This window comes from Streptomyces sp. NPDC042201 (assembly GCF_055582185.1).
In genome coordinates this window covers 426,709-483,703 of record NZ_JBVJDS010000004.1, presented here as the reverse complement: position 1 = coordinate 483,703, position 56,995 = coordinate 426,709, and the positions used below count along the sequence as shown (strand labels likewise).

The window sequence follows — 56,995 nt, the reverse complement described above, 5'->3', positions numbered from 1 at the left end:
GGCGGACTCTCGATGGTCGCGCTGTCGCCGGTGTCCGCCAGGATCTCCGCCACGTACGGACCCAAGACCGCCCTGGCGCTCGCCTCGGCCATCCTGGCCGTCGGCTATGTGGTGCGCTTCTTCACCAGCCACCAGCTCTGGACCATCATCCTCGGCGCCACGATCGTCGCCGCGGGCACCGCCATCGCCTACTCCGCGCTGCCGGCACTGGTGATGCGCGGGGTGCCGGTCAGTGAGACCGGCGCGGCCAACGGTCTCAACACCCTGATGCGGTCGGTCGGACAGGCATTCTGCAGCGCGGCCGTCGCCGCCGTCCTCACCCAGGTCACCTTCCAGGCCGGCGGACGTACGGCGCCCACCCTCCACGCCTATCTGCTGGTCTTCCTCATCGCGGCGGGCGCGGCGCTCCTCGCGCTGGCCGTCACGCTGTGTCTGCCGGCTCAGCGGTCCCGGAAGACCGGTACCGTCGGGCGGGATCTGACGACGTCGCTCGCCCAGGAGGGCGCATGAACGGGCAGGCAACTGACGGGATCGCCGGCCCGGGGGCCGGCGCCGACACGGGTACGGGGCGCGACGCGATCCTGCGCGCCGCGCGGCGCGCGTTCGCCTTCCGCCCCTATGCCGAGGTGACCATGCGGGGCATCGCCGCCGACGCGGGCGTGAGCGCCTCGCTCATCGTCAAGCACTTCGGTACCAAGGAAGAGCTGTTCAACACCGTCGCCGACTTCGGCCCCGCGTCCGATCAGCTCTTCGCCGCGCCCCTCGACACCCTCGGCCGGCATCTGGTGCTCACCGTGGTGCGCAGCCGCCGCGAGCAGCAGGGGGATCCGCTGCTGCGCGTCGTCTTCTCCCTGGGCAACGACGACGAACGCACCCTGCTGCGCGAACGTTTCCATGAGCAGGTCACCCAACGACTGGCCGCGCAGCTGCCCGGCCGGGAGCGCACCTTGCGGGCAGAGCTGATCGCCGGCCAGCTCCTCGGGCTCGGCGCCACCCTCAGCCTGCACCGCGCGGGCGCCGGCGCGGCGGCCACGCCGGAGCATCTGGCCGACCTGTACGCTCCCGCGCTCCAGCGCCTGGTCACCGGCTGACGGCCGGCCGGGGTCAGCGGGTCAGCAGCAACTCGGTGTTGCGGTCCGCCGACTTGCCCGCCGGGGCGGTGGTGGAGCCCGGCGCGTTGTGCGACAACTCCCGGTAGAGCGCGGCGAGACCGGTCTGCGAGAGATCCCGGAAATCGGTGCGGTGCGGTGCGGCGGACTCGAGCAGCGTGGTGAACAGGGACAGGGTGCCGTCCCCGTTGTCGGTGATCTCGATGACCCGGGCGAGCTGCGGGAAGTCGATGTGCGAAGCGGTGGAGATTTCCCAGAAACCGCCGTGCGGGAGGATCGAGTTGCGGTGGCTGTGCCCGTTCACCCAGGCCAGCACATTGCGGTGCTGCTCGAGCAGCGCGACGACCTCGTCACCGTTGTGCCGGGCCTCGCCGGGGTGGGCCGGGTCGGGGTGGGTGTTGGTCATCGTCCAGCTGTTGTGGTGGCTGAAGACGACGACGTATCCGTCCCGGAGTTCCTTGAGCGTCCGCTTCAGCCAGTTCAGCTGGGCCGTGCCGAGCGAGCCGGTGAAGTGCCCGGCGCGGTCGGTGGTGTCGAGGCTGATGCCGGTGATGTTCTCCCCCATGGGGAAGGTGTAGTAGAGCGTGTCGCTGTCGAGATTGGCGGACGTGTAGCCATGGCCGGCCGGACCGGCTCCGGCACGGGCCGGGTCGAGGTGCGCGGTCAGATACTCGCGCGGGCCGAACGGCGCCCGGCCGGGGTCGGGGGTGATCGAGCGCATCGAGCGCTTCGAGTGGCGCAGCAGCTCGACCAGCTCGGTGCCGGCGGGACTGCTGCCCTTCGACAGGATCTTCAGCAGCTTCTTGGCCTCGGCGTCGGGGACGCCGTACAACTTCCGCGCCCCGACGGCGAATTCCGCGAGGAATCCGGACCGGTCCGCGAGGGCGCCACTGGCCAGGCTGTCGTGGTTGCCGACCGTCGAGTACCACGGGATCCGCAGCCCCGGGCTGTTCACGGAGCTGATCGCGGCGGCCAGGAATCCGTCGATCCGGGGGTAGCCGAGCTGCTTGTCGGTGTCGCGGCGGGCGTCCTCCGGGTGCCAGAACAGCCGCTCGCCGGAGTTCTGCACGCCCTCGTACTGCCGGTGGTCGCCGGTGTTGGGGGTGATGCGGCCACCGCTCATCACGGTGAGGAACCAGTCCAGTTCCGCGCGGGAGTTGTTGTCGGTGTTGTCGCCGGTCGTCACGGCGAAGGAGAGCGGAGCCCCGGTCGCGGGCCCCGCCGTCAGGGCGTTGATCTGCTCGATCAGCGCCACCGCGCCCGGCACGGTGAGGGCCTCCTGCGGACGCCACCCCGAGAGCTGCTGCGAGCGCAGATACTCGGTGCGCACCGGGTGCTGGACATCCACCAGATGCAGATCCGTGAGCTGGACGAAGGAGCTGAGTACGGTACGCCGGTCGGCGCGCCCGACCCGGGGGGCCGCGAGCCGTTCCCGTACGACCCTGCGCCAGCCGGGGCCGTCACCGAGCCGCCGGAAGGCCGCCGAGGTGTCGCGCGGCGCGGCGACCGACTCCAGCGTCGTACGGGCGGGCACGGCGCGGGTGGGCGTGGGGGAGGCCGAGGTACGGGGGCCCGGCGCCGCGGGCGCGGCGGTCCTCCCGGGAGCGGCGGCGGCCTGTCCGGAACCGCCGCCCGCGCCGAGCACCAGCCCGATTCCGGCCGAAACGCCGACCGCTCCGGTCGCGGTGAGGAAGGAACGGCGATCGACAGCGGTGACTGCGGAGCGTATGCGTGTCATGGTCCGGTCTCCCGAGTGCGAGCGCATCAGCGAGCGCGCCTGGGGACGGCCCCCTGGCTGCACTTCGATGGTCGGCACCGGGCGTGGCCTGCGCGTGAACGACGTTCCAACGGCCAACACCGATCACCACACAGGGATCACTCGCGACGGCCAACCGTCGCCGGACCCTCGTCCGCGCGACCGGAGGTGGTCACTCACCGTTCACCCTCGCGGGAAGACGCCCCACCCGTCCCACGCGTCCGTCCACCGGCGCGCTTGCCCGTCCCGATACATGGCCGATGACCTTGCGCCACATGGTCCGGGGTTTTGTTAGATGTGTTGACGAATTGCGGACGGTGCGCCAGCATCGCAGCGACTTTCCGCAGAGCTGACCGCCTCTGCCAAGGCCAGTACAGGGAGAGCGACGCATGTCGACCCGTACCGCACCGCTGTCCGTCCACAACCCCGGAACAGGCGAACGTCTCGGTGAGGTCGAGGACTTCACCTCCGACCGCATAGCCGGCGCCCTCGCCGCCGCCGCACACGGGCAGCGCGCCATGGCCGCGCTGCCCGCCCATGAACGCGCCCACCTGCTGTTACGCGTGGCCGACGTGATCGAGGCCGAGAGCGATGGCCTGGCCCGGCTGCTCGCGGCCGAGAACGGCAAGCCCCTCTTCCAGACGGTCGAGGAGGTCAAGGCCGCCGTACGGATCTTCCGCGGGTTCGCCGGCGAGGCGACCCGGCTGTTCGGCCGGCAGATCCCGCTCGGCGCCGTGCCGGGCCTGGAGCGCCACCTCGCCGTCACCGTCCGGGAGCCGCTGGGCCCGGTCGCCGCGCTGGTGCCCTTCAACTACCCGGTCGAGCTGTACGCCCACAAGGCCGCCGCCGCGCTCGCCGCGGGCAACGCCGTCCTGGTCCACCCGCCCGCGCGCTGCCCGCTCGCCCTGGTGCGGATCGGTGAACTCGTCGCGCGGGCCGGACTCCCGGACGGCGCCCACCAGTTGCTCACCGGCGGCGTGCACATCTCCCAGGAGCTCGCCACCCGCCCCGGCGCCGCCGCCGTCAGTCTCACCGGCAGCACCCTCGCCGGACGCGAGATCGCCCGCCGCGCCGCCGACACCCTGAAGAAGGTCCACCTCGAACTCGGCGGCAACGACGCGCTGATCGTCTGCGACGACGCCGATGTGGAGGAGGCCGCCAACGCCGTCGTCCTCGGCCGGCTCGCGCGCGGCAACGGCCAGATCTGCTGCGCGGTGAAGCGGGTGTACGTCCAGGACGGCGTGCACGACGCCTTTGTGGACGCCCTGCTGGCGGGCGCCGCCAAGCTCACCGTCGGCGACCAGCTGGCCGACGGCACCGACGTGGGTCCGCTGATCAGCGAGGAGGCGGCCGAGCGCGTGGAGGCGGCGGTCGCCGCCCTGGTCGCCGACGGCGCGCGCAAGGCGGCCGGGGGAGCGCGGCGCGGCGCCTTCAGCGACCCCGCCGTCCTCGTCGACGTACCGGCGGACAGCCCTGCGCTCGCCGAGGAGATCTTCGGCCCGGTCGCGCCCGTCGCCCGGTTCAGCGATCCGCTGGACGCCGTACGGATGGCCAACGCGTCCCCGTACGGGCTACAGGCGGCCGTCTTCACCCGCGACATCCAGCGCGCCTTCACCCTCGCGGGTCGCCTCGATGTCGGCGGTGTGATCATCAACGGCTCCACCGCCCTGCGCGCCGAGAACCTGCCTTTCGGCGGGCCGAAGGACACCGGCGGTTCCGCCGAGGGCCTGCACGACACGGCCCTGGAGTTCACCCGGCAGAAGACCATCGTGGTGATGGAGGCGTTCGGGTGAGCAGCGCAACCCGGACCGACCGCACGGCCCGCACGGCCCTGGAGATACGCGGGGTGCGTAAGGCGTACGGCTCCACCGAGGTACTGCACGGCGTGGATCTGACCGGCCGGGCCGGAGAGGTGCTCGCCGTGGTCGGCGCCAACGGGGCGGGCAAGTCCACGCTGATCAAGATCCTGGCCGGCGCCGAGCACATGAGCGCCGGGGAGCTGAGGATCGACGGTGAGCGCGTCGAGCTGCGCTCCCCGCACGACGCCCATGTCCATGGCATCCGTACCGTCCACCAGGAACTGACCCTCGTACCCGAGCTGTCGGTCACCGAGAACCTCCTCATGGGCCACTTCCCACGGCGGTTCGGCGGCCTCATCGACTGGCGGGCCGCCCATGCCCGCGCCCGCGACCTGCTGGAATCCATCGGGTACGGCGCCATCGACCCGCGGACGAAGGCGGGCCGGCTCACCGTGGCCCGGCAGCAGATGGCCGAGATCGCCAAGGCGCTGGTGACCGAGGGCGGCGAGCCGAGGGTCCTGGTCCTCGACGAGCCCTCTGCGGTGCTCGCCGGGAGCGATCTGGAGGCGCTGTTCGCGCTCATCCGCAGGCTCCAGGAGCGCGGGGTGCTCATCGTGTACGTCTCGCACCGCCTCGCCGAGGTCACGGAACTGGCCACCTCCATCGTGGTGATCAAGGACGGTCGGGTGGTCGCCGAGACCACGCCCGAGCGCACCGACGAGAACGAACTCATCCGGCTGATGGCGGGCAGGCGGCCGGGACAGCTCTACCCCGACCGCCGCCAGGACCCCGGTGAGCCGCTGCTCACCGTCGAGGGGCTGGACCGCCCCGGGGAGTTCAGGGACGTCTCCTTCACCCTGCGGGCCGGGGAGATCACCGGCCTGTTCGGACTGGTCGGCTCGGGCCGCAGCGAGCTGGCGCGCTGTGTCTTCGGCGCCGAGCCCGCGCGCTCGGGAAGCGTCAGAACGGCCGGCGGCGACGCCGAGCGCTTCCGCACCCCGCGCGAGGCCATCGCCGCCGGACTCGCTCTGGTCACCGAGGACCGCAAGCGCACCGGACTGGTGCTCGGGCTGACCACCGCGGAGAACATCGGCCTCACCACGCTCCGTACCACCACCCGTGGCCCCCTGCTGGACGCGGGCCGGCGCCGCCGTGATGTCACCGCGATGGCCGAGCAGTTGGACATCCGCCCCGCGCACGCGGCGAAGCTTCCCGTACGCGCCCTCAGCGGCGGCAACCAGCAGAAGGCCGTGCTCGCCAAGTGGCTGCTCACCGGACCGCGCGTGCTGCTCCTGGACGAGCCCACCCGGGGGGTGGACATGGCCACCCGCGCCGAGATCTACCGGATGCTCGACGAACTCGCCCGCGGCGGCCTGGCCGTGCTGCTCATCTCCTCCGACCTCACCGAGGTACTGGGCGCCACCGACCGGGTGCTGGTGATGCACGAGGGCCGGATCGCCGCCGACCTCCCCTCGGACCGTACGACCGAGGACACCGTCCTCGCCCACGCGATCGGACACGCCGCATGACCGACCCGCTCACCAAAGCCGGGACCACTGAGCCCGGGACCACTGAGCCCGGAACCACTGAGCCCGCAACGACTGAGCCCGGATCCGCCGCGACCGGTCCCGCCGAGACCGCTCCCGCCGCCCGGCGGCTGCCCCGGCTGACCGTGGCCGGCCGTGATCTCACCCTGGAGGCCGGGCTCGCCGCGCTGCTCATCGCCTTCATAGTGATCGCCGGATCGACCACGGATGCCTTCCTCACCGAAGGCAACATCACCAATCTGCTCAAACAGATGGTCACCACGGGTCTGCTGGCCTTCGGGATGCTCACCGTGATCCTCACCGGCGGCATCGACCTCTCCGTCGGCTCGGTGGTCGCCTTCTCCGGCATCGTGGCCGCCGGCCTGTCCGCGGGGCTGCCCGTGCCGCTCGCCATGCTGATCGGCCTGGCGTCCGGGGTGGGGTTCGGCCTGGTCAACGGGGCGCTGGTGGCCCGCTTCCAGCTGGCGCCGTTCGTGGTGACCCTGGCCGCGCTCACCACCATCCGGGGGCTGGCCTTCGTCTACTCCGAGACCCCCGTCGCGCCCGAGAAGGAAGGCTTCTTCGAACTCGGCTCCGCGGTGCTCGGCCCGCTGCCCGTCTCCACCCTGATCATGCTGGCGGTCTTCCTGGCCGGCGGGATCTTCCTCAGCCGCACCCCGGCGGGACGGTCGCTGGTGGCGATCGGCGGCAGCGCGGAGACCGTGCGGCTGGCCGGTATCGGGGTCCGCCGCCATATCGTGCTCGCCTATGCGATCAGCGGCGCCTGCGCGGGTCTCGCGGGCGTCATCCTCGCCAGCCGGGTCGGTATCGCCCAGCCCAGTGTCGGCACCGCCTTCGAACTCGACGCCATCGCGGCCTGTGTGATCGGCGGGGCCAGTCTGGCGGGCGGCAAGGGGTCGGTACGGGCCACCTTCGCCGGCGTTCTCGTACTCGCCCTGATCAACAACCTGCTGAACCTGTACGACGTACAGAGCTTCTGGCAGCAGGTGCTCAAGGGCCTGATCATCATCGCCGTCATCCTCGTCCAGCGCACCGGCCGGTTCCGTACGGCCATCGGCGCGTCGAACCCCGGAAAGGTCAAGTTGTCATGATCATGAAAAGAGCATCCGGTGTGCTGGTGACCGGAGCCCTCGCCGCGGCCCTGGCCGGCTGCTCCTCCGACGGCGGCAGCGGTGGCGGAGGTGCGGGAGACGGCTCGTACACCGTCGGCATCGCCAACTTCACTCTCAGCGGGCCCTACTTCAACGGCATGGACCGGGCCATCAAGGCACGGGCGAAGGAGAAGGGCGTCGAGACCGTCAGCACGGACGCGGGCGGCGACGCCGCCAAGCTCGCCTCCAATGTCGAGGACCTGCTCAGCAAGGACGTCGACGCCGTGATCATCTCCGGCGGCCCGCTGGAGTCCGCGCCCGCGGTCCTCAACTCCCTCAAGGCGGCCGGCAAGCCGGCGGTGCTGGTCGACCGCAAGTTCCGCACGGGCACGTACAGCAGCTGGATCGGCCCCGACAACGAGGCGATCGGCAAGCAGAACGGCGAGTACCTGGTGGAGCGGCTGCCCCAGGGCGGGACGGTCGCGCTGGTCAAGGGCGGCCCCGCCGACAACAGCATCGGCCAGGCCCGTACGAACGGGGTGAAGGCGGCCCTGGAGAACGCCCCCGGCATCACGCTCGTCGAGGCCCCCGACTTCGGCAACTGGAGCTCCGACGGCGGACTGAACGTGATGGAGAGCCTGCTCGCCTCCCACGCCGACATCGACGCCGTCTTCTGCGAGAACGACGCCATGTGCCTGGGCGCCCAGCGCGCGATCAAGGACGCGGGCCGCGACGACAAGATCGTGCTGGCGGGCGTCGACGGGCAGGCCGAAGCGCTCAAGGCCATCCTCGACGGAACCAATTACCTGGTCACCGGCCTGAACGACGCCGATGTGATCGGCAGCCTCGGGCTGGACAGGACCGTGGACATCCTCGACGGCAAGAAGACCGAGAAGGACACGGTCGTCCCCTCACCACGTGTCACCAAGGAGAACGCGGAGAAGTACTACGACCCGAAGGGCATCTTCTGATGAACCGCACCCCCACGGGCCGCACCCATGTGCGGCCGCGGAGAAATCACCACTACGCGCTGGCGGGCCTCGTCTGCGGCGCACTCGTCCTGCCGCTGACCCTCGGCACGGCGTCCGCCGCCCCGGACACGGAGGCCGCCGGGCAGAGCGCCGGGCAGCCGGCGAAGGACAAGAACCCGAAGGCGGACTGGCGGCTACTGCACTCCGAGGACTTCTCCAGGACGCTCGACCCGGGCCACGCCGCCTGGACTCGGGAGACGTATAACCAGCCGTTCGACACGATCATGGACGACAACGGGAAGTGGTACCGCAACGACTACGGGAGCGCCTGGGACACGGCGTTCGACTCCTTCGCCACCTACCGCAAAGAGTTCAAGGTCGGCGACGGCGGCTGGCTCACCGCCTCGCTGTCCGCGCGCGACTGGAACAAGGACGGCCAGATCGAGAAGCCGCCGTCCATCACCAATGGCACGGCGGGCGGCAAGACCGTCGCCCAGCTGAAGGTTCCCGACCACACCGGCGGCGCCATCTTCCGCCCCACCGGGCAGCTCCCCGACCAGTACCGCATCGAATACCGCCTCAAGACCATCGACTTCGGCGGCAAGCGCAACGGCACGATCGACTACGACAACCGGACCAACGGCTACAGCAAGGACGGCTGCAAGACGCAGCACCCGTGGGGCGAGGGCTCCAACAGCCCGGGATGGGAGGGTGACGCGGCGGCGCCGTACTGCGAATGGCAGGACGTACGCGAGGGCAACTACGGCTACAACGGCTTCCACTACCTGTCGATCGTCGACTTCGCGAACCCCGCCCCGCGCAACAACCACTTCTGGCACTACCGCCGCAAGGTGCTGATGGACTCCTTCGCCCAGCACCCCGACCGGGTCGGCACCGGTACGGGCGGCCGGGTCTGCAACTCCAACGGCAACACGTACTACGACTACAAGGACAGCAGCTTCAACACCGTCAACATGTGGATCAGCGGACTGCCGAACTGGACGCCGGGCAAGGGCGGCCTGGCGGGCAACTCCCAGTGGTTCATGACCAGTTGCTCCGGCGGGGTCGCCGAGCAGCAGCTGTCCTCGGCGGCGGAGCTGCAACCGGAGCTGATGCCGAACCAGGACTACGTCTTCGCCATCGAGCGCGATGCCACCGGCTACACGCTGGAGGCCAGCGGCAACTTCGCCCGCGCCGGCCAGAAGACGCTGCGCTTCCACCGGAACTTCGTCGTCAACAACCAGCCGATCTGGCACTACAACGTCAAGCCGGGCGAGTACGACGGCCGCTTCAACAACACCCTCGTACAGAACGACAACAACGGCAGCTCGACCTGGCCCGACCAGTGGCCGGCGGGCTCCGCGTACCCGGACTCCTTCGTGATCGGAGACCTGTACACCAATGTGTACGAGGGGAGCGCGAGCCTGACGGACATCAAGCTGTTCGTGCCCGCGACCAAGAAGTAGCGCGACAGGTCGCATAGGTCGCGGGGACGGGGGAAGGCGCACCTTCGACCCGAGCTCGCGGCCTTCCCCTCAGCCGCCCGAGCTCCCCGGCCCCACCGGCACACCCCCCTCCGCCGGTGGGGCCGCCTTCGTTCAGCCGGCGGTGATCGCGGCCAGGATCACGCACGGCCAGGATCACGCACGGCCAGGATCACGTACGAACAGGATCACGTACGAACAGGATCACGTACGAACAGGATCAGGCACGACCGGGATCACGCCCTACCAGGATTACGACAGGGTGATCACGACCGGGCCTCCGCCGGGGTCAGCCCGGTCTATCCAGTCGGCTGCGGCGTACAGCGGTCGGTTCGGTACGGCTCCGCGGCGTAGTGGCTGCCGGTGCAGTAGCCGTCCGTCCTGGCTGACGACCAGGACCGATGACCGGCCGGCCGGGCGTGCCGTACGCAGCGTGAACCGGCCCAGGGGTGGGCGCGGGCCGCGCGGGTCGATGCGGTTCGGCGCGACCCATCGCAGGGGCGCGTCGACCTCTACCGGTACCTGGCCGCCCGGCCACCCCCCGTCCGCCAGATAGCGCAGCACCGGCCCCGCGACGAGCCGGCCCTCCCTGGCGGCGGTGCCCGCGGGCTCGACGGCGTGCAGCAGGTTGCCGACCGCGAAGACCCCGGTCGCGGCCGTACGGAACGCGGTGTCGACCGCCGGGCCCCGGGTGCCCCGGTCGAGGGCGATTCCGCCCAGCCTGACCAGTTCGTGGTCGGGGATCCAGTCACCGGTGAACACGACCGTGTCGCAGGGGAGGGTCGTCGTCCTGCCGTCGCCGCGGCGGAGCGCGACACCGGAGAGCCGGCCACGGCCGAGCAGTCCGGTCACGGTCGTCCCGGTGAGCAGCGGGATCCGATGCCGCAGCCGGGCGCCGGCCCCCGATGCCCAGGACGACTGGTGGCGCGGCTGGTCGGTGACCATCGCGACGACCTCGACGCCCGCGCCGCGCAGGGTGCGTGCCGCGGAGTAGCTGACGGGTTCCGCGCCGACCACGACGGCCCGCAGGCCGACCCGCTGATGGTGCAGATGGACGGCCTGCTGCAGCTCGCCGGTGGTGAACACCCCGGCCGGCCGGGTTCCCGGCACCAGCCGTGCGGCGCGCGGGCGTTCGCGGGCGCCGGTGGCGAGCACGACCGCCCCGGCCGTGAGGCGTTCCAGCCCGTCCGGGCTCGTGGTGTCCACGGCGAGCGGGCCCGGGACACCCGGCCCCGGGTGTCCCGGTGCGAACGGGCCCCGCGCAGCGGCCCCCCACGCCCCGGGACGGCCGGGGCCACGGGTGGGCGGGTCCGCCCAGCCGGTGACGGAGACACCGGTGCGCACGGCCGCGCCCGCTCCGGTCGCCAGATCGCACCAGTGCCGGGCGTACGCCGGGCCGCTCATGGGGCGCCGCAGGTCACGCAGCCCGAAACCGGAGTGGTAGCAGTGGCGTGGAATGCCCCCGGCCTGCTCCTCGCGCTCGACGACCTCGACCGTCCCCGCGCCCGCGGCGGCCAGCCGGGCGGCCGCCGCCAGACCGGCCGGGCCCGCGCCGATCACCAGCACATCGACCGTACGCTCGCGCCGGTCGGGATCCGGGACGGACAGTCCGTCCCGGTTCGTCGTCGCGCTCATGGTCCGACCTCCGGCCGCAGGGGTGGGTCGCCGCCGTCGGGCGCGAACAGGGCGCGCACGGCGGGGCCGCAGTAGAAGCCCTGGCACCGGCCGCCCCGCGCGCGGGTACGCCGCCGCAGTCCTTCGAGTGAGGCGGGCGGCACGGTACTGGCGAGGGCATCGCGGATCTCCCCTCGGGAGACCCGTTCACAATGGCAGACGATCCTGCCGTACTCCGGGTCGGCGGCGATCAGATCGGCGCGTTCGTAGGGGCGCGGGAACGCCTCGCCGAGGTTCGGCATCCGTACGGGTTCGAGGTCACCCGGCGCCCCCAGCTCCTGGCCCGCGTCGGCCAGCAGCTCCACGACATGGGCGGCGATGGCCATCGACGCGGTCAGCCCCGTCGAGCGGATGCCGCCCACCGTGACGTACCGCTGGCCGGTATGAGCGCGAATCCGGTAGTCGTCGTCCTCGGTGGCGGCGCGCAGCCCGGCGTAGACGGCGGTGACCTCCTCGTCGAGCAGCTCCGGCATGATCCGTCGGCCCTTTTCCCGAAGGAAGGCCAGCCCCCGCGCGGAGGAGCCGGTGGCCGTTCTGTCGTCCAGGTCCTCGGCGGTCGGGCCGAGCATCACATTGCCGTACACCGTCGGTGCCACCAGCACCCCCTTGCCGACCGCGGTGGGCACCGGCAGCAGAATGTGCCGGACCAGCTCGCGGGCGAGCTTGTCGAAGACCATGAGCTGACCGCGCCGGGGCGTCACGGTGAAGTCGGCGTGGCCGAGCCACCGGTCGATCTCGTCGGCGTACAGACCGGCGGCGTTGATGAGCGTGTGCGTGCGCAACGGTCCACGTACGGTGGTGAGGTGATGGGGAGAGCCGCTCACGGCCTTCTCCACCCGGCAGTTGAGATGCAGATCGGCGCCGCCCCTGACGGCCTGTGTGGCGTAGGCGAGCGTCGTCGTCCATGGGCAGATGACGCTCTCGCCGGGCACCTCGAGCGCGCCGAGCGCGCCGGGACCGAGGCGCGGCTCGCGGGAGTACAGCTCGTCCGCGCCGATGATCCGCGTCTCGTGGTAGCCATTGCGCTCGGCCTTCTCCACCAGCTTGGGCAGCGCGGCCAGTTGCTGGTCGTCCCAGGCCACGAGCAGCGCGCCGAGCGGCTCGACCGGGATACCGGTCTCCTCGGCGTAGTCGGCCAGCCGCCGCTGTCCCTCGCGCACGAGCCGGGACTCCAGCGACCCCGGCACGGCGTCGAAACCGGTGTGCAGAATCGCCGTGTTGGCCTTCGACGTACCGTCGCCGACATCGTCCGACGCCTCGGCCACCGCGATACGCAGCGGATACCGGGTCAGTTCGCGGGCGATGGCCGTACCGACCACCCCCGCGCCGATGACGACGACGTCGTACACCTCGTCCGGCAGATCTCCCGCGGTCGTGACAGTCATCGTGCTCCAGGCTCAGCGTGGATCGGCGGGCGGGGGAGTACGGTCGAGCAGCGCGGCCACCGCCGAGCGGAAGACGCCGAGACGGTCGGCCGCCTCGGCCGCGCCGATCCGCGGTTCATAGACCGCGGCGGGCTTCCACTCCGGGATCACCTGCCGCAGCGTCAGCTCGGGATCGAGTCCCAGCCGCGCGAGGGCGCCCACCCCCAGCGCCGTGACATCGGGCAACGCCGAGACTTCCACCGGGCGTTGCAGCAGATCGGCCTGGGTCTGCATCAGCAGCGCGGACCGGGTGAGACCCCCGTCGACCCGCAGGCTCGTCAGCGGCGTACCGAGATCGGCGGCCACCGCGTCGGCCAGCTCCACGACCTGGGCGGCGATGCCCTCGCACAGCGCGCGCACCAGATGCCCGGCGCCGGTGTCCAGCCCGAGACCGGTCACCGAGCCGCGCAGGTCGCCGCGCCACCACGGCGCGGCGAGTCCGGCGAGCGCCGGTACGAACGTGACCCCGCCGCTGTCGGGTACGGACGAGCCGACCGGATCGAGATCGGCGGCCCCGGAGATCACCCCGAGATCGGTGAGCCAGCGCACGGCGGAAGCGGCCGTGTAGACCTGTCCGTCGAGGCAGTAGCTGGTACGTCCGCCGAGCCGCCAGGCGACACAGCTGACCAGGCCCGTCGTCCCCCGGCGCGGCCGGTCGCCGGTCTGCGCCAGGAGGAACGCGCCAGTGCCGTAGGTGCACTTGGCGGTGCCCGGTTCGGTCACGTTCTGCGCGAGCAGTGCGGCCTGCTGGTCGACGAGCAGCCCGGTCAGCGGGATCTCGTCGCCGAAGGCGGTGGTGGTGCCGACCGGTCCTGCGGCGTCGACGATACGGGGCAGTGCCTCGTCGGACAGCCCGAAGAGGTCCAGGGCCGCGGGTGACCAGTCGACCCGGTCGAGGTCGAGCAGCTGGGTACGTCCCGCGGTCGCGGCGTCCGTGACGAACGCGCCGGTCAACTGGTGGATCAGCCAGGAGTCGCTGGTCGTGACGGCGCCCTCGCGGGTCAGCCGGCGCCGGATCCAGGCCATCTTGGGCGCGGCGAAGTACGGGTCGAGGGGCAGCCCGGTCATCTGCGTCAACTGCTCTTGGTACGGGGCGAGTTCGGCGCAGATCGACTCGGCGCGCCGGTCCTGCCAGACGATCGCGTCGGTGAGCGGTGCGCCGGTGTCCGGATCCCAGGCGAGCACGGTCTCGCCCTGGTTGGCCAGTCCGACGGCCGCGACCGGTTCCGCCGCGTCGGCGAGGGCCTGGCGTCCGGCGTCGAGCACGGAGGACAGCAGGACGGCCGGATCGACCTCCACGAGTCCGCCGGAGCCGTACCGGGGAGGCGCCGGGGCGGATCCCGTGCCGATCACCCCGCGTTCGGGGCAGATGACCAGTGCTTTGGTGGACGAGGTGCCCTGATCGATGGCGAGTACCGGCCGGGCGGCTGAGCCTCCGGAGGCGCTGTGCGCGTGCTGGGCTGGCGGCATGTCCCGTTCTTCGGTCGCAGGTACGTGCTTCGGTCGCAGGTACGTGAGGGGGTACGTGATCGCTGTGCGAAAGCGTGATGCAGGTCAGAGCGGGCGTCAAGGGTGCTCTGGGCCGTCCGTGACCGGAAGCGGCACGGCCCGTCCCGGCGGCCCGGACCCGGCCCGTTGAAGCGGGCCCGGGAGGTGCCCAACCCCCGTTGATCAACAGAGAGTTGCGAAAGATCAGCAAAGTGTTCGAGTGCCGACACTCCGAGCCCTACACTGATCGCCGAACAGCGCCAGGGCGTCCTCGACCGGTTCGCCCTTGCCTGCGGGCACGACAGGTCCGTGTCTTCGTACGACGACGCCGGACCGCTTCACCCCCCACCGTTCCAGAGGATCCATGACCACCACATTTCCACCCGGGCGCCTCTTCGGCCGTGCCCGGTCATGTACGGCCCGCGGGGCGCACACCCCGGACCGCGGGAGTGCGCGAGACGCCCGCGTCCCTGGGCCGCCAGGGACAGGGACGGGGGCCCTGTGCTAGGGCGTGTTGCGAAAGTAGCGCCGTCCGCCCGCAGGGCGGGGCTCGCGGCGTCCGGCGCGTGCGATCGCAAGGCGGAGGATCGTCCTCGTACTGGACGTACTTGGACGACTCCGACAACGCGGCGAGCGTGCGTGCCGGGCGTCGCGAGCCAGGCGGGACTTTCGCAACAGGCGCTAGTTTCCCCGCTCCTGTCGCCACCCGGGCGGACGGAGCCGAGCTGATGGCGAGCGGGAATTTCCGCCCCGTCTACCACCCGGCGGGCCACGACAACGACCTGCGCACCGCGGTCCAGGATCTGCGCACCGGCCGCTGGGTCTCGATGCGCAACCTCCTTGACGAGACGCCCGATTGGGCGCGCTGGACCCAGCGGACCCAGGTGCTGGCCACCGTGGCGGCCGGTTCCGACGCCGTACAGGCATGGCGGGCGGAAGAGCCCCGGAGCGTCGCCGCGACCGTGATGCACACCCGGGTCCTGGTGGAGCGCGCCCTACGAGCCCATCGTGAGGGGCATCCACGCACCCAGGAGCTGTGGCAGGGGGCCTGGGAGGCCTGCGGAGACGCAGCGCGCCACGCTCCGGCGGATCCCGTGCCCTGGGTGTGTCTGCTGGCTCTCTCCCAACTCGACGGCCGGCAGCGGCTGGAGGAACACCGGCTGGCTCCGCCGGGGCCGATGCTGTTCCCCGGCCCCTGGGCCCTGCTGGCCGAGGCCGACAAGCGCGATCCGTGCAACCGCGAGGCGTACCACCGCATGTTGCAGTTCGTCTACGCGCGGCGGACCGACGGATCGCTGTCCGAGGCGGTCAACTTCGTTCAGTGGGCGGCCTCTTCGGCGCCCGAGGGCTCCGCGCTGCACGCCCTGCCGCTGTTCGTCAGGGTGGAGCGCTACCGCCGTGAGAACGGCCACGAGAAGGCGCTCGACCTCCACTGGGTCACGGAGGACGCGACCCGGGACGCCCTGCGCGCCCTGCATCTGTGGTTCGACCGGGCGGCCCTGGACGAGGTCTCGCTGCTCGACCTCAACTATCTGGCGCACGCCCTGTGGGGCGGGCTCCAATTCGATGAAGCGGCCCGGGTGTTCGAAGCGCTGGGGCCGTTCTACGCCGCTCTGCCGTGGGCGTACCGCACCCGCAGCCCCGGTGACTCCGCTCAGGCCGAGGAGGTGTTCCTCCGCGCCCGAAGCCGCTGTCTCGGCGCGGCCCGTGATCCGCGGAACGGGCCGTCCGGCTGAGCCGCGTCCGCACCGCGTCCCACCGCACCATGTCCCACCGCACCACTGACGTCCCCCCTTGTTGATGTCCTTATCGGAGGTACTTCCATGTCCGTCTCCCCACCGGCCTGGTCGAAGGCCGACCCCACACCGCAGAGGGATGAAGAGCAACGGCTGCGCGAACTGGGCTATCAGCCGGTCCTCGCCCGCCGTATGGGTGGCTTCGGCAACTTCGCCATCAGCTTCTCCGTCATCTCCATCCTGTCCGGCTGTATGACCCTGTACGGCTTCGGAATGGGCGCGGGCGGCCCCTCGGTGATGCTCTGGGGCTGGGCGGGCGTCGGCCTGTTCGTGCTCTGCGTCGGCATGGCGCTGGCCGAGGTCACCAGCGCCTACCCCACCTCGGGCGCCCTCTACTACATGGCCGACCGGCTGGGCGGCCGTAAATGGGGCTGGTACACCGGCTGGCTCAACCTGCTCGGGCTGCTGGGCGCCATCGCCGGTATCGACTACGGCGCGGCGCTGTTCACCGGGGCCTTTCTGAACCTCCAGTTCGGGTTCACCCCCACGCCCGGCTGGACCATGGTCATATTCATGTGCATCCTGCTGCTGCACGCCGTGCTGAACCTGTTCGGCGTCCGGCTGGTCAGTGTGCTCAACTCGATCAGCGTGTGGTGGCATCTCGGGGGTGTCGCCGTCATTGTCGGCGCCCTCGCGATCATCCCCGACCACCACCAGTCGGCCTCGTTCGTCTTCACCGAGTTCGTCAATGACACCGGCTGGGACAACCCGATCTATGTGGCCGCCATCGGCCTGCTGCTGGCGCAGTACACCTTCTGCGGCTACGACGCCTCCGCTCACCTGTCGGAGGAGACCTCGAACGCCTCCGTCACGGCCGCGCGCGGCATCGTACGGGCCATCTGGGTCTCCTGGATCGCCGGTTTCGTCCTGCTGGCCGGCCTCACCTTCGCCATCCAGGACTACGCGGGCGCCCAGAACAGCGCCACCGGCGTGCCGCCCGCGCAGATCCTGATCGACGCCCTCGGCACGAGCGGTGCCACCGCGCTGCTGCTGCTCGTGATCGTGGCGCAGCTGTTCTGCGGCAACGCGGAAGTCGCCGCGGCCAGCCGGATGGTGTTCGCCTTCAGCCGCGACAACGCCCTGCCGGGCTCCGCGCTGTGGCGACGCGTCAGCAGCCGCACCCAGACCCCGGTCCCCGCGGTCTGGCTGTCGGTCATCGTCGCGTGCCTGCTCGCCGTGCCGTCCCTGTACTCCGCGACCGCGTACGGCGCGGTGACGGCCATCAATGTCATCGGCATCACCCCCGCGTACGCCATCCCGATCTATCTGAAGCTGCGCGCCGGAAACCGCTTCGAGGCAGGACCCTGGACGCTGGGCCGCTGGAGCAAGCCGATCGGCTGGATCGCCGTGGTGTGGGTGGCCCTGGTCACGGTGCTCTTCTGTCTGCCACAGTCGAACCCGGTCACGGCCGACTCGATGAACTACGCCGTGATCGCGCTGGCCGTCGTGCTGGTGCTGGCGACGGTGTGGTGGTACGTCGCCCGTGGCTCGTACAGCACGCCGAAGGCGTACGGAAGCGCCCGCGAGCAGTCGGAGATCTCCGAAAGCATTGTCTAGAAGGTATCTGTTCAGCAGCACCCAGCAGGACGTGGTGTGCGGCGGCCGGGGCCCGGCCCAGTACAGGGCCCCCGCCGCGCGCCACCCCTCGGTCTCCTGAGGAACGCGCCGCCCTTCTCTTCGGGCTCTTCGCGCTAGTTCTCCTCGACGAACCTCCTCGCCAGTTCCTTGCCCTGTTGGACGGTGGCGGCCCGGTCTTCGAGGGTGGAGATCTGGGAGTCCTTGAAGAGGATGTACGTCACCCCCTCGCCGGCGCCGCCGCGATCGGGGTCGGACGGGATACCCAGGGCGCGGGCCATGCCGTACGACGCCTCCCCGATGATCCCGGGCGGGCCGGTGTCGCCGACGACGGCGTACTCCACCTTCTCGCCGTGGATGACGGCCGCTACGGAGCCGCCCCGGATGCCCGACGAGCTGAAGTTCCAGATCGAGCTCGCGTTCGGCACGACGATGTACGGCAGCTCCTCCGAATTCAGCGGCTGCCCGTCGGACTGTGTGTAGGCGGTCGTGGTCTGGAACGTCCGGTCCGTGGCGCCGTTGCACCCCGACGTGGACTGCCCGTCGCAGTCGATGTCCATGTCGGCCTGCCAGAACACGGCGCCGTTCGCGTCGCAGACGGGGACCGTGCCCGGACTGCCTTCGTCCAGCCGGTACATGCCCTGCGAGATCTGGTTGCAGCGGCTGGCCTTGGCCAGCAGGTCCGCCGCGCTGACCTCGTAGTTCTGGGCGGGACCGCCGCGGCCGGCCGCCCTCTGCCCGGCGGGCGGGCCCGGCGCGCCCTGACGGGCGGACGGCGCGGGGCTGGGCGGTGCGGGGGCGGGCGCGGTGTAGGGCGGCGCGCCGGCCGGGGGTGCGGGGGACGGCGCGGCGTAGGGCGGTTCCAGGACGTGAGAGGGCTCGGCCAGGGCGGGGAGCACGATGGCGGGGAGTGCCGCGGCGGCCACCAGTGCCGTGCCAACGGCGATGACAACATGGGTGCGAGTCTGCACGGAGAAAGATCCTTTTCGTGGAAGGTGAGGCCGCTAGGGCCTGTCTGACACATCCGGCCCGGCCCGCGGCGCCCGGCACGCGCACACGCTGCGCCGTTCGGAGTCAGCCATGTCTGTCCTGCATGTCTGTCCCGGCCCCGGTGCGACGCAGGCACTCCGCCGTGCGACGGCAGGAGCCGACGGGACATCAGACGCTCCGCGGCGGGCGCGAGCCGCGCCCCTCGGGCGGACGGCGCTATGTGTCAGACAGGCCCTGGCTGCCGGACCGGCCCTGCGGGCCGGTCGGAGGGGGACGGCGGTCGGCCCGTATGCACTGGTCCAGCCGGTCGAGGAACACACGCTGTCCCGTCACCAGCGGTTCCACCGCGTCCGCCAGGACGAACCAGGCGACCCGGTCCAGCTCCGGGAACTCACGCAGGACGCCCGATCCCCGGGGCCACTCCATGGTGAACGTGCCGGGCACGGCCAGGGCGGGGTCGAGATCTCCCTCGACGGCCCAGACGGTGACCGACTTGCCGCTCCGCTGACGGGACTCGCCGAGCGGTGTCCACGGCCCCTCGGGCGGCGGCAGGCCCAGCTCCTCCTGGAATTCGCGGCGGGCGGCGGCCTCGGGCCGCTCCTCGGGGCCGTACTCGCCCTTGGGGATCGACCAGGCAGCGGAGTCGCGGCCCGACCAGAACGGCCCGCCCATGTGCCCGAGAAGCACTTCGGGACCGGTGTCCGTGACCCGGTACAGAAGGAGCCCCGCGCTTCGCTTGCCCGACATGTCGTCAAGTCTGTTCGCGGGCATATCACGTCGCCATTCGGACGCGGGGAGAAACGCCGTCCTCAGCGGCGGTGGGACGGGGCCCGGCGGGGGAACGTACGGGCCACAGGCCTGCGGTGAGGCCCCCGGATCTTTAGGGATGCCACCGAGCCGATTGTATGAAGATTGCGCCGTCCGGGGTCCGTGGCCGTCGTCCCAAAGGTCTGACGGCCCGTTCGGCTGACGGGGCATAGGACACACCCACACGCAGGACGGGGCCCGGCCCCTCGATCAGAGGCCGGGCCCCGCGTGTGCGGACCGCTTTACCAGCTCACGCGCTCCTTAAGAGCGCACGTGGTCCTTACGAGCTCATGTGCTCTAGGGGAACGAGGTCACCGTCGACGGGATGGTCGAGGTGCCCGAGGTGGGTGACCCCGTGCTGTTGATGACGTGGTTGTACTGGCCCATGCCGCCGAGGGAGACGACCAGCAGATCGTGGAACTTCACACCGGGTTTGACCGGTGCCTGGAATCCATGGTCCTGCTGGATCGTCGAGTCGGAGGTGTAGTTGCAGTAGCTGCCCATCCCCCAGCCCTCGTGGTTGTTGACGGAGTCGGCGACCTTGTAGGCGGCGTACCCCTTGATGTTGCCGTTCTGTATCGACGCCTGGTTCGGCGCGTCGTACGCCTTCTCGTTCTGGAAGAAGATCGTCCGGCCGTTCTCGCCGACCCACTCGACGTCGTACTTGTTGAAGTGTTCGACGAAGAGACCGGTCGCCAGCACATCGTCACCGTTGACCCGGAGGCCGTAGTCGGCCCGGTTGGTCTCCCAGCCGACGCCGGCGCCATGGTCGGCACGCCAGATCCAGGTGTGGTCGATGATCGTGTCATCGCTGTTGATCACCATGCTGGTGGTCGCCTTGCCGGGGCCCGCGCCGCCGATCCTGATGAAGACATCCTGGACCGTGGTCGGGTTCGCGGAGTGGTCCGTGGCCGAGCCCTGGGGGCCGACCTCCAGCAGGGTCGGGGAGTTCACGGGACCGGCGTCGATGAGGAAGCCGGCGAGCTTCACTCCGTCGACATCGGCGACCTTCATGGCCGTCACCCCGTTGTCCGGGATGATCGTCGCGAGTCCCAGACCCAGCACGACCGTGTTGGCGCGGTTCACGTTGATCGACTGGTCGACGTGGTAGATGCCCGGGGTGAAGATGAGGTTGAGCCCCTGGGCGAGCGCCTGGTTGATCGTCGCGGCGGTCGCTCCCGGCTTGACCACGTAGAACTGGTCGAGCGGCAGGGACTGGCCCTGCGGCGCGCCGTTGCCCCACGTGGTGCCGCGCGCGTTGGTGCGCTTGGCGGGGACGAACACCTTGTAGGCGTTGCCGTCCAGGTAGAGGAACGGCTTCTCACGGGAGACCGGAGTGTTGTTCAGCGTGGTGTACGGCGGGTTCGGGAAGCTCTGCGCCGGCGCACCCTCCACCCCGGAGAACGTCATGTTCCAGACACCATTGGTCCAGCCGCCGACGGAGCTGTCGCGGGTGTACCACTGCTGCTGGGAGTACGGTCCCACGGTGCCGTCGATCTTGCTGTCGGCGATGTAGCCGCCACTGGCCCAGCCGTACCCGTTGGGGGCCAGGTTGAGCCCGCCCTTGACGTGCATACGGCGGAACGGCGCGGCCTGCGCGACGGCCCAGCGGTTGGTGCCGCTGACCGGGTTGAGCGCCAGGTTCTCGGCGGAGCGCCAGAAGTTCTGGGTGGCGTTGCCGTTGAACCAGCCGGCGTCCACGGTCACATCACCGTTGAAGGTGGTGTCGTCGGGCGACAGGCCGAGGCCCGAGATCGACGTGTAGAAGCCGAGGTTGGCGTTGATGTTGTTGTACGTGCCGGGCTTGAACAGCAGCTGGTAGCGGCCGGTGCCGAACTGGGCCGACTCCTGCTGCTGGAAGATCTGGTCCAGCCTGCCCTGGATATTGGGGGTCGACGGGTCGAAGACCACCACGTTGGGACCGAGGTCGCCACCGCCCGGGAGCGGGTCACCGGTGCCGCCCGAGGTGCCGCCGTAGACCTGGAACTCCCAGAGGGAGTAGCCGTACTGGGTGGCGCGGGCCGTGCCGTACACCCGTACGTAGCGGGCGCTGCCCGAGACATTGAGCGTCTCGTTGCCGCCCGGGCCCGTGGTGGTGGAGTACGCGCTCGTCCAGCTCGTGCCGTTGGTGGAGAACTCGATGCGGTACGCCTTGGCGTAGGCGGCTTCCCAGCGCAGCACGATCTGGCTGACCGCGAGCGTGGAGCCGAGGTCCACCTGAATCCACTGCGGGTCGGCGGCGGCGCTCGACCAGCGGGTGCCGTTGTCGCCGTCGACGGCGCCGGTGGCGGGGGTGCCGCCGTTCTCCTGGCTGGAGGCGGTTACCGGCTTGCCCTGGGAGAGCAGGGTGGGCGCGGCCTGAGCGGTGGTGCTGGGGATGAGGAGTAACAGCGAGGCGATCAGAGTGGCCGCGACGGAAGCGGCCAGTCCCCGCCTGCGCGCGGGCGAGGATCTCCGGAACGCCGGTGAGGAGAGCGGAGGAGCGTGCATGGGCAGGTCTCCTGAGTCATCGGACGACGGGCAGTCATAGCGGGAAAGAAGCCGGAGAGCGCTCTCTCGGCAGGAGAGATGCTTCTCTCGTGTTTCGTACACGTCAAGAGTTGTGCGCGAAACCGGCGCGACCCGTTCCGGTGCGAACAACAAATAGCGCGCGTGTCGCGGTGATTGTCACTATTTGTTCAGTGTCCCGGGTAGGGGTCTTTTCAGGATCTGACGACGGACCCGAGGAAGTGGAGCGTTGCTACGAGCCTGGGGTAGCGACGCTAACGAATGAGTGTTAGCGTTGTTCCAACGGGATGCGGAGAGCGCACCCAGACCGGAACGGAGCATGGCCATGACGGAGAACACCACGCAGAACACGACCCCCGCCCGCCGCGTCGCCATCGTCACGGGCGGCTCCCGGGGCATCGGCCGGCAGAGCGCCGAGCGTCTGGCGGCGGACGGTTTCGCGGTCGTCGTTGTCTACGCGGGGAACAAGACGGAGGCCGACACCGCGGTCGAGGCGATCACCACCGCGGGCGGCCAGGCCATCGCGGCGAAGGCCGACGTAGCCGACGAGGCGGCCGTCGCCGCGGTCTTCGACACCGCCACGGAGACCTACGGCGGAGTCGACGTGGTCGTGCACGCCGCGGGCACCATGACCCTGGCGCCGCTGGTCGAGACCGATCTCGACGCCCTCGACCGGATGCACCGCACCAACATCCGCGGCACCTTCGTCGTCGACCAGCAGGCGGCGCGCCGGCTCCGCGACGGTGGAGCGATCATCAACTTCTCCACCTCCGTGCTGGCCCTGGCCCTCCCCGGCTATGCCGCGTACGCGGCCAGCAAGGGCGCCGTCGAGGCGATAACGCTGATCCTCGCCCGTGAGCTGCGCGGACGGGACATCACCGTCAACGCGGTGGCGCCGGGACCGACCGCGACCGCCCTGTTCCTGGACGGCAAGGACGAGGAGACCATCGCGCGGATGGCGGCCCAGCCGCCCCTGGAGCGCCTGGGCACCCCGGAGGACATCGCCGAGGTCGTCGCCTTCCTGGCAGGCCCCGCCCGCTGGATCAACGGACAGGTCCTGCGCGCCAACGGCGGCATCATCTGACCGCGGTCCGGCCCCTCCCGTCTTCTCCCTCGCCACCCGTTTTCCGCTTCCCCACCCTCTCGTTCCCACATTTTTTCTTGAAGGAGTTCCGCCATGGGCAAGACCATCGTCATCACAGGTGCCGGATCCGGCTTCGGAGCCCTCGCGGCCCGCGCCCTGGCCCGCTCGGGCCACACCGTCTACGCGGGCATGCGCAACACCACGGGCCGTAACGCCCCCAGGGTCGAAGAGGCCGCCGCGTACGCCGCTGAGCACGGCGTGGATCTGCGGACCGTCGAACTCGACGTGCTGTCCCAGGAGTCGGCCGACGCCGCGGTCGCGACCATACTCAGCGAGCGGCCGACCCTCGATGTCCTGATCCACAACGCCGGCCACATGGTGACGGGCCCGACCGAGGCCTTCACTACCGAAGAGCTCGCGGCCGTCTATGACACCAATGTCCTCGGCACTCAGCGGCTCAACCGGGCGGCCCTGCCGCAGCTGCGTGCCCAGCGGCACGGACTGGTGGTGTGGATCGGCTCCACCAGCACCAAGGGGGGCACCCCGCCCTATCTCGCCCCCTACTTCGCGGCCAAGTCCGCCATGGACGCCCTCGCGGTGAGTTACGCGGCGGAGCTCGCCCGCTTCGACATCGAGACGTCCATCGTCGTGCCCGGTTCCTTCACCTCGGGGACCAACCACTTCGCCACCGGCGGACACCCCGCCGACGAGAACATCGTCAAGGCATACGAGGAGCACTACGCGGGTCTGATGGACCAGGTGTCCCAGCGGCTGGCCGCCCTGGCCCCGGCCGACGCCGATGTCAGCCAGGTCGCCGACGCCATCGTCAAGGTCGTCGACGCACCGCACGGCGAGCGGCCCTTCCGCGTCCATGTCGACCCGGCGAACGACGGCTCCGAAGAGGTCAGCGATGTGGCCGACCGGGTGCGCGGCGAGTTTCTCACCCGCATCGGTCTCGCGGACCTGCTGGCCCCGCACGCCGCGTGACAGCGAGGGATCTGCCCGGCCAGGACCCGCGGGCCGCGTCCCCCACGTGGGGGACACGGCCCGCGGTGTGTACCGGAGGTGGGGGATCCGCCGGACAGGACCTAGGCGGAGGCCGCGGCCTGGGGGGCGTTCGACACCTTCTCCAGCCACTCGGTCAGCAGCGCGGCCTCGACGGTGGTCAGGGCCGCCGGCGGCGACTGCCGCACCAGCGCCCCCAGGCGGGCCGCGGCCGCCGGTGTCTCGGTGCCGGGCCCCGTGGGAACGGCGGCCGGGGCCGCATCGCCGGCCGGGGCCGTGCCGTACATCGCCTCGGGAGTGAAGACCGAGGCATGCACCGCGTCCCGCACCCGCCGCGACAGATCGGGGTCGGTGAAGGTGGCGGGACGGGCGACCAGCATCAGCGCCACACCGACATTGGCCGACATGACCATCTGAGCGGCGAGATCGGGGGAGATCCGCAGCTTGCCCTGGGCCGCCGCCCGTTCCAGGTCGCGGGTGAGGATCTGATGCGACTCCAGGGCCGAGGTGGGCGGCTTGTGCATCGAGGGGGAGTTCATCAGCCGGTACAGATTCGGATGCGTCACCGCGAACTCGACATGGGTGTCCCAGCCGTTGCGCAGATCCTCGATCGGGTCGGAGCTGAGCTCCCGCGCCCGCTTGGTCGCCAGATAGGTGTCGAAGCCATGGTCGACGACAGCGGAGAGGAGCCCTTCCTTGTCGCCGAACTGCCGGTAGAGCACCGGTGCCCCGACCTGAGCGGCCTCACAGACCGCCCGCGTGGAAATCTCGCCGTCGGGCGACTTCGCCAGCAGATCGGCGGCCACCTCCAGAATGCGTGTTCGCGTGCTCATACGAGGATGCTACCAATGAGGGCGTAGCGCTGCTATCGCATATATGTGTCAAACGTTACGCCCCCGGCGCCCCGCCGGCGTGGCTGCCGCTTCTCGGAGCAGTCGTGGGACGTCCGCGGTGGCCCGCTGGAGGCGCTGCTCCAGCGTGACCGCGACAGTGCCCGGGCGGTCATGACACGCGTGAGCAAGATGCTCGCCGCGATGCAGGCACAGCGGGGCCCGGCCTTCGGGAAGGTCGCGCACGTCGCCGGGGACGAGGTGCGCGAGGACCGGACCTGCGAACAGGTCGTTCTCGGCCGGGCGCTCCGTGACCTTGCCGAGGCCGCCCGCTGCGACAGCCGAGTGGCCGCCGCGCGGGGCCCGTTGGGGCGGGTCACCCGCGAACTGGCCGCCGCCGTGCGGCCGCGCCACGCGTACGGACTCATCCACGGCGAACTGGGCCCCGACCATGTGCTCGTCGACCCGGACGGCCACCCGGTGCTCATCGACATCAAGGGACTCATGTACTTCGACGTCGAGTGGGAGCATGTCTTTCTGCGCATCCGGTTCGGCGAGGACTATCCGGTGTTGCACCGGGCCGGACTCGATGAGAACCGGCTGCGGTTCTACCGGCTCGCCACGCATCTCTCGCTCGTCGCGGGACCGTTGCGGCTTCGCGAAGGGGACTTCCCGGACCGCGCGTTCATGCGGAGCGTCGTCGAAGCACATCTGCGACACGCGCTCGCCCATCTGACGGCATAAGGCGACCCCCTCGGGCGTGCGGCTTCCGCCCGCTGCCGCAGGAGTCCGGAAGTCCGCGTCGAATGCACACGATTGTCGATCACGCAAGCCGGGAATCAGCAAAAGACGGACCGGCTGCGGTGCAAGGGCCCCGGAGGGTCTCCCCGTTCGGGGCAGGCACCCGGTCCCTGACGAAGGGAGTGATCGCCATGCGTGGGCACGGACATGCCCGGCGGCGTGCCGCACGCGCCACGTACGTTCTGCCGCAGTCGGAGACATCCGCCCGCTGGGCACGGCATCTGACGGCCGCCTACCTCAGCCACGGCTGCGGCGAGACGGTCTCGGCGGACCGGGTGGACGACGCGACGCTCGTCGTCTCCGAACTGGTCACCAACGCCACCCGCCACGGACGCAGCAGCTGCCGGCTCCAACTGAGCGTGCGGGACGGGCGGGTCACCGTCGAGGTCCACGACAACAGCCCCGTACAGCCGCGGCTGCGCCCGATGGACGCGATGGCCGAGGGCGGCAGGGGAATCGCGATGGTCCGCGAGCTCTCACGGCGGTTCGCCGTGCTCGGCGGGCCCGGCAGGGGCAAGACGGTACAGGCGGTCCTGGCCTGTTAGCGCTGCTCCCGGCTCCCGGCTCCCGGCTCCCGGCAACGATTGCCCTGTCGCGGGACTTCGCACACACGCCCCGGGCGCTGCCCGGGGCGTCTTGATCCCGGGCCACCGGGGACAATGGCCGGGTGACCTACCGCTACCGCGTACTCGGCGCCACCCGGGCGTTTCGCCCTGACGGGACCGAGGTGCCGCTCAGCGGGGCGCGGTTGCGGGCGGTGCTGGCCGCGCTCGCCGCGGCCGGGGGCGGGGTGGTGGACACCGGGCGGCTGATCGCCCAGGTGTGGGGCGAGGACGAGGACACGCCCGCCGACGAGATCGCGGCGCTCCAGGCCCTGGTGGGACGGGTGCGGCGGGCCCTCGGCAGTGAAGCCGTGGCGTCGGCGCCCGGCGGCTACCGGCTGACGGCCCGGCGCGAGGACATCGACCTCTTCCGCTTCGAGCGGCTCGCCGCGGCGGGCGACGACGCGCTCCATGGCGGCGACGCCGACCGGGCCGCCGCACTGCTGGACGACGCCCTGGCGCTCTGGGACGGGCCCGCGCTGGCGGATCTCCCGGGACGGGACGCCGATCCGCTATCCGTACGCGCGGAACAGCGGCGTACCGAGGCCCGCCGGACCCGGCTGGCCGCCGACGTGGAGCGCGGCCGGCCGGAACAGGCCCTCGCCGGGCTCGCGGCCCTCGCCGCCGAACTGCCGCTGGACGAGCGCGTGGAGACGCTGCGGATCCGGGCCCTGCGAGCGGCCGGCAGGCCGGCCGAGGCGCTGCAGGCGTACGAGGACGTACGCGCCCGGCTCGCCGAACGCCTGGGCACCGGGCCCGGCCGTGAGCTGCGCGCGCTGCACGCCGCACTGCTCGCCGAGGACGGGACCGCCGCACCCGCTCCGGGCCGGACCGCCCCCGGCCGGACCCCCGCAGGACTGACCACCTCCGGCCGGACCCCCGCAGGACTGACCACCTCCGGCCGGACCACCTCCGGCCGGACCACCCTCGGCAACCTCCGGGACCGCCTCACCTCCTTCGTCGGCCGGGAACCGGAGCTGGCCGTCCTCGCCAGCGAGCTGCGGACCGCACGGCTGATCACGCTGGCCGGCCCCGGCGGTGCCGGCAAGACCAGGCTCTCCCTGGAAGCCGCCCGGGCTGTTGCCCCGGCATGGCCGGACGGCGTCTGGGTGGCCGAGCTGGCGCCTGTACGCGACGCGGCGACCGTGCCCGAAGCGGTCCTCACCGCGCTCGGCGCCCGCGAGACGGTGGTCCGTGGCCCGGACGCCGGGGAGGCGGCGGCCCGCGATCCCCTCGCCCAGCTGGCCGAGCACTGCGGGCAGCGGCGGATGCTGATCGTCCTGGACAACTGCGAGCATGTGATCGGCGCGGCCGCCGAACTGGCCGAGACCGTCCTCGCCGACTGCCCCGGGGTGAGCGTGCTGGCCACCAGCCGCGAACCGCTGGGCGTGCCGGGGGAGTCCGTACAGCAGGTCGGGCCGCTGCCGCAGGACGTGACGCTGCGGCTCCTCGCCGAACGCGGCGCCGCCGCACGCCCGGGATTCCGTACCGCCGACGATCCGCTCGCCTGCGCCGAGATCTGCCGCAGGCTCGACGGTCTGCCGCTCGCCGTCGAACTGGCGGCCGCGCGGCTGCGGGTCCTCGCGCCGCGCCAGATCGCGGACCGGCTCGACGACCGGTTCCGGCTGCTCGGCGCGGGCAGCGGCAGCAGGACCGTACTGGCCAGACAGCAGACCCTGCGGGCCGTCGTGGACTGGTCGTGGGACCTGCTCACGGAGGGCGAACGGGCCGTGCTGCGCCGGCTGTCCGTCTTCTCCGGCGGCTGCGCCCTCGCGGAGGCCGAACTCGTCTGCGCCGAGGACGACATCGAGGAGGACACCCTCGGGCTCCTCGCGTCCCTGGTCGACAAGTCGCTGGTGGTCGCGGCCCCCGAGCGGGCGGACGGGATGCGCTACCGGCTGCTGGAGACCGTCGGTGAGTACGCCGCCGAGCGGCTGGACGCGTCCGGGGAGCGGGTGGCGGCCGAGCTGCGGCATCTCGCCGCCTACCGGGAGCTGGTCCGCACCGGCGACCCGGAGCTGCGCGGACCGCACCAGGCCCGCCGGCTGGAACAGTTCGAGCGGGAGCACGACAACGTACGCACCGCGCTGCGCACGGCCGTCGGCCACCAGGAGGAGCAGGAGGCGCTCTGCCTCGCGCTCTCGATGAGCTGGTTCTGGCAACTGCGCAACCACCGCAGCGATGCCCTCGCCTGGTCCACCGCGGCCGCCGCGCTCGGCCCCGATCCCTTCCGGGCGCCCGTACGGCCCGCCGTGCCGCTGGCCGAGCCCTGTACGGCGCTCGCGCCGCCCTGGCCGGAGGAGCAGGTGTGGGAGGCGCGGCGCGGCGTACGGCTGCTGTCGCTGTGGAGCGCCGGGGAGGACAGCGCGGCGCCGGACCGGCCGGAGACGCGGGCACGGCTGCGCGCGATCGTGGCGGCCTACCGCCCCGGGCTGCCGCAGACCTGCCGGCAGCCGGGCACCATGTGGTTCTCTGCCCGGCTGATGACCGGTGAGTTCGCGGGGCTGGGGGAGATGCTGGACGCGATGGCGCGGGCCTCCCGTGAGCAGGCGGACGGCTGGAATCTCGGTGTGGCGCTGATGCTGCGGGCGAAACTGCTCAACGACCGTCCCGGCGGACCGGCTCGGTCGGAGCTGGACACGGACGAGGCACTGGCCCTGTTCGAGCGGGCGGGCGATCTCGTCGCCATCGCCGAGGCGCTGTCGGCGCGCGGAGAGACGTATCAGCGCCAGGGGCGGTACGAGGAGGCCGCCGCCGACTTCGAACGGGCCATGGAGAGCTGCGCGCGGATCGGCGCACCCGGGCAAGTGCCGCTCTTCAAGGCCAGGCTGGCGTCCGTACGGCTGGAGTCCGCCGGGGACGCGGCCGCCGAGGAGGACGCGGAGCGGCTGCTGCGCGAGGCGGTGGAGGAAGCGGGGGAGGGCATCGTCCAGAGCGTCGGCACGGCCCGGCTGCTGCTGGCCAGGCGCTACGGACGCACCGGACGTACGGAACTCGCGCGGGCGCAACTGCGCGCGCTGGAACAGTCGGCCGCCTTCTCCGGGCAGGTGCTCTTCGGCGGGATGGCCGCGGGCACGCACGGCTGGCTGGACTGTCTGGACGGGGAGTATTCACGGGCGCGGGACCGGGCGGTCCAGGCCGTACTGCGGCTCGACAGCCTGGCCTACCTGGTGGCCCCGCACCTGATCGTCCGTCAATTCCTCTGTGCGGCGTGGGCCAAGGCACATCTGGGGGCCGCCGAGGACGCGGCGCGGCTGCTGGGCGCGTACGAGCACCACACCGCGCTGCCGGAGGGCCTCGCGCTGGGGCCTTTCCCGTCCGCGTCCGACACGGAGACCCTGGCGCGGGCCGAGGCCGCGGTGCGCGCGGTGCTGGACGAGCGGACGTACGCCCGCGCCCACGCCGAGGGCGCCGGCCTCCCGGTGCGGGAAGCCGCCGCCCTGATCTGACGCGTACCGCGCCGGGGCCGCCGGGCCGGGCGTGCTACGTCCGCGCCCGGTCCGCCGCCCCTTCCGTCGCCGCCCCTTCCTCCGACGCTCCGGCCGCCCGCGCGTCCGCGAGACGTTCACGCGCCTCCGCCAGGTCCGCTTCCGTCGGGGCGTCGTCCTGGGTCAGGGCGAGCCGCCAGTAGCCGGCGAAGTGGACCGCGCGCTTGCCGAGCCCGCGCTCCTCGACGAGATGGCGCCGCAGCGTACGCACCGCGCCCGCCTCCCCCGCGAGCCACGCGAGGACCGAGCCCTCCGGAAACACCGCGGCGCGCACCGCCGCGGCCAGCGGACCGCCGCTCCCGGCCGGGGCCGCGCCGCGGTGCAGCCAGTGCACGGTCACATCCCCCGCCGTCTCGAACCGCTGTTCCTCCGAAGCGTCCAGCACCTCGACGAACACCACCGCACGGGCGCCCTCGGGCAGCGCCTCGACGAGCGTGCCGATCGCCGGCAGAGCCGTCTCGTCCCCGGCGAGCAGCATCCAGTCGGTCGTCCCGACCGGTACGGGCGTGGCGAAGTACGCCGACGGTCCGAACATGCCGAGCACGGCGCCGGGCGCGGCCGACCGCGCCCACCGGGTCGCCGGGCCCATTTCCGCACCGGCGGCCCCACTCTCGCCGCCCCCGTGCAGGACGAAGTCGATGTCGATCGTGCCGCGCGCCGGATCGTGCGCCCGGACGGTGTAGCTGCGCGTCCAGGGCCGTTCCGCCTCCTCGATCGCCTGGAACGCGCCGTACCAGCGCATCACATCGTCGTCCTCGCCGGGCCCGGGGAGCCGTGGAACGGTCTGCCCCGGCCTGGGGAAGTACAGCTTCACCTGCTGATCGGGTCCGGCGAGAGCGAAATCGGCGAGATCGGGTCCGCCGAGGGTGATTCGTGTCATGTGCGGGGAGATCTGTGCGACCCGGGTCACCTCGATGGTCCGTACCGGCAGGGCTCGGGGCGCGGCGCCGCCGCCGGACCGGTCTGTGTCGTGTGTCATACGGGCCACGCTGGCAGCCGGCGCCGACACGCCACCGACAGCTCGCCTACATCCCGCCCACGGCGTCCGCGACCGTGCCCAGGAACCGGGCGTGCGCGCGGTGGCTGCACGGCGCCTCCGGATTCCACGCCACGATCCGCGCCCGCTCCTCGATGGCCCGCCAGTGCGCGTTCTCCCGGAGCTGTGCGCGCGGCGCCGCGTTCGCGCGCCCATCGGTGAGCACGACGTCCGGTTCCAGCGCGGCGGCCTCGGACCAGTCGACCGTGCGCCAGTTGGCTCCGGCGCCCTCCTCGGGGTCGATCAGCCCCACCCCCAGCTCCGTGAGGTCCCGCAGGTCGGGCCAGGTCAGCGGGCGGGCCAGATACGCCGTCTCCGGTCCTGCGGCCGACAGCGCCAGCACCCGGGGCCCGCCGGCTCCCGCCGTCTGTGCGCGCAACCGGGCCTCCGCACGCTCCAGGTCCGCCACCGCGGGCTCGAACGGCGTGCGCAGCGAGCGGGCCAGCGCCGTGAACCGGTCCCTGATGCCGTCGAGCGAGCGGTCCTTGCCCACGTCGAGGACGACCACGGGCACCTGCTCCTCCAGATGCTTCGCCGCCTCCGGGTCGATGCCGTACACCTGTCCGCCGCCGTAGCTCACGGCGACCACGAGATCCGGCTCGGCCGCGTAGAGGGCGTCCAGGTCGAGGGCGCTGCCCGCGCCGAAGGAGCGCATGTCGGCGAGGGGCAGGTCGCCCGCCTTCGCCGGGTCCGGGGTGTCGCCGTCGTGGTGGGAACCGAAGATCCCCAGCGGATGCAGACCGTGGTCCCACAGCGTCGCACCCGCCTGTATGTACGCCACCACCCGCGCCGGGTGGCTCCGTGCCACGGTGAGATGGCCGCGGTCGTCAGTGAACTCCCAGCGGTTGCTCGGGTTCATGCCTCGCCTCGTTCCGCTCGTCGTCGTTCCGCTCGTGCCGATCCTGGTGCTGGTGCTGGTGCTGGTGCTGGTGCTGGTGCTGGCGCGCGGTGCCTGTGCTGGGTGCCTGTGCGCGGTGCGTGTACGTGCTGCGTGTGCGCGGTGTTCGTGCGGGTGCCACCCACTCTCTGCCCAGCCCGGGGCGCGCGGACTCCCACCGGAGCCCCGCAGTGCGCCTGCACTGCGGGTTCGTGCCCCCGATGATGCAGAATTCCTGTCTGGCGCCGGGTCGAACAGGGCCCGTCGCCGGACCCATGCCCGCCGACCACTCAGCACGCCCGTATGGAGCGTTTCCATGGAGCCCACCGCTCACGTCAGCAAAACCGCCCTGCCCGGGGTCGGTACCCGCTACGACCTCAACACCGACGCCGGAAAGCATCTGTCGGTCGTCGTGCACCAGGACGGGCGGCGCATCCTCGCCTTCCACGACCCCGAGGACGACGACAACTGCAAGGACGCCACGGCCCTCGCCCCGTACGAGGCGACCGCGCTCTCCAAACTCCTGATGCCCGACCCCGTCGGGCATCTGCACCAGCACCTCGAGATCGACCTGCTCACCGAGCACATCCCGGTCACCAAGCGCTCCCCGTACGTGGGCCGGACGCTCGGTGCCACTCAGGCGCGCACCCGCACCGGTGCCTCCATCGTCGCCGTCCTGCGCCGCACCGACGCCTTCCCCTCGCCCGCCCCGGACTTCCGCTTCGCCCTGGGGGACACCCTCGTCGTCGTCGGTACCCGGGAAGGCGTGGATGCCGTCGCCGAACTGATCACCGGAGGATAAGCGCCCGTGCACGAGACCACCGCCCTGCTCATCGAACTCGGGGCCATCATCCTGAGCCTCGGAATACTCGGCCGGATAGCCGGACGGATGGGCTTCTCCTCCATCCCCCTCTATCTGCTCGCCGGGCTCGCCTTCGGCCACGGCGGCCTGCTTCCACTCAACGCCAGTGAGGAATTCGTCGCCACCGGCGCGGAGATAGGCGTCATCCTGCTGCTGCTCCTGCTGGGGCTGGAGTACAGCGCCTCCGAACTCGTCAGCAATCTCAAGACGCAGTACCCCTCGGGCATCGTCGACTTCGTACTGAACGCCGTGCCGGGCGCCGCCGCCGCGCTGATCCTGGGCTGGGGCCCGGTCGCCGCCGTCGCACTGGCCGGCGTCACCTGGATCTCCTCGTCCGGAGTCATCGCCAAGGTCCTCGGCGACCTCGGCCGGCTGGGCAACCGCGAAACGCCTGTCATCCTCGGCGTGCTGGTCATCGAAGACCTCGCGATGGCCGTCTATCTGCCACTGCTCACGGCCCTGCTGGCCGGGCTCAGCCTGGCCGGCGGCAGTCTCACCCTGCTGATCTCGCTCGGCACCGTCGGCGCGGTCCTCTATCTGGCCCTGCGCCACGGCCGGCTGATCAGCCGCGCGGTCTCCTCCGACAACCCGGAGATGCTGCTCCTGGTCGTCCTCGGCCTCACCGTTCTGGTCGCCGGAGTCGCGCAGGAACTCCAGGTCTCCGCAGCCGTCGGCGCGTTCCTCGTCGGCATCGCCCTCTCGGGTGAGGTGGCCGAAGGCGCGCACAATCTGCTCGCCCCGCTGCGGGACCTGTTCGCCGCCGTCTTCTTCGTCTTCTTCGGTCTGAACACCGATCCGGCCGCCATCCCGCCGGTGCTGATCCCGGCCCTCATCCTGGCGCTGATCACCACCGCGACGAAGATCGGCACCGGCTGGTACGCGGCGAAACGGGCCGGAGTCAGGACGGCGGGCCGCTGGCGGACCGGCGGTACGCTCGTGGCGCGCGGCGAATTCTCCATCGTCATCGCCGGTCTCGCGGTCGGTGTGGAGCCGCGGATCGGGCCGCTGGCCACCGCGTACGTCCTCATCCTGGTGATCCTCGGGCCGCTGGCCGCCCGCTGGACGGAGCCCCTGGCCCGGCGGGTCATCGGCCGGATCGCGCCCACGGCGCCGGTCGCCGCCTCTGCCGCCGTCTCCGTGGCGCCCGCGCAGGACCGCCCGACGGCGGCCGCGCCGGAAGAGGCCGAGCCGGGAATCACCGCACCGGAAACGACCGATACGGCGCCCACCCACGGGTGACCCGGGAAAACGAACGGGGCACAGGACGCGCGCCCTGCGTCCTGTGCCCCTGCCGCGCCGGCGCCGGGTGTCAGACCCCGACGCCGAAGTCCGCCGCGATTCCGGCGAGCCCGGAGGCGTACCCCTGGCCGACCGCGCGGAACTTCCACTCCGCGCCGTTGCGGTACAGCTCACCGAAGACCATGGCGGTCTCGGTGGCCGCGTCCTCGCTCAGGTCGTAACGGGCCAGCTCGGCGCCGCCCGCCTGGTTGACCACCCGGATGAAGGCGTTGCGGACCTGGCCGAAGCTCTGTCCGCGGTTCTCGGCGTCATGGATCGACACCGGGAAGACGATCTTGGTGATCTCGGCGGGCACGGCCGCCAGATTCACCTTGATGGCCTCGTCATCGCCCTCGCCCTCGCCGGTCAGGTTGTCGCCGGTGTGCTCGACCGAACCGTCCGGGCTGGTGAGGTTGTTGTAGAAGACGAACCCCAGATCGGACCCGACCTTGCCGGAGTCGTCACACAGCAGGGCGCTGGCGTCCAGGTCGTAATCGGTGCCGGTCGTCGTCCGGACGTCCCAGCCGAGGCCGACAAGGACCGCTGTCAGCCCCGGTGCCTCCTTGCTGAGCGAGACATTGCCGCCTTTGGACAGGGAAACTCCCACGCTGCTCCTCCTGGGTCGATGGGGTGACCGTAGTGAAAATCTACAACACTGTAGAAGAACGCGGCAGGGGCACCACCGCGAGCGCGGCGGGTGCGGCCTCAGTACCATGAGCGGCTGCCCCGTGGTGCGGCCGCGCGGCTGGAGGGAGACATCGTGAGGGTGCACGGCGGTCCGGACGAGCGTCCCCGACGGCGCGGCCAGGGCGAGCTGGAGGCCCAGGTCCTCGCCGCGCTGCGGCAGGCGCCGGGGCCCGTCACGGCCTCCTGGGTGCAGGACCGCCTCGGCGGAGACCTCGCGTACACGACGGTGATGACGATCCTGACCCGGCTGCAGGCCAAGCGGGCGGTCACCCGCGAGCGGGCCGGCCGCTCCTTCGAATGGCGCGCGGCCTCGGACGAGGCGGGGCTCGCCGCGCTGCGGATGCGCAAGGTACTGGACGGGGAGGCGGACCGCGAAGCCGTACTGGCCCGGTTCGTCACCACGCTCTCGCCCGACGACGAGCGGCTGCTGCGCGATCTCCTCGGCCTCCCCGAGGACGGTTCCGACGGTTCCGACGGGTCGGAGGGCTGACGGGGTGGGGGTGTTCGTCTTTCTGCCGCTCGTACTGCCGCTGACCGCGCTGCCCATCGCCCGTCTGGCCGAACAGCATCTCCATCCCCGGATCGCCACCCGGCTGCTGTCGGCGCTGGCCGGTGTCCTGGCCCTGTGCAGCACCCTCTGCCTGGGGCTGCTGGTGGTGGTCGGTACGGCGCAGCTGCCCGGCAATCCGCTGCCCGACGCCTGGTCGGACCCCGAGGTCCGGGAGGCGGTCCCGTACGACGAGATCGCGGGCAAGCTGGCCATCGTCGCTCTCGCCTCGGTCGCGGTCGGCTGCGCGGCGGCCGCCGGGCGCCACCGGCGGGTGCGCCGACGCGCGCGGCTGGCCCTGGCCGGGCTGCCCGAGGGCGAACTCGCCGTGCTGACCGACGAGGAGCCGTACGCCTACGCGCTGCCAGGAGCCGGCCACGGCGTCGGCGGGCGCGGCCGGATCGTGGTGTCCACGGCCATGCTCGCGTGCCTGGACCCCCGCGAGCGGGAGGCGCTGATCGCACACGAGCACGCACATCTCAGCGGGCGGCACCACCGGTTCCTGCTGGCCGTACGGCTGGCGGCGCGGGCCAATCCGCTGCTGCGGCCGCTGCGTTCCGCGGTGGCGTACACCACGGAGCGCTGGGCGGACGAGGAGGCGGCCCGGGTCACCGGGGAACGCACGGTCCTGGCACGCGCCATCGGCAAGGCGGCGCTCGTCTCCCGGGCTACCCCCGCCCCGACGCTGGCCGGTTTCGCCGCGCAGGGAGCCGGGCCGGTCCCGCGCCGGGTGGCCGCCCTGCTCGGACCCGCCCCCTCGGCCGTCAGCTGGCCGCCGGTGTTCACCGCGGTGGGGCTGGCCGCCTGGGCGGCGGCCGCGGGGACGCTCGGCTCCGCCCTCTCCTCGGCGAACGCGACGGTCACGCTCTTTCTCGTCCTGAAGGCGTCGACGCCGCTGTGAGTCCGGCCGCCTGGCCGATATTGCGGGCCATCCCGCCGAACACCGCCGCGTGGAACGGCCAGACACTCCACCAGTACGCGTGCCCCAGCAGCCCCTGCGGATGGAACAGCGCCCGCTGCCGCAACACCGTCCGGTCCTTGTCGTCCTGGTCCACGCGCAGCTCCAGCCAGGCGAGCCCCGGAAGCCGCATCTCGGCGCGCAGCCGCAGCAGCCTGCCCGGTTCGATCTCCTCCACCCGCCAGAAGTCCAGCGAGTCACCGACCCGCAGCCGCTGCGCGTCCCGTCTGCCCCGGCGCAGCCCGACGCCGCCGACCAGCCGGTCGAGCCAGCCGCGTACCGCCCAGGCCAGCGGGAACGAGTACCAGCCGTTGACCCCGCCGATGCCTTCGATGACGCGCCACAGGGATTCGCGCGAGGAGTCCACGGTCAGTTCGCGGCAGTCGCTGTAGAGGCTGCCGCCGGCCCAGTCGGGATCGGTGGGCAGCGGATCGCTCGGCGCGCCGGGCACCGAGGCGGACGACCAGCGGGTGGTCACCCGCGCGTCCTGGATGCGCCGCAGCGCCAGCTCGACCGCGCGGTCGAAGGAGACAGGGCCTTCCGGGGGATCGGGGACGTACCGCGCGATGTCCCGTTCGTGACAGATGACCTCATGGCGCAGGGACTCCGCCAGTGGCCGGGCGATCGACCGCGGGACGGGGGTCACCAGACCGATCCAGTGGCTGGACAGGCCCGGCGTCAGAACGGGCACCGGGAAGATGAGCCGCCGCGGCAGCCCGGCCACCGCCGCGTAGCGCTGCATCATGTCCCGGTACGTCAGCACCTCGGGGCCGCCGATGTCGAAGGTCCTGCTGACCTCGGAGGGCAGCCGCGCGCAGCCCACGAGATACCGCAGCACGTCCCGTACCGCGATCGGCTGAATGGCGGTACGCACCCAGCTCGGGGTCACCATCACCGGCAGCCGTTCGGTCAGATAGCGCAGCATCTCGAAGGAGGCGGAGCCGGAACCGATGATGACGGCGGCGCGCAGGACCGCCGTCGGTACCCCCGAGTCGAGGAGGACACGGCCGACCTCGGCGCGCGAGCGCAGGTGCGGCGAGAGCTCCCACTCGGGCACTCCGGCCGGGGTGAGCCCGCCCAGATAGACGATCCGCCGCACCCCCGCGGCCTTCGCCCGCTCGGCGAAGATCCGGGCCGCCAGGCGGTCCGTCGCGGCGAAATCCCGGCCGGTGCCCAGCGCGTGCACCAGGTAGTACGCCACGTCGATGCCTTCCATGGCCGCGCCGACCGACCCGGCGTCGGTGGCATCGCCGCGTACGACCTCCACGCGGCCGACCCAGGGGTGGTCGCGCAGCTTGTCCGGCGTCCGGGCCAGACAGCGCACCGAATGGCCCGCGTCCAGCAGTTCGGGCACCAGCCGGCCGCCGATGTATCCCGTGGCCCCGGTCACCAGACAGCGCAGTCCGGCGCCTTCGATGTCCGTTGTCATGCGCCACTCCCTGTTCCGGTACGGGTTCCGGTGCGGCCCCCGGCGTTCTCGCACGGCCTTCGGAGACCGCTGTCACGCGTGCGGCCGGACGATCGGGGTTCTACAGGGTGAGCGTGTGCCCGGAAAAGACGATCAGCAAGGCGGCGGCGGTCCGGCGGAGCCGGCCGAGGTCAGGTGAGCGTGCGGCCGACGCGGTCGCGGGGACCTCGGTGGTCCGGGTGTTCCGGCCGCATCGGGGGTTCCGGCGGTGTCGGCCGGACCTGACCGGACAGCACCGCACGCATCACGCGCGGAGCGAAGAGCGCGGTGACCGGCGCGATCAGGAAGTACGCGGAGCGGAAGGCGTCCCCGACGACCGGATCACCGGGGGCGCGCTCCAGCACCCGCGCGAGATACCAGGCCACCGGCCGCTCCACCGCGCGCGTCCTGGCGGCGTCGCCCCTGGCGCCCGGCAGCTCCCGGTCCGCCCCTGCCGCGATGTCCCAGGCCTGCCGTGCGGCCTTGAGCAGGGTCTGTTGTACGCGTCGGGTCGTCGGCGTACGGCGAGGACCGGCGAGGGCGTCACGCAGCGCGAGCGCGCTGAGCGCGGCGACCGCCATGCCCTGCCCGTACACCGGGTTGACGGCGCACAGTGCGTCGCCGGTGGCGAGGAATCCGGCCGGACGGCGGCCGGGACGGTCGTACCGGCGGCGGACGTTGGCCGTCGAGCGGAACGCGTGCACCGATGACTCGGGCTGAGCCCTCAGCAGCCATTCGTGCAGCACCGGATGGGGGAGCCGGGCCGCGAAATCGGTGAACGCGTCGTCGTCCGAGGGCGGTTCACTGCCGCGCAGCCCGGAGAGGGTGACGAGATGACGGCCGCCCTCGATGGGCAGGACGACCCCGCCGTGGACCTGGTCGCGGCCCGCGACGAAGTAGTAGCCGAGACAGTCCGTCCCCTCGGCGTCCTCCCCGGCGCGGTAGAGGCGGGTCGCGTAGGCGAGACCGGTGTCGAGTGTCTCCTCGTGCGGCGCTTCCGCGCCGATCGCGGCCAGCCAGCCGGGGGCGCGGGAGCCGCGTCCCGAGGCGTCCACGACCAGGTCGGCGGCGAGCGCCCGTACGTCGTGACGGGTCTTCGCCCCGCGCTCGCGCAGCCGTACGCCCCGGACGCGGGCGGAGTCGCCGACCAGCCCGACGACCTCCGAGCCCTCCACCGCCGTGATCCGGGCGTCGGCCAGGACCCGTCGCCGCACCAGCCACTCCAGCATCGGCCGCGAGCCGGTGAGGACATGGGCGGTGGCGGTGGTGCGCCGGTAGAAGCGCCGGGCCTGCCACTGCACGAGGTCGCTGGGCATCCCGAGCCGGGGGGCGCCGTGCTCGCGCAGTTCGGCGACGATCCCGGGGAGCAGCGCGTCCAGCGCCCGCTGCCCGCCGGGCAGCAGGACATGGGTGTGGCGGCTCTGCGGGACACCGGCCCGCGGCTCGGGACCGTCGGGGAAACGGTCGCGCTCGACGACGGTCACGCGGTCGGCGTGGGCGGCGAGCGCCTGGGCGGCCAGCAGACCCGCGATACTCCCGCCGACGACCACGGCATGACGTGTCCGGCGTTCCGGGGAGCGGTGCGGACCGTTCCCGTCCGCCGCGTCGGTGCCCGCGCCTGCCGAGTTCACCATGCTCGTCCCTCCGGGGGGTTCGGTACTCCCGCGACACGATGCCGTGATTACGGCAACTATGCGCCCTTTTCCCGGTGCTCCCGTTCCGTCGGGTCTTCATCCGGACAGTCTTCGAACGGCCTTTCCCCGTCGCCGAGTTGGGTGATCGCCCGCGCGAGCCACTCGATCCAGAAGCGCTCCAGATCGATGCCGGCGCGCAGGACCAGATGGCGCAGCCGGTCCTCCTCGGCGTCCTTCTCCGGCGGGAAGTGGCGCTCCTCGATTCCGGCGTATTCCGCCAACTGCTCCTGATGCAGAGCCAGATGGCGGCGCAGCTCGGAGCCGAGACCGTGGGTGCCGACCACCGCGGCGGCGCGCATCCGCAGCAGCAGCGCGTCCCGGGCCGGCTTGGGGTCCTCCGCCGTGGACACCCACGTGGTCAGCTCGGCGCGGCCCGCGGGGAGCACCTCGTACTCCTTCTTCTGCCCCCGGGCCGGCTGGGCCGACGGCAGCGCGCGGATGAACCCGGCCCCCTCCAGCCTCCCCAGCTCCCGGTAGATCTGCTGGTGCGTGGACGACCAGAAGTAGCCGATCGACCGGTCGAAGCGGCGGGTCAGCTCCAGCCCCGACGACGGCTTTTCGAGCAGGGCGGTGAGGATGGCATGCGGGAGGGACATATCGGCATCCTAGATTCGCTCCCGGGCCCGGGGCCGGGCCCCGGTCAGAGAGTCGCGGCCAGCCGGGTGCCCTGGTCGATGGCGCGTTTCGCGTCCAGTTCGGCCGCGACGTCCGCGCCGCCGATGAGATGGACGGACTTCCCGGCCGCGCGCAGCCGCTCGTACAGTCCGCGCCGCGGCTCCTGTCCCGCGCACAGCACGACCGTGTCCACCGGCAGCACCGTGGAGCCGCCGTCGACGGTGAGATGCAGCCCCGCGTCGTCGATCCGGTCGTAGGTGACCCCGGCGACCATGGTCACACCGCGGTGCTTCAGCTCGGTGCGATGAATCCATCCGGTGGTCTTGCCGAGCCCGGCGCCGACCTTGTCCGTTCCGCGCTGGAGCAGATGGACGGTACGGGGCGGCTTCGGGCGCTCGGGCGCGCGCAGCCCGCCGGGGGAGTGGTAGCCGGTGTCGACACCCCAGTGGCGGAAGTACGTCTCCGGGTCGAGGCTCGCCCCCTCGCCGCCGTCCGTGAGGAACTCCGCGACATCGAAGCCGATTCCGCCGGCGCCGATGATCGCGACGCGCTCGCCGACCCGCGCCGCGCCGCGCAGGACGTCGAGATAGCTGACCACGCTCGGATGGTCCACCCCGGGGATCTCGGGGGTGCGGGGGATCACGCCGGTCGCCACGACGATCTCGTCGTAACCGGCGTCCGCCAACTCCTCGGCCGTGACACGGGTGTTGAGGCGGAGCTCCACCTCGTACCGGGAAAGCCGGTTACGGAAGTAGCGCAGCGTCTCGTCGAACTCCTCCTTGCCGGGCACCCGTTTGGCGAGGTTGAGCTGTCCGCCGATCTCGCCGGCCGCGTCGTACAGCGTCACCTCGTGTCCCCGCTCGGCCGCGGAGACGGCGAGCGCGAGTCCGGCGGGACCGGCCCCGACCACGCCGACGCGCTTGCGGCGCCGGGTGGGGGAGAGCAGCAGCTCGGTCTCGTGACAGGCCCGCGGATTGACCAGACAGGAGGTGATCCGTCCGCTGAAGGTGTGGTCGAGACACGCCTGATTGCAGCCGATACAGGTGTTGATGGCGTCGGCGTGCCCCTCCCGTGCCTTGGCCACGAAGTCGGGGTCCGCGAGGAACGGACGCGCGAGCGAGACCATGTCGGCGCGGCCTTCGGCGAGCAACCGCTCGGCCACCTCAGGGGTGTTGATGCGATTGCTGGTGATCAGCGGCACGGACACCGAGCCCATCAGCTTCTGCGTCACCCAGGAGTACGCGCCGCGCGGCACCGAGGTCGCGATGGTGGGGATTCGGGCCTCGTGCCAGCCGATCCCGGTGTTGATGAGGGTCGCGCCGGCCGCCTCGACGGCCTGGGCGAGGGTGATGACCTCGTCCAGTGAGGAGCCGCCCGGTATCAGATCGAGCGTCGACAGCCGGTAGATCAGGATGAACTCGGGGCCGACGCGCTCCCGGATACGGCGCACGATCTCCAGCGGGAAGCGCATCCGGTTCTCGTACGAGCCGCCCCACCGGTCAGCGCGCCGGTTGGTCACGCCCGCGATGAACTCATTGATCAGATAGCCCTCGGAGCCCATCACCTCGACGCCGTCGTACCCCGCGGAGCGTGCCAGTTCCGCCGCCCGTACGAAGTCCTCGACGGTCTCCTCGACCTCGGCGTCCGTAAGGGCGTGCGGGACGTGCCGGCTGATGGGGGCCTTGAGCGCGCTGGGCGCCACCAGGTCCTGGTGATAGGCGTACCGCCCGAAGTGCAGGATCTGCAGGGCGATCCGGCCGCCCGCCGCGTGCACCGCGTCGGTGACCTGCCGGTGCCGGCCGGCCTCGGCCTCCGTCGTCAGCTTGGCCCCGCCCTCGTACGGCCTGCCCCGCTCATTGGGCGCGATGCCGCCGGTCACCATGAGGCCGGCCCCGCCGCGCGCACGCGCGGCGTAGAACGCGGCCATCCGGGCGAAGCCGTTCTCCGCCTCCTCCAGCCCGATGTGCATCGACCCCATCAGCACCCGGTTGGGCAGGGTGACGAAGCCCAGGTCGAGCGGGCTGAGCAGATGGGGGTACGGGGACATGAGGGCGGCTCCTTGGGTGAGGTCTCGCCCACGTTGTAGCCCGCCCCACACTTCTTGTGCAACTAGTTGCACAAGAAGTGTGGGGCGAATCTCCTCGCGTACCGCCGCGCCCCCGCGACGTCAGGCCTTGCGGTACTGGTACGCCTCCGCCGCGGCGGCCTCCACCGCGTCGAGCGTCCCGCCCGCGGAAGCGGTGACCATCGCCGCCACCGCGCCCTCCACGAACGGGGCGTCCACCAGCCGCGCCCCGTCCGGCAGCTCGTCGCCCTCGGCGAGCAGCGCCTTCACTGTCAGTACGGCGCTGCCGAGGTCCACCAGGATCGCCACGCCCGCGCCCCGGTCCACCTGCGCCGCCGCGGCCGCGATCAGCTCGGAACTGGTGCCGAGCCCGCCGTCCGGCGTACCCCCGGCGGCCGCCACCGGCGCGGTCACGCCGCCGCCCGCCAGCCCCTGGGCCAACTCGGCGACGGCCCTGGCGACCGGCCCGCTGTGCGACACCAGCACGATGCCGACCGGCCTCTCCATGCTCATGCGGTTCCCTCCGCGGTGTCGGCGAGGGCGGTGATCAGCAGAGCGGAGGAGGTGGCGCCGGGATCCTGGTGCCCGATGCTCCGCTCGCCGAGATAGCTCGCCCTGCCCTTGCGTGCCTGTAGCGGGACGGTCGCCAGGGCGCCCTTCTCGCCCGCCTCGGCGGCGGCGGTGAACGACGTACCGAGAGCCTCGACCGCCGGCTCCAGCGAGTCGATCATCGTCTTGTCCCCGGCCTTCGCCCCGCCCAGCTGGGCCACCGCCGCCACCCCCGTACGCAGCGCCTCGGCCAGCTGAGCGGGCGTGACCTCGGGGGAGTCGCCGAGCGCCTTGCCCGTCCGCCGCAGCAGCGTCCCGTACAGCGGCCCCGACGCGCCGCCCACCGTGGAGATCAGCTGGCGTCCCGCCAGAATGAGTACGGCGCCCGGGCCGGCCGGGTTCTCCTTCTCCAGCACGGCGATGACGGCCCGGAAACCGCGCTGCAGATTGCTGCCGTGGTCGGCGTCGCCGATGGCCGAGTCCAGCTCGGTGAGCCGGCCGGCCTCACGCTCGACAGCGGCCGCCGCGGCCGTCAGCCAGCGGCGGAAGAAGTCGGTGTCGAGCATCCGTTCGGGATTCTGATCGGGCACGTGATCTCCTCGCGACATGGATCGTTCCCTGCGGTTCCTGCCGTCCGTGCAGTCCCTGCCGGCCCTGTATTCCTGCCGTCCCTGTTCCTGCCGTGCCAGTTTTTCCTGTCGTGCTCAGCGGCCCCAGCGGAGCGCGGCGGTCTCCACCGGCGCGTCCCACAGCCGCAGCAACTCCTCGTCGACCTGGCAGAGGGTCACCGAGCAGCCGGCCATGTCGAGCGAGGTCACATAGTTGCCGACGAGCGTACGGGCGACCACCACACCGCGCTCGCCCAGCACCCGCTGCACCTCGGCGTTGAATCCGTAGAGCTCCAGCAGGGGAGTGCCTCCCATGCCGTTCACCAGCGCGATCACCGGGCCCGACGGCCGCAGATCCTCCAGTACCGCGTTCACGGCGAAGTCGGCGATCTCGTGCGAGGTCATCATCGCGCGGCGCTCGCGTCCCGGCTCGCCGTGGATGCCGATGCCCAGCTCCAGCTCGCCCTCGGGCAGATCAAAGGTGGGACTGCCCTTGGCGGGCGTGGTGACGGCGCTCAGGGCGACACCGAAGCTGCGCGAGCTCTCGTTCACCCGCCGGCCGATCGCCTCCACCCGCTCCAGCGGCGCCCCCTCCTCGGCCGCCGCGCCCGCCAGCTTCTCGACGAACAGCGTCCCGCCCGTGCCGCGCCGCCCGGCGGTGAACAGACTGTCGGTCACCGCCACATCGTCATTGACCAGCACCTTCGCGATCTGAATGCCCTCGTCCTCGGCCAGCTCCGCGGCCATGTCGAAGTTCAGGACGTCGCCGGTGTAGTTCTTCACGATGAACAGCACCCCGGCCCCGCTGTCGACCGCGGCCGCGGCCCGCACCATCTGGTCGGGCACCGGGGAGGTGAACACCTCACCGGGACAGGCGGCGGACAGCATCCCGGGCCCGACGAACCCCCCGTGCAACGGCTCGTGCCCCGACCCGCCCCCGGAGACCAGCCCGACCTTCCCGGCGACGGGCGCGTCGCCCCGTACCACCACACGGTTGGCCACGTCGACGGAGAGCTCGGGGTGCGCCGCGGCCATCCCCCGCAGGGCATCCGCGACCACGGTCTCCGGCACGTTGATCAACATCTTCACGGTTGCCTCCTGGGCGTGCTGTCCTGACGCATGGTCTGCTCCCCGAAGGGTCGGGTGCCGGGGCGGCGTTCTGTCCTCAGACTCAGTATCGATCGAACCCGGTCGAACGGCACGGCCTGTGACACGGGCGCTTGTCCATCGAATGGGCGTACGCCCGCTCGCCCGGAGGGCGACACTCCCCGGCGTACAGGCCGGATCGTCCGGGATCAGTGCGATCGAAGACGAGTGGGCGGCCGACCTGCCGGTGCGGATCGCGGCCCGGCTGCGGGTCGAACCGACCGACGTGCTCGATCGCGTGCAGGCCCGCCGGCTGGACCGGTGTGAGCAGATCGCGCTCATTGCCGCTCGGGAAGCATGGGCCGACGCGGGGCGGCCGGAGGTTGAGCCGGAACGCCTGGCCGTGGTCATCGGCACGGGCACGGGCGGGGCGCTGAGCCTGCTCGGTCAGGACGACATCCTGGAATCCTCAGGAGTACGACGGGTCTCCCCGCACACCATTCCCATGCTGATGGCCAACGGACCCGCGGCATGGGTCAGCATCGAACTCGGTGCCCGGGGAGGGGCCCACACTCCTGTCAGCGCATGCGCCTCCGGCGCTGAGGCAATCGCGATGGGCCTGGACCTGATCCGCCTCGGCCGGGCCGACGTGGTCGTCGCCGGCGGCACCGAGGCATGCATCCATCCCCTGCCGCTGGCCGGCTTCGCCCAGGCCAAGGCCCACTCCACACGCAACGACGCACCGCAGGAGGCCTCCAGGCCGTTCGACACCGGCCGGGACGGATTCGTCATCGGAGAAGGGGCCGCCCTGGTGGTTCTGGAGCGGGCTGATTTCGCCGCCGCCCGCGCCGCCCGCGTGCACGCCGTGCTGGCCGGTGCCGGCGTCACCTCCGACGCGCACCACATCACCGCCGCCCACCAGGAGGGGCAGATCCGTGCCATGCGTCTCGCGCTGGCATCTGCTGGACTGGACCCGCTCGAGGTGGGGCACGTGCACGCCCACGCGACCTCCACTCCCAAGGGCGACCTCACCGAAGCCGAGTCGATCGTCGCCGCCATCGGTACGCACCCGGCCGTCACCGCGACCAAGTCGATGACCGGCCACCTCTTCGGTGCGGCCGGCGCGATCGGCGCCATCGCCGCGATCCTCGCCCTCCGCGATCAGGTCATTCCCGCCACCCAGAACCTCAACGACCTCGACCCGCAGGTGAAGCTCGACATCGTCGCGGGACGGCCACGACGTGGCGCACTCACGGCGGCGCTGACCAACTCCTTCGGCTTCGGAGGCCACAACGCCTCCCTCGCGTTCACCCCCGCGCCCTGAGACCGGGACCGTCCGGCGGATCACGCCGTAACGCTCGGCGTTTCCTCGCCTTCGACGAGGGACGTCAGGCCGTCGAGGAGTGCCGTGAGGCCGGATTCGAAGAGCGCGTCGAGACGCAGGTCATACCCGTCGCTGCCGAAGGCTCCGACCACCTTGGTGAAGGTGGGGAAGCGGCCGGATTCCACCAGTTCCTGTACGGCGGATGCCCGGCTGTCCATCCACTGGTCCTCCGACTGCCCGGTGGAGGCTTCGGCCTGCGCTTCCCATTCCAGGTGCACCGCCAGGCCCTGGACATGGCTGTAGATCAGTACGTGGATGTCGAACAAGGTGGTGGGATCGAGGCCGTGACCGTCGAGGGCACTCAGCACCCGTTCGCCGTGGACCATCAGACTGGGCACGAGCAACGGGCGGGTGAGTGAACCGAGCTGGGCCAGCCACGGGTGCCTGCGGTACAGGGTCCAGAGGGTCCGGGCGACCAGCTCGACACGGGAGCGCCACCCTTCGGGCACATCGGCGGGGTAGGTCTCGTCACCGAACGCGGCGTCAGCCATGAGCAGGACGAGGTCGTCCTTGCTGGGGACGTACCGGTAGGGCGACATGGCGGCGACGCCGAGCCGGGCCGCGACGCCGCGCATGGAGAGCGCTGACAGCCCTTCGGCATCGGCGATGTCGATGGCTGTGCGGACGATCCGGTCCAGTGTCAGCTCCTGCTCGGAGGGCGGGGCAGGTGGCGCGTGCCTGCGGGGCTGCGAGACGGGAGCGGTTCCGGCAACGACCGTGCCGGTCCGGGGGCGGGTCTCGACCAGTCCATCGAGGCGCAGGGTGGTCAGGGCCTTGGTGGCGGTGGCGAGCGCGACGCCCCATTCCCTGGCGATCCGGCGGGTCGAGGGAACCCGGTCTCCGGGGCCCAGTTCCCCGTCCATGATGCGCCGGCGGATCTCGGCGACGATGCGCAGATAGGGGGGTTGGCCGGATGCGCCTGTGGGCTTCGTCACGTTCTGCCGCCTTCCTGTTCTGTACTAGGGCAGAGGCTATCAGCGAGGGCGTCGAACGACGGCCAACTGTCCTAGTACAGGACGCTCAGTTGGCCGGTTGAAGGCGCTGCGCGTACGCCGTACGTTCAGGATGCGTACAGCGTATTGGAGGAGCTTCCCATGCAGACCGTTCTTATCTCCGGCGGCGGAATCGCCGGCCCCGTACTCGCCTACTGGCTTCACCGCCACGGCTTCCGGGCCACCGTCGTCGAACGCGCCCCGGGTCCGCGCCCCGGCGGCCAGGCCGTGGACGTCCGCGGCGTCGCGCTCGACGTCGTCGAGCGGATGGGCCTGCTGGAACAGGCGCGACGCGTGCGCACCCGGATGCGTGGCATGTCGATCCTCGATCCCGAAGGCCACGAGATCGATCGCTCCACCGAGGCGACCTTCAGCAGCGGCCGACTCGACAGCGACGACATCGAGCTGCTGCGCGAGGACCTGGTGCGGATGGTGTACGAACACACGCGCACAGACGTCGAGTACCTCTTCGGCAACAGCGTCACCGCGCTCGACGAAGACGAGACCGGCGCGCACGTCGACTTCACCCACGGGGCGTCCCGCACCTTCGACCTGGTGATCGCAGCCGACGGTCTGCACTCGGCCGTTCGGCGCCTGGCCTTCGGCCCCGAGGAAGGCTTCACCCAGCACCTGGGCAGCTACCTCTCCGTGTTCAGCGCGGACAACTTCCTCGCACTGGACCACTGGCAGATGTGGCTACGTGACGGCGTCGCGGGATTCGGCATCATGCCCGTCCGCGACAACACGGAGCTCAGGATCGCCTTCGGCTTCCAGTCCGCGCCGCTTGCTCATGACCTCCGCGGCACCACTGCGCTTCGGCGCCTCGTCGCGGACAAGCTCGCCTCCCTGAGGTGGGAAGGGCCTCGCCTGGCCAAGGCCGCCCTGGACGCGCCGGACTTCTACTGCGATGCCATGGCCCAGATCCGGATGGACCACTGGTCGCGGGGCAGGGTGGCCCTGCTCGGAGACGCCGGCTACTGCCCCTCCCCACTCTCGGGGCAGGGCACCAGCCTCGCCCTCGTCGGCTCCTACGTGCTGGCCGACTGCCTCGCCCAGGCACCCGGCGATCACCACGCCGCGTTCTCCCACTACGAGCAGCGAATGCGCCCCTTCGTGAGCCTCAACCAGGCCCTGGCCATGGAAAATCCGGGCGGACCCGCCTCCGAGGCATCCGTCGCGTACGCCAAGAACGCACTCTCGCTGGACAGCTGACCTCCTGCTCCCACGAGCACGTCACGATGCGGCCCGCTCGTCCGTCGGGCGGCGGCGGAGCCTTGTGTCCGTCAGGGAGGGGGGCTGCCATGCGCCGTCCGGGTGGTAGAGGTTCGTGCTGGGCGGGACGATCTCGTCGATGCGGTCGAGGGCCGAGTCGTCCAGGACCACCGGCGCACCCTTCAGGAGGGCCTGCCACTGTTCCGCCGTGCGGGGGCCGATGATTACGGAGGTGACGGCCGGGTGAGCGAGCGGGAAGGCGACCGCCAGCTCCGGGAGGGTGCAGCCGATGTCCGCAGCCAGTTCGGCGAGCTTGTCGGCGGCCTCCAGCTTGGTGATGTTCTCCGGGATGGACGGGTCGAAGCGGGCGGGGTTCAACTGCGCCCGCCCGGAGGTGAGATCGACTGGTCGCCCCGCCCGGTAGCGGCCGCTCAGGAAGCCGGAGGCGAGCGGGCTCCACGTCAGCACCCCCATGCCGTACCGCCGAGCCGTCGGCAGTACCGACACCTCAACACCGCGCGCGAGGATCGAGTACGGGGGCTGCTCGGTCCGGAAGCGCTGGAGGCCGCGTCGCTCCGCCACGTGGTGCGCCTCCGCGATCTCCTCGGCGGGGAACGTCGACGACCCGAACGCCCGGATCTTGCCCGCCTGCACAAGGTCGCCGAGGACCCCGAGTGTCTCCTCGATGTCCGTGGTGTGATCCGGGCGGTGCACCTGGTAGAGGTCGATCCAGTCGGTATCGAGCCGCCGCAGGCTCGCCTCCACGGCCCGGGTGATCCAGCGGCGGGAGTTCCCGCTCCGGTTCCTTCCCTCGCCCATCTGGAAGTGGACCTTCGTCGCGAGGACGGTCTCATCCCGCCGGCCGGACGCCCGCAGCGCCTTTCCGACGATGACCTCGGATTCACCGGCCGAGTACATGTCCGCCGTGTCGACGAAGTTGACGCCCGCGTCCATGGCGGCGTGGAGGATCCGGGCGCAGTCCTCGTGGTCGGGGTTGCCGACCGCGCCGAACATCATCGTGCCCAGGCAGTACGTGCTCACTTCGATGCCGGTGCGGCCGAGTGTGCGGTAACGCATGGTTGTGCTCCCTCGCTGTCGGGCTGTGCACGGTTCAGCACTGAGGAAGACCGTGGTGCGGCGCACCCTAGGAGCTGGAGTGCGCTCTATGGCAAGAGAGTTGGACCCGGTCATGCGCTTACCAGCACGGCCGTTCGGCCCTGCTCGATCTCGATTCGAGTGCCGGGCAGCGCCCACAGCAGCTGCCCGATGCCGCGCTGGTTGTTCCGAAGACGACCTGCCGTTGACCGCCGTTGGCGCGCTGGGGGCGTGGGCAGGTGAGGGCAATGACCCCTTTGGTACTCCGCGCGCCCTCCCAAAGATCACGGGCCCCGGAAAGGATGAGCGGACCGCACGTGATCCAGGCGACTCCGCATACCTGCCCTTGGGCAGGTGGACATGCGGTGGAAGGAATCCGCGTTGTTGCTTCTCATCTCTCCTGACAGTGTCGAAGAGGCCCTCGACTGCGTGAAGGCGGCGGAACACCTCGACATCGTCGATGTCAAAAGGCCCGACGAGGGCTCGCTCGGGGCGAACTTCCCCTGGGTCATCAAGGAGATCCGTGACGCGGTCCCGGCGGACAAGCCGGTGTCCGCCACCGTGGGAGACGTACCGTACAAGCCCGGCACGGTGGCCCAGGCGGCGCTCGGCGCAGCTGTCTCCGGAGCCACCTATATCAAGGTCGGCCTCTACGGATGCACGACGCCCGAACAGGCCATCGATGTCATGCGAGGGGTCGTCCGGGCGGTGAAGGACTATCGGCCGGACGCGTTCGTCGTCGCCTCGGGTTACGCCGACGCCCACCGGATCGGCTGCGTCAACCCACTCTCGCTGCCTGATATCGCCCGCCGGTCCGGCTCCGACGCGGCCATGCTCGACACCGCGGTCAAGGACGGGACACGGTTGTTCGACCACGTTCCGCCCGACGTCTGCGCGGAGTTCGTCAGGCTGGCCCACGAGGCCGATCTGCTGGCCGCCCTCGCGGGCAGCGTCAAGGCGGGAGACCTCGGTGTGCTGACCCGCATCGGCACGGACATCGTGGGCGTACGGGGGGCGGTCTGCGAGGGAGGTGACCGCACGACGGGAAGGATTCAGCCGCAGTTGGTGGCCGCCTTCCGGGCGGAGATGGACCGGCATGCCCGGGACCATGCAGCTACTGTCGCCGCCGCGAGCTGACCGCCGGCATGCCGACCAGCCGGCCCGGTCGCGCGCCGGGGAACCGCGGTGAGTGCTTCGCCGTCCTCGATCCGGCAACGGGCGAGGCATTCGATGAGGCTCCCCACCAGCAGCCGGACGAGTTGGACGCCGTCGTCGAGCGGGCTCACGAGGCCTGGCTCAGCTGGCGGGCCGACTCCCTTGCCCGCTCCAAGGCGTTGCTCGCGGCTGCCGACGCCGTGGAGGCGGCCGGGGCCGACCTCGCTCCGCTACTCACCCGTGAACAGGGAAAACCCCTGGCCGAGTCGTACGCGGAGATCGCCCGTGCGGCGGCTCGCCTGCGCTACTTCGCCGAGCTGGACCCCGGGCCCCAGGAGATCACTGACGGTCGGCCGGTACGAAGCGAGGTCCGCTGGCGGCCGCTTGGGCCCGTCGCCGCGATCGTCCCGTGGAACTTCCCCCTCCAGCTCGCGTCGGCGAAGTTCGCGCCCGCGCTCGCCGCAGGTAACACGATGGTGCTCAAACCCTCCCCGTTCACGCCCCTCGCCACACGACTGCTGGGATCGGTCATCTCCACCGCCCTCCCCGAGGACGTACTGACGATCGTCACCGGTCACGAACCCCTCGGCGCCCGCCTCGCGTCCCACCCGGGGATCCGTCATGTGACCTTTACCGGTTCGATTCCCACCGGACGGGCCGTCGCGGAGGGCGCGGCGGCCTCGCTCGCCCGGGTCACCCTGGAACTGGGCGGTAACGACGCCGCCATCCTGCTGGACGACGTGGATGTGGAGCGGATCGCGGAGCGGCTGTTCTGGGCGGCGTTCCGCAACTGCGGGCAGGTCTGCATGGCGGTCAAGCGGGTCTATGCCCCGGCCCGGCTCTACTCGCAGGTGGTCGAGGCCCTCGCGCAACGCGCCAAGACGGTCGTCGTCGGAGCCGGGCTCGACCCGGGCTCGCAGCTGGGGCCGGTCAACAACGCCCCCCAACTGGCCAGAGTCGAGCGCTACACGGCCCAGGCCTTGGCAGACGGCGCCCGAGCCGCGGCCGGCGGCCACCGGCTGGACCGACCGGGCTACTTCTTCGCCCCGACCGTCCTGGCCGATGTCCCGCCGGCCAGTGCTGTAGTGACGGAGGAGCAGTTCGGGCCTGTCCTGCCGGTGCTGCCGTACAGGAGCCTCGACGAAGCCGTCGAGGCGGCCAACGACACCGGCTTCGGGCTGGGCGGCTCGGTATGGGGGACCGACCTCGACCGGGCCGAGGCGGTGGCCGACCGGCTGGAGTGCGGGACAGCGTGGATCAACCACCACGCGGAACTTTCCCTCGCCCAGCCCTTCGCGGGCATCAAGGAAAGCGGTGTCGGCGTCGCGGGCGGGCCGTGGGGACTCTACGGAAACCTCAGGCCGTTCGTCGTGCACCGTCCGGAGGAGGCGTGACGACGAGGTTCGGCGCGGCGGTACTGCGCTCGTACGAGAGCCGTTTCGCCCTGGAGGAGGTGATCCTGAACGCGGGACCGGCCGACGGCGAGATCCTGGTCAGGATCGCGGGCTGCGGGATGTGCCGGACCGATCTCGCGGTCCGTCGCTCGGCCGGCCGCTCACCGCTGCCGGCCGTGCTCGGCCACGAGGGGGCCGGGGTCGTGGTGGGGACGGGCGGTCCGGCCACCGGCCTGAGTATCGGCGACCACGTCGTGCTGAGCTTCGACTCCTGCGGACACTGCCGGAACTGCACGGGCGCGGCCCCCGCCTACTGTGACTCCTTCGCCTCGCTCAACCTCTTCGGAGGGCGCAAGGAGAACGCGGCACGGTTCACCGACGCGGCCGGGGGCGAACTGGCCCCCAGGTGGTTCGGCCAGTCCTCGTTCGCCGAGTACGCGATGGTCCCGGCCCGCAACGCCGTACGGGTCGATCCCTCACTGCCCATCGAACTGCTCGGACCGCTCGGCTGCGGTTTCCTCACCGGCGCCGGAGCAGTCCTCAATTCCTTCGGCATCGGCCCCGGCGACACCATCGCGGTCTTCGGCGCGGGAGCGGTGGGCCTGGCCGCGGTGATGGCGGCCACCGCCGCCGGGGCGGTGACCGTGGCCATCGACCGGCACCCGGAACGGCTGGCCCTCGCCGAGCGGCTGCGCGCGATCCCGCTGCACGCCGCGTCGGCCGGCCTGCCCGACCGCATTCAGCAACTGACCGACGGCGGCGCGCAGTACGCCTTGGACACCACGGGCTCAGCCCAGCTGATCAACGACGCGCTCAGGGCCCTGCGCCCGACCGGCCACCTCGGCCTGGTGGCACGGCTCCACACCGCGCTGCCGCTCGAACCGGGGGCCCTGGACCGGGGCCGGCGAATCTCCCACATCTGCGAGGGGGACGCGGTGCCGGGACTGCTGATTCCGCGGCTGACCGGGCTGTGGCAGGCCGGGCTGTTTCCTTTCGACCAGCTGATCCGTACGTACCCGCTCGCCGACATCAACGAGGCCGAACGAGACTGCGACGCGGGCCGCGTGGTCAAACCCGTCCTGATTCCGTAGGGGGACCGGGTCGCCCAGAGCTTCAGCATCGTGCGTTCACCGCCGATCCATCATCCGCATTTCTCGCTTCTCGTGGTCCCTAGTCGTACCAACGGAGGACGTATGGCCGGCACAGCGCATCGGAACACCAGTGCGGAAGGCGTAGAAGGGGGTATCGGTCTGACCGCTCTCATGGTCGCCGCGGCACGGGCGATCGAGACCCACCGCCACGACAGCCTGGCGCAGGACGTCTACGCAGAGCACTTCGTGCTCGCCGCACCGGCGTCCGCGGGCTGGCCGATCCACCTGGGACAGGTTCCGGACGGGGACGCGAACCCGCTGTGGGGACGTTTCGCGCGTTACTTCGGTCTGCGGACGCGGGTCCTGGACGATTTTCTGCTTCAGTCGGTGCACGTGGGGGGTGCCCGCCAAGTTGTCCTGCTCGGGGCGGGGTTGGATTCGCGGGCTTTCCGACTCGATTGGCCTCCCGGCTGCGTGATCTTCGAGATCGACCAGGAAGGCGTGCTGGCGTTCAAGCACAAGGTGCTCGGCGGACTGTCGGCCACCCCGAAGGCAGCGCGCGTACCGATCCCGATGGACTTGCGCGCCGACTGGGTCGGAGCACTGACCGACGCCGGCTTCGACACGGCCGCACCGAGCGTCTGGCTGGCCGAGGGGTTGCTGTTCTATCTGCCCATCACTGCCGAGACCTACCTCATCGACACGGTGGACCGGTTGAGTACGGGGGGAAGCGCTCTGGCGTTCGAGGTCAAGCTCGACAAGGACTTGCTGGAATACCGCGACAGCCCGCTCTACACCTCTACGAAACACCAGATCGGCATCGACCTGCTCAACCTGTTCGATGGAGAGCCGCGGCCCGACTCCGCAGGTGATCTGGGGAGCAAGGGCTGGTCCACAGCGGTCCACACCCCCTTCCACTTCACCCGTCGCCACGGACGCGGCCCACTGCCCGAGCAGAACGACGCGCTGGAGGGCAACCGCTGGGTGTTCGCGAACAAGCCCCAGCCGTGATGCTGCCGTCTCGGTGAGGCCCGGTGACAAGGCTGTAGCTTGGTGTGCGAGCCACCCGACGGGATCATGAGCTGCCGCCGTCCCGCGCCTGGGATGTCGGCCGTTCATGTGCCGCCCTGGGAGGGATCCTGTATGACCCGCGTACCGATCGTCCACGGCGTGTTCGGAAACGGGCCTTTCGCCGAGATCGGGGAGCCGGCTTTGGCCGTCGTCGACGATCGCTCGCGGATGGTCGCTGTGGGCGGGGACCTCGGGTCGGTTCAGTGGAGCGGCGGCGCGACTGCGGACTCTGGGTGGACGGGGCACCGTATAGGTGTCTACGAGCGGGACAGCCTGCGGTGCCGAAACCTGGTGCGGTCCTGGTACCCCGTACGATCCCTTGCCTTCCACCCCGTCCTTCCCCTGCTGGCTGTCGGCACGGGGAGTTACGACGGCGGCTACTCCTTCGAAGGCGAACTGCTGCTGATCCACCTGGACACCGGCAACGTGGTGTCCGCGTTGCAGCACCGGCGGGAGGTACTCAGCGTGGAATGGCGCAGCGAGACAGCACTACGTCTGGTCTTGGCGCCGTGCGACGACTGGGACAACCCGCACGCACACGAGCAGGGGCATGCCACTGTTGTCACTCGTGCGGACTGGGGCGCCGTCGGGCGGGGCGCGATCGGCTCTGAGGAACTGGCCGCCCCCGTGGAGCCGGCCGTCCGGCCGGATCGCCGCGCGCAGGCCCGCCGACTCCTTACGAATCTCGCGACCGCAGACGGTCGGCAGTGGTCCGTACGCCGACGGGTGTGGGCTGTCGAAGGGATGCAGGATGGTCGTGTGCTGGCCGCTCTGGACGGGGTCCTGGCGGAGTCGTGGCTGCCGTCAGGAGACCGGCCATGGGCGGTCGAGGATGAGGAAGGCGGCCGCCAACTGGTTCTGGGTTCCGACGGAACATCGGTCTGGGCCAACGCCGAACGTCGCGGTCGCCGGAAGCGAAGAGGCTGGGAGGTGTCCGTACCCAGGCTGGCCCGGATTGCCGTCGACACAGGGCAGGTACGGGAGACCCTGAGCCCGGGCGTGTCCGCGGTTCTCGTCGCGGGCGGCCGGGGGACGATCCTGAGGCCGTTGGACAGCCGCCGCAAGCGTCCCCAACGGCTGATGATGTTCGACCTCGACGGTCCGGTGGACGGTCCGGAGGTCGGCCACTTCGACGCCTTCAATCATCCGTTCGCGGTCCGTCGTGCCGGCCGTCCGTACGTCCTGGTAGGCACTGACCCGGACCAGCCGCACAAGGACAAGTGGGTCACTGCTCTGGGTGCCGACGGGACACTGCGGCGGCTCTTCCCCCACTCCTGGGTACCGGAGGAGCATCATTTCGGGGGGCCAGCAGTCGAAATCGGCCAGTCCCTGGTGTATGCCGGCGCCGTCCACGATGGGCACGGGCTCCAACCTGGTGGCGCTTACGTCGTAAGACGATCCCTGAACGGCGCGGTGCAGTGGCAGTACCGCACCGATCATCCTGCCACCGCCCTCGACGCCGACGGCGATGCCGTCTACGTGGCCGACAACTCCGGAGCCCTGACAGCACTGGAGGCTGACAACGGCTCGGTGCGATGGCACATCGAGCTGGAGGTCGACGGAGCACCGACCACCGCGCTGTCTCTCGCTGTAGCGCCCCAGGGGCACTTGCTCGTTGGGACCGTCGACGGCCGCATCCTGGAGTGCGAGGTTCGGCGTTGATCCGAAGGGCCGAGTGCGGTGCAGCATCCGCGCGTCGTCGTCACCAGGCACGGCGACACTGGGGTGGGTAGTTCGTCAGAAAGTGGTGATGGCTACGCCATCCGGGGCGGTGCCGGTGGTGACGGTGGCGATGACCAGGTTGGTGGCCGTGTCGATCACCGACACGGTGGTCGAGCCGTTGTTGGTGACGTAGGCGCGGGTGCCGTCAGGGGTGATCGCCACACCGACCGGGTTGGCGCCGACTGCAATCGGGGTGCCGATGACCAGGTTGGTGGCCGTGTTGATCACGGACACGTTGGCTGAGTTGAAGTTGGCGACATAAGCGCGGGTGCCGTTCGGGGTGATCGCCACACCACGCGGGTTGGTGCCGACAATGATGGGGATGCCGGTGACCAGGTTGGTGGCCGTGTTGATCACCGACACGTTGTTCGAGTTCTGGTTGGTGACGTAGGCGCGGGTGCCGTCCGGGGTGATTGCCACGCCGTACGGGCTGATGCCGACCGTGATGGCGGAGCCGATGACCAGGTTGGTGGCGGTGTTGATCACGGACACGTTGGCTGAGTTGAAGTTGGTGACGTAGGCGCGGGTGCCGTTCGGGGTGATCGCCACACCACTCGGGGTGATGCCGACCGTGATGGGGGAGCCGATGACGGCGTTGGTGGCTGTGTCGATCACCGACACGGTGTTCGAGCTTTGGTTGGTGAGGTAGACGCTGGTGCCGGCCGGGGTGACCGCCATCGCCTGCGGGCCGTGGCCGGCGCCCAGAGCGATGGTCTTGATGACGGTGCTGCTGCCCGTGTTGATCACCGACACGCTGTTCGAGGCGAAGTTGGCGACGTAGGCGGTGGTGCCGCTCGGGGTGATCGCCACCCCCTGCGGGCTGGTGCCGACGATGATGGGGGTGCCGATGACCACATTGGTGAGGGTGTTGATCACCGACACGTTGTTCGAGTTCTGGTTGGTGATGTAGGCGCGTTGCAGGGTGTAGGTGTATCCGCCGGAGACGGTTGTGGTTCCGGCGGTGGTGGTGACTTGGACGACGACATTGCCGGCGGCATGGGCGGGGGTGGTGCCGGTGAGGACGGTTCCCGCGGCGTTGACGGTGACGGGGGTGACGGCCGTCCCGCCGAACGTGACAGTGGCGCCGGTGAGGTTGGTCCCGGTCAGGGTGAAAGCGGTGCCGCCCGCGGTGGAGCCGGAGGTGGGGGCGAGTGAACTCACCGTGGGTGCTGTCGCGTTGACGGTCTGGGTGTCGGTTCCGGTCGAGGACGTGAAGTTCGTGTCGCCGCTGTAGACCGCTGTGATCGTGTGGCTGCCGGCCGCGAGCGCGCTGGTCGTGACCGTGGCCATGCCGCTGGCGTTGAGGGCGCCGGTCAGGGTGTCACCGCCGGTCCCGCTGATGGTGAACGTGACGGAGCCGGTGGGGATGCCCGCGCCGGGCGAAACCGCCGCGACCGTGGCGCTGAGGGTCACTGTCTGCCCGAAGGTGGACGGGTCGGGCGCCGAGGTGGACGTTGTGGTGGTCGTGGACTGGTTGACGGTCTGGGTGTCGGTTCCGGTCGAGGACGTGAAGTTCGTGTCGCCGCCGTAGACCGCTGTGATCGTGTGGCTGCCGGCCGCGAGCGCGCTGGTTGTGACCGTGGCCATGCCGCTGGCGTTGAGGGTGCCGGTCAGGGTGTCGCCGCCGGTCCCGCTGATGGTGAATGTGACGGAGCCGGTGGGGATGCCCGCGCCGGGCGAAACCGCCGCGACCGTGGCGCTGAGGGTCACTGTCTGCCCGAAGGTGGACGGGTCGGGCGCC

At 71.2% G+C, this 56,995-nt stretch carries 46 protein-coding genes (1 of these 46 cut by a window edge); 25 read left to right on the top strand and 21 right to left on the bottom strand.

Annotation, left to right across the window (positions count from 1 at the left end; translation table 11 throughout):
* On the top strand, positions 1–510 hold the 3' end of the coding sequence (locus tag ACZ6MZ_RS12520) for an MFS transporter (RefSeq protein ID WP_469351502.1). The gene continues 951 nt to the left of window position 1, outside the view; only the last 510 of its 1,461 coding nucleotides appear in the window; its start codon lies beyond the left edge, outside the window; it ends in the stop codon at positions 508–510.
* Positions 507–1,091, top strand: a complete 585-nt coding sequence (locus tag ACZ6MZ_RS12515; RefSeq protein ID WP_469351500.1) for a TetR/AcrR family transcriptional regulator — start codon at positions 507–509, stop codon at positions 1,089–1,091. Before ACZ6MZ_RS12520 ends, ACZ6MZ_RS12515 begins: the two co-directional genes overlap by 4 nt.
* Before the next feature lie 13 nt (positions 1,092–1,104).
* Here ACZ6MZ_RS12515 and ACZ6MZ_RS12510 read toward each other — a convergent pair whose 3' ends face one another.
* Positions 1,105–2,847 carry a TIGR03767 family metallophosphoesterase gene (locus ACZ6MZ_RS12510; protein WP_469351498.1) on the bottom strand — a complete coding sequence of 581 codons (1,743 nt, stop codon included), beginning with the start codon at positions 2,845–2,847 and terminating at the stop codon, positions 1,105–1,107.
* A 407-nt stretch (positions 2,848–3,254) separates the two neighbouring features.
* Between ACZ6MZ_RS12510 and ACZ6MZ_RS12505 the strand changes: the two genes are divergently transcribed.
* Genes ACZ6MZ_RS12505 through ACZ6MZ_RS12485 form a run of 5 tightly spaced genes read left to right on the top strand, consistent with a single transcriptional unit; the run spans position 3,255 to position 9,739 of the window.
* Positions 3,255–4,658, top strand: coding sequence for an aldehyde dehydrogenase family protein (locus ACZ6MZ_RS12505; RefSeq protein ID WP_389792794.1), 1,404 nt, complete (start codon positions 3,255–3,257; stop codon positions 4,656–4,658).
* Positions 4,655–6,193: a sugar ABC transporter ATP-binding protein gene (locus ACZ6MZ_RS12500; RefSeq protein ID WP_469351496.1), complete on the top strand. Its 1,539-nt coding sequence runs from the start codon at positions 4,655–4,657 to the stop codon at positions 6,191–6,193. Before ACZ6MZ_RS12505 ends, ACZ6MZ_RS12500 begins: the two co-directional genes overlap by 4 nt.
* Entirely contained in the window at positions 6,190–7,302 is a 1,113-nt protein-coding gene (locus tag ACZ6MZ_RS12495; RefSeq protein WP_469351494.1) for an ABC transporter permease, read from the top strand. The genes ACZ6MZ_RS12500 and ACZ6MZ_RS12495 overlap by 4 nt, the downstream gene beginning before the upstream one ends.
* A complete protein-coding gene (locus tag ACZ6MZ_RS12490; protein ID WP_469351492.1) occupies positions 7,299–8,273 on the top strand; it encodes a substrate-binding domain-containing protein in 975 nt (324 codons plus the stop codon). The genes ACZ6MZ_RS12495 and ACZ6MZ_RS12490 overlap by 4 nt, the downstream gene beginning before the upstream one ends.
* Positions 8,273–9,739, top strand: a complete 1,467-nt coding sequence (locus tag ACZ6MZ_RS12485) for a mucin-5B (RefSeq protein WP_469351490.1) — start codon at positions 8,273–8,275, stop codon at positions 9,737–9,739. The genes ACZ6MZ_RS12490 and ACZ6MZ_RS12485 overlap by 1 nt, the downstream gene beginning before the upstream one ends.
* Positions 9,740–10,009: 270 nt before the next feature.
* Here ACZ6MZ_RS12485 and ACZ6MZ_RS12480 read toward each other — a convergent pair whose 3' ends face one another.
* From ACZ6MZ_RS12480 to ACZ6MZ_RS12470, 3 genes are read right to left on the bottom strand one after another with little or no spacing between them, the layout of a single operon-like run.
* Positions 10,010–11,392, bottom strand: a complete 1,383-nt coding sequence (locus tag ACZ6MZ_RS12480; RefSeq protein WP_469351489.1) for an NAD(P)/FAD-dependent oxidoreductase — start codon at positions 11,390–11,392, stop codon at positions 10,010–10,012.
* Entirely contained in the window at positions 11,389–12,816 is a 1,428-nt protein-coding gene (locus tag ACZ6MZ_RS12475; protein WP_469351487.1) for an FAD-dependent oxidoreductase, read from the bottom strand. Before ACZ6MZ_RS12475 ends, ACZ6MZ_RS12480 begins: the two co-directional genes overlap by 4 nt.
* Positions 12,817–12,828: 12 nt before the next feature.
* Complete coding sequence (locus ACZ6MZ_RS12470; protein WP_469351485.1) at positions 12,829–14,325, bottom strand: FGGY family carbohydrate kinase; 1,497 nt, start codon at positions 14,323–14,325, stop codon at positions 12,829–12,831.
* A gap of 746 nt (positions 14,326–15,071) precedes the next feature.
* Between ACZ6MZ_RS12470 and ACZ6MZ_RS12465 the strand changes: the two genes are divergently transcribed.
* Positions 15,072–16,079 (top strand): hypothetical protein, encoded by a 1,008-nt coding sequence (locus ACZ6MZ_RS12465; RefSeq protein WP_389792810.1) that lies wholly within the window; start codon positions 15,072–15,074, stop codon positions 16,077–16,079.
* Positions 16,080–16,166: 87 nt separating this feature from the next.
* Positions 16,167–17,696 (top strand): amino acid permease, encoded by a 1,530-nt coding sequence (locus ACZ6MZ_RS12460; RefSeq protein ID WP_389792812.1) that lies wholly within the window; start codon positions 16,167–16,169, stop codon positions 17,694–17,696.
* A 134-nt stretch (positions 17,697–17,830) separates the two neighbouring features.
* On the opposite strand, the gene ACZ6MZ_RS12455 is transcribed toward ACZ6MZ_RS12460, so the two are convergent.
* The 3 genes from ACZ6MZ_RS12455 to ACZ6MZ_RS12445 form a co-directional block, all read right to left on the bottom strand.
* Complete coding sequence (locus ACZ6MZ_RS12455; RefSeq protein WP_469351482.1) at positions 17,831–18,685, bottom strand: glycoside hydrolase family 75 protein; 855 nt, start codon at positions 18,683–18,685, stop codon at positions 17,831–17,833.
* 235 nt (positions 18,686–18,920) lie between these two features.
* Positions 18,921–19,451, bottom strand: coding sequence for an NUDIX hydrolase (locus tag ACZ6MZ_RS12450; RefSeq protein ID WP_469351479.1), 531 nt, complete (start codon positions 19,449–19,451; stop codon positions 18,921–18,923).
* A 357-nt stretch (positions 19,452–19,808) separates the two neighbouring features.
* Complete coding sequence (locus ACZ6MZ_RS12445; RefSeq protein WP_469351477.1) at positions 19,809–22,001, bottom strand: discoidin domain-containing protein; 2,193 nt, start codon at positions 21,999–22,001, stop codon at positions 19,809–19,811.
* A gap of 343 nt (positions 22,002–22,344) precedes the next feature.
* Here ACZ6MZ_RS12445 and ACZ6MZ_RS12440 point away from each other — a divergent pair, with 343 nt between their 5' ends.
* Positions 22,345–23,103, top strand: coding sequence for an SDR family oxidoreductase (locus ACZ6MZ_RS12440; RefSeq protein ID WP_469351475.1), 759 nt, complete (start codon positions 22,345–22,347; stop codon positions 23,101–23,103).
* A gap of 93 nt (positions 23,104–23,196) precedes the next feature.
* Positions 23,197–24,090, top strand: a complete 894-nt coding sequence (locus tag ACZ6MZ_RS12435; RefSeq protein WP_384192401.1) for an SDR family oxidoreductase — start codon at positions 23,197–23,199, stop codon at positions 24,088–24,090.
* A gap of 101 nt (positions 24,091–24,191) precedes the next feature.
* Here the strand turns inward: ACZ6MZ_RS12435 and ACZ6MZ_RS12430 are convergent, their stop codons facing one another.
* Positions 24,192–24,941, bottom strand: coding sequence for a TetR/AcrR family transcriptional regulator (locus tag ACZ6MZ_RS12430; protein ID WP_469351472.1), 750 nt, complete (start codon positions 24,939–24,941; stop codon positions 24,192–24,194).
* A gap of 45 nt (positions 24,942–24,986) precedes the next feature.
* On the opposite strand from ACZ6MZ_RS12430, the gene ACZ6MZ_RS12425 reads away from it, so the two are divergent.
* From ACZ6MZ_RS12425 to ACZ6MZ_RS12415, 3 genes are all read left to right on the top strand, one after another.
* Positions 24,987–25,682: a phosphotransferase gene (locus tag ACZ6MZ_RS12425; RefSeq protein ID WP_469351470.1), complete on the top strand. Its 696-nt coding sequence runs from the start codon at positions 24,987–24,989 to the stop codon at positions 25,680–25,682.
* A gap of 188 nt (positions 25,683–25,870) precedes the next feature.
* Complete coding sequence (locus ACZ6MZ_RS12420) at positions 25,871–26,284, top strand: ATP-binding protein (RefSeq protein WP_469351468.1); 414 nt, start codon at positions 25,871–25,873, stop codon at positions 26,282–26,284.
* Between the two features lie 122 nt (positions 26,285–26,406).
* On the top strand, positions 26,407–29,790 hold the full coding sequence (locus ACZ6MZ_RS12415) for an AfsR/SARP family transcriptional regulator (RefSeq protein WP_469351466.1): 3,384 nt from the start codon (positions 26,407–26,409) through the stop codon (positions 29,788–29,790).
* Positions 29,791–29,824: 34 nt separating this feature from the next.
* Here ACZ6MZ_RS12415 and ACZ6MZ_RS12410 read toward each other — a convergent pair whose 3' ends face one another.
* Positions 29,825–30,808 (bottom strand): siderophore-interacting protein, encoded by a 984-nt coding sequence (locus ACZ6MZ_RS12410; RefSeq protein ID WP_469351464.1) that lies wholly within the window; start codon positions 30,806–30,808, stop codon positions 29,825–29,827.
* 46 nt (positions 30,809–30,854) lie between these two features.
* Entirely contained in the window at positions 30,855–31,724 is an 870-nt protein-coding gene (locus tag ACZ6MZ_RS12405) for an ABC transporter substrate-binding protein (protein ID WP_469351462.1), read from the bottom strand.
* Positions 31,725–32,058: 334 nt separating this feature from the next.
* Between ACZ6MZ_RS12405 and ACZ6MZ_RS12400 the strand changes: the two genes are divergently transcribed.
* Entirely contained in the window at positions 32,059–32,544 is a 486-nt protein-coding gene (locus ACZ6MZ_RS12400; RefSeq protein WP_389790741.1) for a cation:proton antiporter regulatory subunit, read from the top strand.
* Between the two features lie 6 nt (positions 32,545–32,550).
* Positions 32,551–33,843 (top strand): cation:proton antiporter, encoded by a 1,293-nt coding sequence (locus tag ACZ6MZ_RS12395; protein WP_469351460.1) that lies wholly within the window; start codon positions 32,551–32,553, stop codon positions 33,841–33,843.
* Positions 33,844–33,913: 70 nt separating this feature from the next.
* On the opposite strand, the gene ACZ6MZ_RS12390 is transcribed toward ACZ6MZ_RS12395, so the two are convergent.
* Positions 33,914–34,489 (bottom strand): TerD family protein, encoded by a 576-nt coding sequence (locus ACZ6MZ_RS12390; RefSeq protein ID WP_384334767.1) that lies wholly within the window; start codon positions 34,487–34,489, stop codon positions 33,914–33,916.
* 150 nt (positions 34,490–34,639) lie between these two features.
* Between ACZ6MZ_RS12390 and ACZ6MZ_RS12385 the strand changes: the two genes are divergently transcribed.
* On the top strand, positions 34,640–35,059 hold the full coding sequence (locus tag ACZ6MZ_RS12385; RefSeq protein ID WP_469351787.1) for a BlaI/MecI/CopY family transcriptional regulator: 420 nt from the start codon (positions 34,640–34,642) through the stop codon (positions 35,057–35,059).
* Positions 35,060–35,063: 4 nt separating this feature from the next.
* The gene (locus ACZ6MZ_RS12380) at positions 35,064–36,017 is read left to right on the top strand and encodes a M56 family metallopeptidase (protein WP_469351458.1); all 954 of its coding nucleotides are present in this window, start codon (positions 35,064–35,066) and stop codon (positions 36,015–36,017) included.
* On the opposite strand, the gene ACZ6MZ_RS12375 is transcribed toward ACZ6MZ_RS12380, so the two are convergent.
* From ACZ6MZ_RS12375 to dhaK, 7 genes are all read right to left on the bottom strand, one after another.
* A complete protein-coding gene (locus ACZ6MZ_RS12375; protein ID WP_469351457.1) occupies positions 35,977–37,503 on the bottom strand; it encodes an SDR family oxidoreductase in 1,527 nt (508 codons plus the stop codon). The genes ACZ6MZ_RS12380 and ACZ6MZ_RS12375 overlap by 41 nt on opposite strands.
* Before the next feature lie 170 nt (positions 37,504–37,673).
* Positions 37,674–39,155, bottom strand: a complete 1,482-nt coding sequence (locus tag ACZ6MZ_RS12370; RefSeq protein WP_469351455.1) for an NAD(P)/FAD-dependent oxidoreductase — start codon at positions 39,153–39,155, stop codon at positions 37,674–37,676.
* Between the two features lie 56 nt (positions 39,156–39,211).
* Complete coding sequence (locus ACZ6MZ_RS12365; RefSeq protein ID WP_469351454.1) at positions 39,212–39,811, bottom strand: PadR family transcriptional regulator; 600 nt, start codon at positions 39,809–39,811, stop codon at positions 39,212–39,214.
* Between the two features lie 44 nt (positions 39,812–39,855).
* Positions 39,856–41,877: an NADPH-dependent 2,4-dienoyl-CoA reductase gene (locus ACZ6MZ_RS12360; RefSeq protein ID WP_469351452.1), complete on the bottom strand. Its 2,022-nt coding sequence runs from the start codon at positions 41,875–41,877 to the stop codon at positions 39,856–39,858.
* 120 nt (positions 41,878–41,997) lie between these two features.
* Positions 41,998–42,408, bottom strand: coding sequence for a PTS-dependent dihydroxyacetone kinase phosphotransferase subunit DhaM (locus ACZ6MZ_RS12355; protein WP_389790734.1), 411 nt, complete (start codon positions 42,406–42,408; stop codon positions 41,998–42,000).
* Entirely contained in the window at positions 42,405–43,010 is a 606-nt protein-coding gene (gene dhaL / locus ACZ6MZ_RS12350) for a dihydroxyacetone kinase subunit DhaL (RefSeq protein WP_389790751.1), read from the bottom strand. Before dhaL ends, ACZ6MZ_RS12355 begins: the two co-directional genes overlap by 4 nt.
* A gap of 138 nt (positions 43,011–43,148) precedes the next feature.
* Positions 43,149–44,141: a dihydroxyacetone kinase subunit DhaK gene (gene dhaK / locus ACZ6MZ_RS12345; protein ID WP_384334746.1), complete on the bottom strand. Its 993-nt coding sequence runs from the start codon at positions 44,139–44,141 to the stop codon at positions 43,149–43,151.
* 142 nt (positions 44,142–44,283) lie between these two features.
* On the opposite strand from dhaK, the gene ACZ6MZ_RS12340 reads away from it, so the two are divergent.
* A complete protein-coding gene (locus ACZ6MZ_RS12340; RefSeq protein ID WP_469351449.1) occupies positions 44,284–45,462 on the top strand; it encodes a beta-ketoacyl-[acyl-carrier-protein] synthase family protein in 1,179 nt (392 codons plus the stop codon).
* A gap of 20 nt (positions 45,463–45,482) precedes the next feature.
* On the opposite strand, the gene ACZ6MZ_RS12335 is transcribed toward ACZ6MZ_RS12340, so the two are convergent.
* The gene (locus ACZ6MZ_RS12335; RefSeq protein WP_469351448.1) at positions 45,483–46,457 is read right to left on the bottom strand and encodes a TetR/AcrR family transcriptional regulator C-terminal domain-containing protein; all 975 of its coding nucleotides are present in this window, start codon (positions 46,455–46,457) and stop codon (positions 45,483–45,485) included.
* A 159-nt stretch (positions 46,458–46,616) separates the two neighbouring features.
* Here ACZ6MZ_RS12335 and ACZ6MZ_RS12330 point away from each other — a divergent pair, with 159 nt between their 5' ends.
* Positions 46,617–47,726, top strand: coding sequence for an FAD-dependent monooxygenase (locus tag ACZ6MZ_RS12330; RefSeq protein ID WP_469351446.1), 1,110 nt, complete (start codon positions 46,617–46,619; stop codon positions 47,724–47,726).
* A 21-nt stretch (positions 47,727–47,747) separates the two neighbouring features.
* Here the strand turns inward: ACZ6MZ_RS12330 and ACZ6MZ_RS12325 are convergent, their stop codons facing one another.
* Complete coding sequence (locus ACZ6MZ_RS12325; RefSeq protein ID WP_384185661.1) at positions 47,748–48,803, bottom strand: aldo/keto reductase; 1,056 nt, start codon at positions 48,801–48,803, stop codon at positions 47,748–47,750.
* A gap of 399 nt (positions 48,804–49,202) precedes the next feature.
* On the opposite strand from ACZ6MZ_RS12325, the gene ACZ6MZ_RS12320 reads away from it, so the two are divergent.
* The 5 genes from ACZ6MZ_RS12320 (at position 49,203) to ACZ6MZ_RS12300 (ending at position 55,194) form a co-directional block, all read left to right on the top strand.
* Entirely contained in the window at positions 49,203–49,958 is a 756-nt protein-coding gene (locus ACZ6MZ_RS12320) for a (5-formylfuran-3-yl)methyl phosphate synthase (protein WP_469351444.1), read from the top strand.
* Positions 49,959–49,966: 8 nt separating this feature from the next.
* Positions 49,967–51,370, top strand: coding sequence for an aldehyde dehydrogenase family protein (locus tag ACZ6MZ_RS12315; RefSeq protein ID WP_469351442.1), 1,404 nt, complete (start codon positions 49,967–49,969; stop codon positions 51,368–51,370).
* Positions 51,367–52,461 carry an NAD(P)-dependent alcohol dehydrogenase gene (locus ACZ6MZ_RS12310; RefSeq protein WP_386878106.1) on the top strand — a complete coding sequence of 365 codons (1,095 nt, stop codon included), beginning with the start codon at positions 51,367–51,369 and terminating at the stop codon, positions 52,459–52,461. Before ACZ6MZ_RS12315 ends, ACZ6MZ_RS12310 begins: the two co-directional genes overlap by 4 nt.
* A 102-nt stretch (positions 52,462–52,563) precedes the next feature.
* Positions 52,564–53,472: a class I SAM-dependent methyltransferase gene (locus ACZ6MZ_RS12305; RefSeq protein WP_469351441.1), complete on the top strand. Its 909-nt coding sequence runs from the start codon at positions 52,564–52,566 to the stop codon at positions 53,470–53,472.
* Positions 53,473–53,604: 132 nt separating this feature from the next.
* Positions 53,605–55,194 carry a PQQ-binding-like beta-propeller repeat protein gene (locus ACZ6MZ_RS12300; protein ID WP_469351440.1) on the top strand — a complete coding sequence of 530 codons (1,590 nt, stop codon included), beginning with the start codon at positions 53,605–53,607 and terminating at the stop codon, positions 55,192–55,194.
* A 75-nt stretch (positions 55,195–55,269) separates the two neighbouring features.
* Here ACZ6MZ_RS12300 and ACZ6MZ_RS12295 read toward each other — a convergent pair.
* On the bottom strand, positions 55,270–56,995 hold a 1,726-nt coding region (locus tag ACZ6MZ_RS12295; RefSeq protein WP_469351439.1), incomplete at its 5' end, for an Ig-like domain repeat protein.

What these genes read in the sequence shown, in the direction of transcription:
- ACZ6MZ_RS12515 (WP_469351500.1), top strand. Translation starts at nt 507, where the DNA reads ATGAACGGGCAGGCAACTGACGGGATCGCCGGCCCGGGGGCCGGCGCC.
- dhaL (WP_389790751.1), bottom strand. Translation starts at nt 43,010, where the DNA reads ATGCTCGACACCGACTTCTTCCGCCGCTGGCTGACGGCCGCGGCGGCC.
- ACZ6MZ_RS12400 (WP_389790741.1), top strand. Translation starts at nt 32,059, where the DNA reads ATGGAGCCCACCGCTCACGTCAGCAAAACCGCCCTGCCCGGGGTCGGT.
- ACZ6MZ_RS12475 (WP_469351487.1), bottom strand. Translation starts at nt 12,816, where the DNA reads ATGACTGTCACGACCGCGGGAGATCTGCCGGACGAGGTGTACGACGTC.
- ACZ6MZ_RS12460 (WP_389792812.1), top strand. Translation starts at nt 16,167, where the DNA reads ATGTCCGTCTCCCCACCGGCCTGGTCGAAGGCCGACCCCACACCGCAG.
- ACZ6MZ_RS12510 (WP_469351498.1), bottom strand. Translation starts at nt 2,847, where the DNA reads ATGACACGCATACGCTCCGCAGTCACCGCTGTCGATCGCCGTTCCTTC.
- ACZ6MZ_RS12315 (WP_469351442.1), top strand. Translation starts at nt 49,967, where the DNA reads ATGCCGACCAGCCGGCCCGGTCGCGCGCCGGGGAACCGCGGTGAGTGC.
- ACZ6MZ_RS12325 (WP_384185661.1), bottom strand. Translation starts at nt 48,803, where the DNA reads ATGCGTTACCGCACACTCGGCCGCACCGGCATCGAAGTGAGCACGTAC.
- ACZ6MZ_RS12330 (WP_469351446.1), top strand. Translation starts at nt 46,617, where the DNA reads ATGCAGACCGTTCTTATCTCCGGCGGCGGAATCGCCGGCCCCGTACTC.
- ACZ6MZ_RS12340 (WP_469351449.1), top strand. Translation starts at nt 44,284, where the DNA reads ATGGGCGTACGCCCGCTCGCCCGGAGGGCGACACTCCCCGGCGTACAG.
- ACZ6MZ_RS12430 (WP_469351472.1), bottom strand. Translation starts at nt 24,941, where the DNA reads ATGAGCACGCGAACACGCATTCTGGAGGTGGCCGCCGATCTGCTGGCG.
- ACZ6MZ_RS12365 (WP_469351454.1), bottom strand. Translation starts at nt 39,811, where the DNA reads ATGTCCCTCCCGCATGCCATCCTCACCGCCCTGCTCGAAAAGCCGTCG.
- ACZ6MZ_RS12505 (WP_389792794.1), top strand. Translation starts at nt 3,255, where the DNA reads ATGTCGACCCGTACCGCACCGCTGTCCGTCCACAACCCCGGAACAGGC.
- ACZ6MZ_RS12490 (WP_469351492.1), top strand. Translation starts at nt 7,299, where the DNA reads ATGATCATGAAAAGAGCATCCGGTGTGCTGGTGACCGGAGCCCTCGCC.
- ACZ6MZ_RS12375 (WP_469351457.1), bottom strand. Translation starts at nt 37,503, where the DNA reads ATGACAACGGACATCGAAGGCGCCGGACTGCGCTGTCTGGTGACCGGG.
- ACZ6MZ_RS12405 (WP_469351462.1), bottom strand. Translation starts at nt 31,724, where the DNA reads ATGAACCCGAGCAACCGCTGGGAGTTCACTGACGACCGCGGCCATCTC.
- ACZ6MZ_RS12410 (WP_469351464.1), bottom strand. Translation starts at nt 30,808, where the DNA reads ATGACACACGACACAGACCGGTCCGGCGGCGGCGCCGCGCCCCGAGCC.
- ACZ6MZ_RS12485 (WP_469351490.1), top strand. Translation starts at nt 8,273, where the DNA reads ATGAACCGCACCCCCACGGGCCGCACCCATGTGCGGCCGCGGAGAAAT.
- ACZ6MZ_RS12370 (WP_469351455.1), bottom strand. Translation starts at nt 39,155, where the DNA reads ATGGTGAACTCGGCAGGCGCGGGCACCGACGCGGCGGACGGGAACGGT.
- ACZ6MZ_RS12470 (WP_469351485.1), bottom strand. Translation starts at nt 14,325, where the DNA reads ATGCCGCCAGCCCAGCACGCGCACAGCGCCTCCGGAGGCTCAGCCGCC.
- ACZ6MZ_RS12440 (WP_469351475.1), top strand. Translation starts at nt 22,345, where the DNA reads ATGACGGAGAACACCACGCAGAACACGACCCCCGCCCGCCGCGTCGCC.
- ACZ6MZ_RS12300 (WP_469351440.1), top strand. Translation starts at nt 53,605, where the DNA reads ATGACCCGCGTACCGATCGTCCACGGCGTGTTCGGAAACGGGCCTTTC.
- ACZ6MZ_RS12450 (WP_469351479.1), bottom strand. Translation starts at nt 19,451, where the DNA reads ATGTCGGGCAAGCGAAGCGCGGGGCTCCTTCTGTACCGGGTCACGGAC.
- ACZ6MZ_RS12305 (WP_469351441.1), top strand. Translation starts at nt 52,564, where the DNA reads ATGGCCGGCACAGCGCATCGGAACACCAGTGCGGAAGGCGTAGAAGGG.
- ACZ6MZ_RS12355 (WP_389790734.1), bottom strand. Translation starts at nt 42,408, where the DNA reads ATGAGCATGGAGAGGCCGGTCGGCATCGTGCTGGTGTCGCACAGCGGG.
- ACZ6MZ_RS12480 (WP_469351489.1), bottom strand. Translation starts at nt 11,392, where the DNA reads ATGAGCGCGACGACGAACCGGGACGGACTGTCCGTCCCGGATCCCGAC.
- ACZ6MZ_RS12360 (WP_469351452.1), bottom strand. Translation starts at nt 41,877, where the DNA reads ATGTCCCCGTACCCCCATCTGCTCAGCCCGCTCGACCTGGGCTTCGTC.
- ACZ6MZ_RS12420 (WP_469351468.1), top strand. Translation starts at nt 25,871, where the DNA reads ATGCGTGGGCACGGACATGCCCGGCGGCGTGCCGCACGCGCCACGTAC.
- ACZ6MZ_RS12445 (WP_469351477.1), bottom strand. Translation starts at nt 22,001, where the DNA reads ATGCACGCTCCTCCGCTCTCCTCACCGGCGTTCCGGAGATCCTCGCCC.
- ACZ6MZ_RS12495 (WP_469351494.1), top strand. Translation starts at nt 6,190, where the DNA reads ATGACCGACCCGCTCACCAAAGCCGGGACCACTGAGCCCGGGACCACT.
- ACZ6MZ_RS12465 (WP_389792810.1), top strand. Translation starts at nt 15,072, where the DNA reads ATGGCGAGCGGGAATTTCCGCCCCGTCTACCACCCGGCGGGCCACGAC.
- ACZ6MZ_RS12435 (WP_384192401.1), top strand. Translation starts at nt 23,197, where the DNA reads ATGGGCAAGACCATCGTCATCACAGGTGCCGGATCCGGCTTCGGAGCC.